At 61.0% G+C, this 57,671-nt stretch carries 44 protein-coding genes and 1 tRNA gene (2 of these 45 only partly in view); 26 read left to right on the top strand and 19 right to left on the bottom strand.

Annotation, left to right across the window (positions count from 1 at the left end; translation table 11 throughout):
• A protein-coding gene (locus DNK10_RS02965) for a LysR family transcriptional regulator (RefSeq protein ID WP_131190511.1) crosses the window boundary here: on the top strand, positions 1–62 show its 3' end. The gene continues 877 nt to the left of window position 1, outside the view; only the last 62 of its 939 coding nucleotides appear in the window; its start codon lies off the left edge, out of view; its stop codon occupies positions 60–62.
• A gap of 261 nt (positions 63–323) precedes the next feature.
• Here the strand turns inward: DNK10_RS02965 and argE are convergent, their stop codons facing one another.
• From argE to DNK10_RS02940, 5 genes are all read right to left on the bottom strand, one after another.
• Complete coding sequence (gene argE, locus DNK10_RS02960; protein ID WP_131190510.1) at positions 324–1,487, bottom strand: acetylornithine deacetylase; 1,164 nt, start codon at positions 1,485–1,487, stop codon at positions 324–326.
• Complete coding sequence (locus tag DNK10_RS02955) at positions 1,480–2,157, bottom strand: DUF1028 domain-containing protein (protein ID WP_131190509.1); 678 nt, start codon at positions 2,155–2,157, stop codon at positions 1,480–1,482. Before DNK10_RS02955 ends, argE begins: the two co-directional genes overlap by 8 nt.
• Before the next feature lie 9 nt (positions 2,158–2,166).
• Positions 2,167–2,592, bottom strand: coding sequence for a RidA family protein (locus tag DNK10_RS02950; RefSeq protein WP_131179481.1), 426 nt, complete (start codon positions 2,590–2,592; stop codon positions 2,167–2,169).
• Positions 2,592–3,893 (bottom strand): flavin-containing monooxygenase, encoded by a 1,302-nt coding sequence (locus tag DNK10_RS02945; protein WP_131190508.1) that lies wholly within the window; start codon positions 3,891–3,893, stop codon positions 2,592–2,594. The genes DNK10_RS02950 and DNK10_RS02945 overlap by 1 nt, the downstream gene beginning before the upstream one ends.
• A 172-nt stretch (positions 3,894–4,065) precedes the next feature.
• Positions 4,066–4,587, bottom strand: a complete 522-nt coding sequence (locus DNK10_RS02940; RefSeq protein ID WP_131190507.1) for a BRO-N domain-containing protein — start codon at positions 4,585–4,587, stop codon at positions 4,066–4,068.
• Positions 4,588–4,669: 82 nt separating this feature from the next.
• Between DNK10_RS02940 and DNK10_RS02935 the strand changes: the two genes are divergently transcribed.
• From DNK10_RS02935 to DNK10_RS02900, 8 genes are all read left to right on the top strand, one after another.
• Positions 4,670–4,954, top strand: a complete 285-nt coding sequence (locus DNK10_RS02935) for a helix-turn-helix domain-containing protein (protein ID WP_131190506.1) — start codon at positions 4,670–4,672, stop codon at positions 4,952–4,954.
• 371 nt (positions 4,955–5,325) lie between these two features.
• Positions 5,326–5,402: transfer RNA gene (locus tag DNK10_RS02930), tRNA-Ile, on the top strand.
• A gap of 250 nt (positions 5,403–5,652) precedes the next feature.
• The gene (locus tag DNK10_RS02925; protein WP_131190505.1) at positions 5,653–6,777 is read left to right on the top strand and encodes a Fic family protein; all 1,125 of its coding nucleotides are present in this window, start codon (positions 5,653–5,655) and stop codon (positions 6,775–6,777) included.
• A gap of 84 nt (positions 6,778–6,861) precedes the next feature.
• Complete coding sequence (locus DNK10_RS02920) at positions 6,862–7,632, top strand: nuclease-related domain-containing protein (RefSeq protein ID WP_131190504.1); 771 nt, start codon at positions 6,862–6,864, stop codon at positions 7,630–7,632.
• 38 nt (positions 7,633–7,670) lie between these two features.
• Positions 7,671–8,594 (top strand): restriction endonuclease, encoded by a 924-nt coding sequence (locus tag DNK10_RS02915; RefSeq protein ID WP_131190503.1) that lies wholly within the window; start codon positions 7,671–7,673, stop codon positions 8,592–8,594.
• Complete coding sequence (drt3a, locus tag DNK10_RS02910; protein ID WP_131190502.1) at positions 8,594–9,871, top strand: antiviral reverse transcriptase Drt3a; 1,278 nt, start codon at positions 8,594–8,596, stop codon at positions 9,869–9,871. Before DNK10_RS02915 ends, drt3a begins: the two co-directional genes overlap by 1 nt.
• Positions 9,868–11,886 (top strand): antiviral reverse transcriptase Drt3b, encoded by a 2,019-nt coding sequence (drt3b, locus tag DNK10_RS02905; RefSeq protein WP_131190501.1) that lies wholly within the window; start codon positions 9,868–9,870, stop codon positions 11,884–11,886. Before drt3a ends, drt3b begins: the two co-directional genes overlap by 4 nt.
• 785 nt (positions 11,887–12,671) lie before the next feature.
• Positions 12,672–13,307 carry a LuxR C-terminal-related transcriptional regulator gene (locus tag DNK10_RS02900; RefSeq protein WP_131190500.1) on the top strand — a complete coding sequence of 212 codons (636 nt, stop codon included), beginning with the start codon at positions 12,672–12,674 and terminating at the stop codon, positions 13,305–13,307.
• 14 nt (positions 13,308–13,321) lie between these two features.
• Here DNK10_RS02900 and DNK10_RS02895 read toward each other — a convergent pair whose 3' ends face one another.
• The gene (locus DNK10_RS02895) at positions 13,322–14,953 is read right to left on the bottom strand and encodes a hybrid sensor histidine kinase/response regulator (protein WP_131190499.1); all 1,632 of its coding nucleotides are present in this window, start codon (positions 14,951–14,953) and stop codon (positions 13,322–13,324) included.
• Positions 14,954–15,143: 190 nt separating this feature from the next.
• Here DNK10_RS02895 and DNK10_RS02890 point away from each other — a divergent pair, with 190 nt between their 5' ends.
• Positions 15,144–15,527, top strand: a complete 384-nt coding sequence (locus DNK10_RS02890) for a hypothetical protein (RefSeq protein ID WP_131190498.1) — start codon at positions 15,144–15,146, stop codon at positions 15,525–15,527.
• A 199-nt stretch (positions 15,528–15,726) separates the two neighbouring features.
• On the opposite strand, the gene glyA is transcribed toward DNK10_RS02890, so the two are convergent.
• Entirely contained in the window at positions 15,727–16,980 is a 1,254-nt protein-coding gene (glyA, locus tag DNK10_RS02885; protein WP_131190497.1) for a serine hydroxymethyltransferase, read from the bottom strand.
• Positions 16,981–17,119: 139 nt separating this feature from the next.
• Positions 17,120–21,298: a sensor domain-containing protein gene (locus DNK10_RS02880; protein WP_131190496.1), complete on the bottom strand. Its 4,179-nt coding sequence runs from the start codon at positions 21,296–21,298 to the stop codon at positions 17,120–17,122.
• A 728-nt stretch (positions 21,299–22,026) separates the two neighbouring features.
• Here DNK10_RS02880 and ettA point away from each other — a divergent pair.
• The 5 genes from ettA (at position 22,027) to DNK10_RS02850 (ending at position 30,397) form a co-directional block, all read left to right on the top strand.
• The gene (gene ettA / locus DNK10_RS02870) at positions 22,027–23,691 is read left to right on the top strand and encodes an energy-dependent translational throttle protein EttA (RefSeq protein WP_131190495.1); all 1,665 of its coding nucleotides are present in this window, start codon (positions 22,027–22,029) and stop codon (positions 23,689–23,691) included.
• Between the two features lie 289 nt (positions 23,692–23,980).
• Positions 23,981–25,015: a methyl-accepting chemotaxis protein gene (locus DNK10_RS26285; protein ID WP_279635811.1), complete on the top strand. Its 1,035-nt coding sequence runs from the start codon at positions 23,981–23,983 to the stop codon at positions 25,013–25,015.
• A 314-nt stretch (positions 25,016–25,329) separates the two neighbouring features.
• Complete coding sequence (gene gdhA / locus DNK10_RS02860; RefSeq protein WP_131190493.1) at positions 25,330–26,664, top strand: NADP-specific glutamate dehydrogenase; 1,335 nt, start codon at positions 25,330–25,332, stop codon at positions 26,662–26,664.
• 488 nt (positions 26,665–27,152) lie between these two features.
• Positions 27,153–27,617, top strand: coding sequence for a hypothetical protein (locus DNK10_RS02855; protein WP_131190492.1), 465 nt, complete (start codon positions 27,153–27,155; stop codon positions 27,615–27,617).
• 257 nt (positions 27,618–27,874) lie between these two features.
• Positions 27,875–30,397, top strand: coding sequence for a sulfite reductase flavoprotein subunit alpha (locus DNK10_RS02850; RefSeq protein ID WP_131190791.1), 2,523 nt, complete (start codon positions 27,875–27,877; stop codon positions 30,395–30,397).
• A 52-nt stretch (positions 30,398–30,449) separates the two neighbouring features.
• On the opposite strand, the gene DNK10_RS02845 is transcribed toward DNK10_RS02850, so the two are convergent.
• The 8 genes from DNK10_RS02845 to DNK10_RS02810 form a co-directional block, all read right to left on the bottom strand.
• On the bottom strand, positions 30,450–30,863 hold the full coding sequence (locus DNK10_RS02845) for a VOC family protein (protein WP_131190491.1): 414 nt from the start codon (positions 30,861–30,863) through the stop codon (positions 30,450–30,452).
• 158 nt (positions 30,864–31,021) lie between these two features.
• Positions 31,022–31,990, bottom strand: a complete 969-nt coding sequence (locus tag DNK10_RS02840; protein ID WP_131190490.1) for a peptide ABC transporter ATP-binding protein — start codon at positions 31,988–31,990, stop codon at positions 31,022–31,024.
• Positions 31,990–32,964, bottom strand: coding sequence for an ABC transporter ATP-binding protein (locus tag DNK10_RS02835; protein WP_131178671.1), 975 nt, complete (start codon positions 32,962–32,964; stop codon positions 31,990–31,992). The genes DNK10_RS02840 and DNK10_RS02835 overlap by 1 nt, the downstream gene beginning before the upstream one ends.
• A 162-nt stretch (positions 32,965–33,126) precedes the next feature.
• Entirely contained in the window at positions 33,127–34,032 is a 906-nt protein-coding gene (locus DNK10_RS02830; protein WP_131178672.1) for an ABC transporter permease subunit, read from the bottom strand.
• The gene (locus DNK10_RS02825; protein ID WP_131190489.1) at positions 34,029–34,232 is read right to left on the bottom strand and encodes a hypothetical protein; all 204 of its coding nucleotides are present in this window, start codon (positions 34,230–34,232) and stop codon (positions 34,029–34,031) included. The genes DNK10_RS02830 and DNK10_RS02825 overlap by 4 nt, the downstream gene beginning before the upstream one ends.
• A gap of 11 nt (positions 34,233–34,243) precedes the next feature.
• A complete protein-coding gene (locus DNK10_RS02820; protein ID WP_131178674.1) occupies positions 34,244–35,254 on the bottom strand; it encodes an ABC transporter permease subunit in 1,011 nt (336 codons plus the stop codon).
• A gap of 150 nt (positions 35,255–35,404) precedes the next feature.
• On the bottom strand, positions 35,405–37,000 hold the full coding sequence (locus DNK10_RS02815; protein ID WP_131190488.1) for an ABC transporter substrate-binding protein: 1,596 nt from the start codon (positions 36,998–37,000) through the stop codon (positions 35,405–35,407).
• A 170-nt stretch (positions 37,001–37,170) separates the two neighbouring features.
• Positions 37,171–37,737: a cupin domain-containing protein gene (locus DNK10_RS02810; protein WP_131178676.1), complete on the bottom strand. Its 567-nt coding sequence runs from the start codon at positions 37,735–37,737 to the stop codon at positions 37,171–37,173.
• 187 nt (positions 37,738–37,924) lie between these two features.
• On the opposite strand from DNK10_RS02810, the gene DNK10_RS02805 reads away from it, so the two are divergent.
• Positions 37,925–39,154, top strand: a complete 1,230-nt coding sequence (locus tag DNK10_RS02805) for a M24 family metallopeptidase (protein WP_131190487.1) — start codon at positions 37,925–37,927, stop codon at positions 39,152–39,154.
• Between the two features lie 62 nt (positions 39,155–39,216).
• Here the strand turns inward: DNK10_RS02805 and DNK10_RS02800 are convergent, their stop codons facing one another.
• Positions 39,217–40,815 (bottom strand): ABC transporter substrate-binding protein, encoded by a 1,599-nt coding sequence (locus DNK10_RS02800; RefSeq protein WP_131190486.1) that lies wholly within the window; start codon positions 40,813–40,815, stop codon positions 39,217–39,219.
• 227 nt (positions 40,816–41,042) lie between these two features.
• Positions 41,043–41,750 carry an SIMPL domain-containing protein gene (locus DNK10_RS02795; protein ID WP_131190485.1) on the bottom strand — a complete coding sequence of 236 codons (708 nt, stop codon included), beginning with the start codon at positions 41,748–41,750 and terminating at the stop codon, positions 41,043–41,045.
• A gap of 240 nt (positions 41,751–41,990) precedes the next feature.
• Between DNK10_RS02795 and DNK10_RS02790 the strand changes: the two genes are divergently transcribed.
• Together DNK10_RS02790 and DNK10_RS02785 are read left to right on the top strand one after the other, a co-directional pair.
• On the top strand, positions 41,991–43,250 hold the full coding sequence (locus DNK10_RS02790) for an ATP-binding protein (protein ID WP_131178680.1): 1,260 nt from the start codon (positions 41,991–41,993) through the stop codon (positions 43,248–43,250).
• Positions 43,251–43,260: 10 nt separating this feature from the next.
• Complete coding sequence (locus DNK10_RS02785) at positions 43,261–43,821, top strand: response regulator transcription factor (protein WP_131190484.1); 561 nt, start codon at positions 43,261–43,263, stop codon at positions 43,819–43,821.
• 34 nt (positions 43,822–43,855) lie between these two features.
• On the opposite strand, the gene DNK10_RS02780 is transcribed toward DNK10_RS02785, so the two are convergent.
• Complete coding sequence (locus tag DNK10_RS02780; RefSeq protein ID WP_131178682.1) at positions 43,856–44,791, bottom strand: LysR family transcriptional regulator; 936 nt, start codon at positions 44,789–44,791, stop codon at positions 43,856–43,858.
• A 179-nt stretch (positions 44,792–44,970) separates the two neighbouring features.
• On the opposite strand from DNK10_RS02780, the gene DNK10_RS02775 reads away from it, so the two are divergent.
• The 8 genes from DNK10_RS02775 to DNK10_RS02740 all read left to right on the top strand — a co-directional run.
• The gene (locus tag DNK10_RS02775) at positions 44,971–46,143 is read left to right on the top strand and encodes a cation:dicarboxylate symporter family transporter (RefSeq protein WP_244216192.1); all 1,173 of its coding nucleotides are present in this window, start codon (positions 44,971–44,973) and stop codon (positions 46,141–46,143) included.
• Between the two features lie 178 nt (positions 46,144–46,321).
• The gene (locus DNK10_RS02770) at positions 46,322–47,263 is read left to right on the top strand and encodes an AEC family transporter (RefSeq protein ID WP_131178683.1); all 942 of its coding nucleotides are present in this window, start codon (positions 46,322–46,324) and stop codon (positions 47,261–47,263) included.
• Between the two features lie 549 nt (positions 47,264–47,812).
• Positions 47,813–48,580, top strand: coding sequence for a YfaP family protein (locus DNK10_RS02765; RefSeq protein ID WP_131190790.1), 768 nt, complete (start codon positions 47,813–47,815; stop codon positions 48,578–48,580).
• A 164-nt stretch (positions 48,581–48,744) separates the two neighbouring features.
• A complete protein-coding gene (locus tag DNK10_RS02760) occupies positions 48,745–50,388 on the top strand; it encodes a DUF2138 domain-containing protein (protein WP_131190482.1) in 1,644 nt (547 codons plus the stop codon).
• Positions 50,373–51,035, top strand: a complete 663-nt coding sequence (locus DNK10_RS02755) for a DUF1175 domain-containing protein (protein ID WP_131190481.1) — start codon at positions 50,373–50,375, stop codon at positions 51,033–51,035. Before DNK10_RS02760 ends, DNK10_RS02755 begins: the two co-directional genes overlap by 16 nt.
• Positions 51,032–55,561 (top strand): alpha-2-macroglobulin family protein, encoded by a 4,530-nt coding sequence (locus DNK10_RS02750; RefSeq protein WP_131190480.1) that lies wholly within the window; start codon positions 51,032–51,034, stop codon positions 55,559–55,561. The genes DNK10_RS02755 and DNK10_RS02750 overlap by 4 nt, the downstream gene beginning before the upstream one ends.
• 181 nt (positions 55,562–55,742) lie before the next feature.
• A complete protein-coding gene (locus DNK10_RS02745; protein WP_244216203.1) occupies positions 55,743–57,386 on the top strand; it encodes a DUF2300 domain-containing protein in 1,644 nt (547 codons plus the stop codon).
• 4 nt (positions 57,387–57,390) lie between these two features.
• Positions 57,391–57,671, top strand: partial view of a YfaP family protein gene (locus DNK10_RS02740; protein ID WP_423228043.1) — the 5' end (the start) only. Its footprint extends 514 nt past the window's final position; 281 of the gene's 795 nt are visible here — the first part of the coding sequence; the start codon lies at positions 57,391–57,393; its stop codon lies beyond the right edge, outside the window.

Below are 57,671 nucleotides of genomic sequence, written 5' to 3'. Positions count from 1 at the left end.
TCTGCCGGGAGCGGTTGGGGGAATTGAGTGAGCAGGCGGTCGCAGGGGGCCGGCAATCGTAATTGGTGGGCCGGATCCCACCCTACGTCCGTGCGCCACGTAGGGTGGATGACGCTCTTTTCATCCACCACCACGTAGCCGGATTTCACAATGGCTCGCGTAGGTAACCTGCCAATCTCAGCAGCCCGTAGGATGGGTGCAACCCATCAGATTTAGATGGGTTTCACCTACGCTACCCGACCGATAACGCGACTTGTCGTAGGGTCACCCTACGATTCGTGGGCCGGACGGCGAGTCGCTTTAGCCCACCGAACAACCGAATCTCAAACCGGCTCGCAGAGGTAATCCGCCAGTCTCGAGAGCATCGCATCACACCCCTGCAACTGTTCCACGCTGACGAACTCGTCGGGCTTGTGACCCTGATCCATGCTGCCGGGGCCGCAGACCACGGTGGGGATGCCGGCTCCGTCGAACAGCCCGCCTTCGGTGCCAAAGGCCACGGTGCCGAAATCGCTCGACCCGCAGATCCTCGCCAGCAAACGTGCAGCCTCGCTGTCGAGCGGCGTGGCGAGACCGGGGTAGGCGCTCAGCGGTTGCAGGCGAATGTCGCTATCGGCACTCACCGCCTGCATCTTCGGCAGCAACTGCTGGGCGGCGTAGCGCTGCAATTCATCCGCCACACTCTGCGCATCGAAACCCGGCAACGCGCGCACCTCGAAATCGAACTCGCATTCCGCGGGCACGATGTTCAGTGCGCGGCCACCCTTGATCAGGCCGGTCTGCACGGTGGAGAAGGGCGGGTCGAAGCGCGCGTCGTGATGCTCGGGCTGCGCCAGCCGCGTGCCGATATCTCCCAGGTGGCCGATCAGGCGCGCCGCGTATTCGATGGCATTCACGCCATGGGGCGCATACGCCGAATGGCAGGCTGCGCCGTGCACTTCACAACGCATCGCCAGCTTGCCCTTGTGGCCGAGCACCGGCTTCAGTTCGGTGGGTTCGCCAATCAGGCAGAGAGTCGGTTTGTGCGGGCGCTTTTCCAGTTCGGCGAGCATGGAGCGCACGCCGAGGCAGCCGACTTCCTCATCGTAGGAAAACGCCAGGTGCACCGGCACCTGCAGAGGGCGTTGTACGAGGCTCGGCACCGCCGCCAGCACGCAGGCTATGAAGCCTTTCATGTCCGCCGTGCCTCGGCCGTACAGGCGCCCGTTCTGCTCCGTCAGCAGGAACGGGTCGACCGTCCAGGCCTGGCCGTCCACCGGCACCACGTCGGTGTGGCCGGACAGCACCACGCCGCCACGATCCCGCGGGCCGATGGTGGCGAACAGATTGGCCTTGGTGCCTTCGGCGTTGTGGAACAGCTCGCTGTCGACGCCGAACCTCGCCAGGTAATCGCGGATGAATTCGATCAGCTGCAGATTGGAATCACGGCTGACCGTGGCAAAGCCGATCAGCCGCTCGAGCAGGGCGCGGCTGCTGGGCTCATTCATCACCCGGCACTCCGTAGCTCGGCGCGGCCGTCGGGTCGAGGGCGCGGGTCAGGTAATCCTGCATCTGCGGCCGGTAGGCCTGCCACAGCCCATCCAGTTGGCCGATGGGGTCGTTGTCCGCCCAGTCGACCCGCAGGTCGATGATCGGCCAGATCAGGTCGCCCACCACCTTGAGCGCGGCCGAATGCACCGGGCCGGCTTCGCCGCCGGCGGCCATCGCCGCATGCATGGCGGCAAGGAGGCGGTCGGCCAGTTGCCCGCTGGCATTTTCGAATGCCTCGACCATGGTCTGGATCACCGCTTCGCCCGACAGCAGATTACCCGCTGCCACGCACTGCTCACCGGCTACCGCGTTGTACAGACCCAGCGCCTCTTTGCCGCTGAACAGCGCGGTGCGGCCGTGGCTGTCGATCACCGTAACCTGGCGATACTGGCTCCAGCCATTGGCGCTCAGGGCGCGCTGCAATGCTTCGCCCGGTTCCAGCGTCTGCTGCTCCAGCAGGTCGAGAATCTGCGGGCCGAGGGCGGGCAGGGTGACGTTCTGCGTAGCCACCGCGCCGACGCCGGCACGCAGCCAGGGGCAGCGTGCACCGACCGCGATGCTCGACGAGCTGATGGCGATGCCCAACTGGCCGGTTTCCGGGCAACGCCCGACGATGGAAAAGGTCATGCCTGCCTCCTATTTGGCTTGCCAATCGTCCGGGATCACGGCGATCACGTCGATCTCCATCAGCCACTGCGGCTGGCCGAGCGCGGACACCACCAGGCCGGTGGAGATGGGGAACACCCCCTTCAGCCATTTGCCGACTTCCTTGTACACCGGCTCGCGGTAGCGCGGGTCGGTCAGGTAGGTGGTGGTCTTGACGATGTGCGAGAGGTCGCTGCCGGCTTCTTCCAGCAACTGCTTGAGGTTCTTCATCGCCTGTTCGGTCTGCGCCTGCGGATCGCCGAGGCCGACCAGGTTACCCTCGAAGTCGGTGCCGACCTGGCCGCGCACGTACACCGTGTTGCCGGCGCGCACGGCCTGGCAGAGGTCATTGTCCAGGGACTGGTTGGGGTAGGTGTCCTTGGTGTTGAACATGCGAATACGGGTATGAGTGGGCATCACTTGACTCCCTGCAGACGGGTGATGGGGGCATCTGCCTGGCGCTGCTCGGCATCGCGATAGGCGGTGTATTTGCGTTGGGTGGCGATGTGATCGGCGACATGCTTGGCGTCGTGCCACACGCCCCAGATGAACGACGAACCACGGCGCGACAGCCACGGCAGGCCGAGGAAATAGATGCCCGGCTCGCGGGATACGCCGCGCTGGTGCTGCGGCTTGCCGTTGGCATCGAAGGTATCGGCCTCCAGCCAGCTGAAGTCGGTGGCGAAACCGGTGGCCCAGATGATCGAGGTCACGCCAGCCCCGATCAGATCCAGCTCACGCAGTGGCTCGGTCATGCAGGCCGGGTCGGCGGGTATGTGGCGCGCCTGCGGTTCTTCCGGCAGGTCGAGACCGTTGCGGGTGATATAGGCGTCCGCTGCATCGAGCAGTGCCAGGTAATTCTCGTCGCCACGGCGGATGTTGTCGGCCAGGTCGTCGGCGAAGCGCACCACACCGTTTTCGAAGGATTGGGTCAGGCCGACCAGCGTCATACCCTCATGGGCCAGATGGCGGAAGTCGATGGTCTTGCCGCCATTGGCGCCGCTGACGGCGATGGTCACGTGCTCGCGACCGGGCTTGGCGATCTCCGCGTCCCATTCGCCGAGCACACCCAGCCACCAGCAGAAATCGCGGTTGCGGTAGGCGCGTGGCGGGCGGTCATGAGCGCCGACCGACAGGTACACCTGGCGGCCGGCCTGCATCAGCTCATCGGCGATCTGCGTGCCCGAGGAGCCAGCACCCACCACCAGCACCGCGCCGGCCGGCAACTGCTGTGGGTTGCGGTATGCAGCGGAATGGATCTGCGTCAGGCGCTCGTCCTTCGGCGCGATGGCCGGAATCACCGGGCGCTGGAATGGCCCAGTGGCAGCGACCACGCGGTTGGCCTCGATCACGCCTTCCGAGGTTTCGATGGTGAAGCCGGGGCGATTGGCGTTGCGGCGTACCTTCTTGACCTCCACGCCGGTGCGAATCGGCGCGTTGAAGGTGCGTGCATAGGCTTCGAAGTAGGCGGCTACCTGCTCCTTGGCGGGAAAGGCGTCGTCGTCGATGTCGAATTCCAGGCCGGGAAAGCGGTCGTGCCAGGCCGGCCCGTTGGCCACCAGCGAATCCCAGCGCATGGTGCGCCAGCGCTCGGCGATGCGGTCGCGCTCCAGCACCAGGTGCGGCACGCCCAGCTTGCTCAGGTGCTCGCTCATCGCTACCCCGGCCTGGCCTGCGCCAACCACCAGGGTGTCTATTTCGATCTTTTCGACAGTCATTTCTATGTCCCTCTGAAGGAGGCCGGGCGCTTTGCGCAAGCCGCTCGTGCGTTGAGGGCATTGTGTTCAGAGGCGGGGAATAGCGAAATTAGCGTTTTTGTAGTCGTTGACCAGCAAAAAGCTGGGTACCGAAGCAGCAGCCAGGGGAATGGCTCTTGCCGCCCACCATCGTTTATCGCCCCGCCTGCAACCGGCCCCGCCACCAGCGCGCGAACCACGAGCCGATCGGGGAGGGTGCAGCATGTGGCTGCCCATGGAAGCGCGGCAGTTCATCCAGGGCAACCCATAGCTCACCCTGCCACTCCAGCAGATTGACCTGCCCGTTGCCCCAGGCCATCAGGCAGCGTGACGGCCCGTGCCCCTCGGCAACCTCGCTGTCGCGCAGCGCGGGCAGGGCCACATGGCTGAGCCAGCGACGCAGGTGGCGGTTCTCCGGGTGCGAGAAGCGGCACAGCGCCCGGTACATCCCCGACTCACTGAGTACCTCCACGGCCTCCAGCTGCCCGCTGGCGAGCTGAAAATGCACCAGGCGCAACTGGTCGGCATCCATCAGCCGGCAGACCCGCTCCGGGCGGCGATGGCCGATCAGGCGGGCGAACTCATGGGCACATACCCACGGCTGCCGATCGATCATCACCCCGCGCAGCGGTTGGCGATGGCGCATCAATACGAGAGGAGTAAAGGCTTTATCCATAAGACCTCCTGAGCACAACTGAATATCTGTAAATCAGATATCTGAAGGTTAGATATACCGTGTCTGTCCTGTCAACGGACGGATGACGCCTGTGGAAAAGTCGGTTTATCGGAACGAAAATCTAATTTTTTTGAAACTGCTGAAACAGTGCCGAACCGAGTCAGGGCTGACCCAGGAGGCATTCGCCAAAGCACTCGAGCGCCCACAGTCGTTCGTCAGCGACGTAGAACGCGGCCTGCGCCGGCTCGATCTGATACAACTGCGGGACATCTGCCAGGTGTTGGGTGTCAGCCTGAGCACTTTCGTGCAGCGGTTCGAGGACGCGTTGGCTGCTGGGGGGGAGGCGCATGATGAGGCAGCTGATTGAGCGAAGGGCCGCGCATCATCGCGAAGGTTGTAAAGGCGTCTTCCATAAAGCCTCCTGAGGCTGGTGTGGCAGGCCGCCAGGTAGTCGCACGATATAGCCTGTTTCAGGCAAATCTCACGGACTCAGAGGATGTAATTCATGGGCTTGCTCGTCAGTGAGCCGAATAATGAATCTAATCGGCTCAAGCGAACCTTCTAGCTGCGGCTAGAAACATCGCACTTCTTCAAGGATGTGGGTCGCGCTCCTGCAACCGAGTCGGTATTTCTTCTTGGGATGGGGGCACCGAGCAGTGTCCTTGCGGTGCTGCCGGACAGTCTGCGCATGAGATTGGCGCTCGGCCAGGTGCATCGGTATAATCCGCCGGCCTCTGAGGGCCTATAGCTCAGTTGGTTAGAGCAGAGGACTCATAATCCTTTGGTCCACGGTTCGAGTCCGTGTGGGCCCACCATCTTCAAAGCCGCGCATTGCGCGGCTTTTTCATGTCTGGTCGAAAAACAGCTGCGCGAAAAGCTTTCCAGAGGAAATAGGCTGACCCTCGCTATCGGTCGCATGCGCGGCTTGTAGTTTTGAGAGCTGTTCATCACCAGATGCAGCAGAGCTGGCTACGATGATTAGACACTAAGCCGAATAGTCGGCATTATCGACTCATTATATGAGCCGAATAGATTGGCTAATCGGCTCATGCTTGAGCAAGCACGATGACCAACCCCAATTGGATTTGGCAGCAGCCCAACTGGCCGCACTTCACCTGGCAAGCTGAACAGCTCGCTCCGCTGCTGCGTGCTTGCGTCCATGCCCAGGGGCGCCTGCTGGGCATGCTTGGAGCCGTAGGAAGTGACACAGAGGTGCAGAGCAGCCTGGATGCCATGCTGCAGAACATCGTCACGTCGTCCGCCATCGAAGGCGAACAACTGAACGTAGGATCAGTGCGCTCCTCACTGGCCAGGCGCCTGGGCTTGAATGAGGATGGCCGCACGACACCGCGCTCGGAAGGGCTGGCAGAGCTGTTGATCGATGCCACTCGCGAATGCCAGTCACCGCTGGATCTGTCACGCCTGCTCAACTGGCATCGCTGGTTGTTCCCGGTTGATGAGAGTCTATCGGCTCGCCCTTTGCGCATCGGTGAGCTGCGCGGTGTGGAACCGATGCAGGTCGTTTCTGGCCGGCTTGATCGACCAACCGTCCACTTCGAAGCACCGCCACGGGATGGACTGGATCAGCAACTGACGGACTTCCTCGCCTGGTTCGGAAGCAGCCGCAATGATGCGGGCCTCGATCCATTGCTACGCGCAGGCATCGCCCATTTCTGGTTCGTCACCCTACACCCGTTCGATGATGGCAACGGCCGTCTGACACGGGCCATTACCGATATGGCCTTGGCACAAAGCGAGCCGCAGGCTATCCGCTTCTATGCCATGTCGGCGAGCATCCTGGACGACCGCGCCGGCTATTACCGCACCCTCGAAGCCAGCCAAAAAGGCAGCCTGGATATCACCACCTGGCTGCAATGGTTCCTGAGCACGGTGCTAAAGAGCCTGGAGCAGGCCTTGGCGCGTATCGACAGAGTGCTGGCCAAAGCACGGTTCTGGCAGGCGCATCGCGGCCAGGCTTTGTCTACCGAACAGGTCAAGGTGCTTAATCGACTGCTCGACGGTGGTGAGCGCGGCTTTGAGGAGGGGATCAGCGCAGCTCAGTATCAAGTGGTCGCCAAGGTTTCAAAGGCCACCGCAACGCGCCATCTGAGTGATCTTTTCGATAAGGGATGCATTGTTCGCTTGCCTGGCGGTGGTCGTAGCACTCGCTATCAGGTCGTCAGAGCCTGACACAGCGAGCCCGTAATATTGTCGTGCCATTACGCTGAATTTCGGTACTATCCGGCCAACGCAGGATTTCCGAAAGGTCGAGAAATGGACTTCACCCCTGTCATCGCCCAGGTCTGGGGCATGCTGGTCTGGTTTATCCCAGCCGTCTTTCTGATTGCGCTGCTCAAGTCGCCGTGGGCCAAGGGCCATATCGGCGAGCTACTTGTGCGCTTCTTCGCTCACCGGCAGTTGGATGAGCACACCTACCGTCGTTTGCATAACGTCACCCTGAATACGCCCGACGGCACCACGCAGATCGACCACGTCTTTCTGTCGGTCTACGGCATCTTTGTGCTGGAAACGAAGAACATGAGCGGCTGGATCTTCGGCAGCGAAAAGCAGGCGCAATGGACGCAGAAACTCTACAAGCGCACGTTCAAATTCCAGAACCCGCTGCGCCAGAACTACAAACACCTCAAAGCCCTGGAAGCCACCCTTGGCGTTAACCCCGAGCACCTGCACTCGGTTATCACCTTTGTTGGCGGCAGCACCTTTAAAACCGAAGTGCCTGCTAACGTGACTCAGGGCATTGGTTTTATCCGCTATATCAAGTCATTCCAGCATCCGGTATTCAGCGAGGCTGAGGTCGACGCCATGCTGCACGCACTGCAATCCGGCCGCCGTGCGTCCACGCTTGCCACTCAGCGCGAGCACGTGCAAAACCTCAAGCGCCGTAGCGACCCTAATGCAGAGCGGCAATGCCCAAAATGCGGCAGCGCGCTGGTTATTCGCACGCGTAAAACAGGGACGAATGTCGGCCAACAATTCTGGGGCTGCTCTACCTTTCCCAAATGCAAAACCATACAGAGCCTTTAGCACGCGGTCCTAACATCAATCCTGCGCCTGGAGTCGCAATGTCCGTTCCAACCTACGACCAGTTCATTGAACCGATTCTGCGCTACCTGGCCGCCAAACCCGAAGGGGCCGTAGCGCGTGACGCCCATGAGGCTGCTGCGGATGCGCTGAACCTTTCAGAGAGTCAGCGGCAAGAGCTGATTGCCAGCGGACAGGCTACCTATAAAAATCGTGCAGGTTGGGCCCATGACCGCCTCAAGCGCGCCGGACTGTCTAGCAGCGCTAAGCGTGGACACTGGAAGCTGACTGAAGCAGGTATCACCTATGCCGCCCAGCACACTCCCCCCCTGGCTGCGGATAAGGTCGAGCAACTCGCCGTCGGCTTTATGGACGTGAAGCTCAAAAGCCCAACCGATGCCATCCCACTCGACGGGCAAGAACAGCCTGCGCTAGAGCCAAGCTCAGCGACTGTCAGCCCTGACGACCGCTTGGAACAGGCTCTGCGTGAGCTACGCGAGGCAACGGCAGCAGACCTGCTTGATAGCCTTCTACAAGTCAGCCCAAATCGATTTGAAGTAATTGTGTTGGATGTGCTGCACAGCCTTGGTTATGGCGCTAGCCGAAACGACCTGCAACGTGTTGGCGGTAGCGGCGATGGCGGTATCGACGGGATTATTTCACTCGACAAGCTCGGCTTGGAAAAGGTCTACGTTCAGGCCAAGCGCTGGCAAGGCACGGTAGGGCGGCCTGAACTGCAAGCTTTCTATGGCGCTCTCGCCGGGCAGAAAGCTAAGCGGGGCGTGTTTATTACCACATCAGGTTTTACTGCACAGGCGATAGATTTTTCCCGTTCAGTAGAAGGCTTGGTACTGGTAGATGGCAATCGGTTGGTCAACCTGATGATGGATCACGAGGTTGGCGTCGCATCGCGGTTGATCAAGTTACCAAAATTAGATAGCGATTATTTTGATGGAGAAGCATAGTGGCAAATCAAGCCTTTAGTACTTCATCTTTAGCACGCTGTTTATTTAAAGCTGACTTTTATGACGACCCACGCATTTCAGATGACGACTATAGGAAAAGCGTTATTTCTTATGCTTTGCAAATAGCTCAGAATCCAACCGAAACCCCCCCGGCAATTAAACAAATTAAAATCAGCAACAAGACGGGATACACTGCCGGCAATCTTGCCAGCAAAATGGTGCTTCGGCGCTGCAATAAAAACATCAATAAAGCATACAATATAACCCCTAAAAATAGACAATCAATTTCCAGAGAGCTACCAGCATATTTAAGGGACGGCACAAAATATAAAGTATATCGATTAGATATAAAATCCTTCTTTGAAAACATACCTGCAAACATATTGCTAAATATAATTGATAGCAGCGAAAAACTATCATGCCAAACAAAATTTATAATCCGATCCCACATTGAAGACTTCAAGAAACGCTACGGTAGCGGGATTCCAAGAGGCGTTGAGACCAGCCCGTCACTTTCAGAGCTATTGCTATCCGAGTATGATAAGAAAGTCACCTCACACGACGAAGTATTTTATTATTCACGCTTTGTTGATGACATATTGATCATTACATCCTCAAACGAGAACGAGGATGAGTTTTATAAATGGCTATGCGATCTTCTACCCCTCCCCCTTGAATACAATTCCACTAAAACTCAAATTTACCCGGTGCCACGCCGCAAAAAGGCAGGCACTGCCAACCCGAACGGTAAGTTAGTACTCAGCTTTGATTTTCTAGGGTACTCATACAAGGTATATGACACACCACTACCTTTGAAAGACGGTGTAGAAAATAGCAAGACCGCAACCTCTATATATAGAAAAGTCTGCATAGATATTGAAGAGAAAAAGATCCGAAAAATCAAAGAAAAAATATGCAAGGCCATATATAGCTTTTCAAAAAACAAAGATTTCGAACTGCTCTTTGATCGCGTGAGTTTCCTAACAAGTAATAGGGAACTTAAAAACAAAAGCGGGGGCAGAAAAGTGCCCACTGGAATTTATTATAACTACGCCTCAATTGATACGCAGGCAGGTGGTTTGAATAATCTCGATAAATTCTTGATGAGCACGCTCACAGGGAAATTCGGCAGGCTCCAGAAGACTTATTCATCGCATATCACGAGCGAGCACAAATCAAAATTATTAAAACTAAGCTTTAGTCAAGGATTCGAAAAGAGAGCACATAGAAAATTTAGCCCTAACCGGCTAAAAGAAATAACAAGGATTTGGTTGTGAAAAATAAAAAATACACAAAAATTGATAAGAAAGATCATTTTAGAGCCATTCTCACAGATACCGCCCCCTCGGACACTCCGATAATATTTTCCAATGACGGACTTTATATTAACCACCACAAGTCAAGACTGGCCGGGCCAACTAATTTTAATATAATAAAATCATTATACGAGAGAATTGTAAGCCCCATCGAGAGCACAAAGCTGAACATTGACGACGCAGCAAGTGCCCAAAACAAACAGTCCTACCCTCTCAAATACAAAATAATAAAAAATGAAACCAGCCTGAGAACATTATCTCTGATACACCCCAGATCACAGAAAAATTATTGCTCGTTTTATAGTGAATATGGAAGTGCGATTATATCTCTATGCTCTCAAAGTCCGCTGACCATAAGGGCACCTGCCAAAATAGGCGGCTCTTTCTATTCCAGCGACGCCGATCCCCATAACAAATATAAAGAAATCAACATTGACACGATCGAAACCGAGCTAAACAGGAAACACGCATCTTCTTATTTCGCGTACAAAGGCTTCAACAGGCTTTACAAGCTCTACAACTCACCCAGATATTTCAATATGGAGCAAAAATACGCTTCAATGTGGACGCTAGATATAGCAAACTGCTTTCAAAGCATTTATACGCATACTATATCCTGGGCAATTAAAAACAAAGAATTCATAAAGCAAAATATTGCCAATACGAATCAATTCTGCCAAAAATTCGACACCCTAATACAAAGAAGCAATAACAATGAAACCAACGGTATACCTATCGGATCAGAAATAAGCAGAATTTTTGCTGAAATAATTCTCCAAGATGCTGACGTGAAGATAATTGGTGAGCTTGGGAAGCACAGACTAAAACATGGAATAGACTACGACATACTAAGGTATGTAGATGATTACATTGTTTTCTCCCACAGCAATGAAAACTCCGAGCTTATCGCAGACACAATCTCTGACATACTCAGTAGTTATAATCTAAACATCAATGACTCAAAAAAAATAACATATAAACGACCATTTCTCACAGAAAAATCCAAAGCAATAATCGGGGCAAAGTCTCTAATAGACGACCTCGAGAAAACACTCTTCACCAAAACAACTTACAAAGGAAGGCGCCAACTAAAGCCGAAAGATATATATAATCCTGGGAAATTATGTCAGAGCTTTATCAATAAAGTTAAGTTTATAATAGCCGATAGCAATAAGGGTTACTCAGAAGTATCCTCATACATTATATCCATCTTATGCAAGCGCGCACTTGAACTGCTTTCCAGCCACACCCCAAACACAGAGCAAACACACGAGGAAGAGTTGATACTACGAGAGGCTATATTGATAATATTCCGCCTAGCCTTCTTTTTTTACAGCGTAAACCCCTCAGTACCTTCATCTAACAAAATTGCAAAAACCTTAATAACAACAGACCAATTCATAAAAACAAAAAAAGCGCACCACCTCGAATTCTTCCGAACTGAGATAATGAGCCATGTTAACAAGCTAAAATTTCACAGGCAGAAAAACGACGATAGGAATGGTTTTATATCGCTAGAGCGGCTAAATATAATACTTGCCACTAGTGAGTTTGGTAGTAACTATCTTCTGCAGCCAAATATTTTTTCATACTTAGAAAAAGAAGAAGCAAACATTACGTACTTCGATATAGTTTCACTAACTTATTATTTTAAGAGTCATCCAATATATGACACCGCAAAAAAAACTTTAATAAAAATAGCGATTGACAGACTGAATAAAAACTTCAACCTTCAGCAAGAGTCGGAGCAAGCCCACATTTTCTTGGACCTAATATGCTGCCCTTACATAACCGCCGACTTAAGAATAGAGCTAATAAAAAAGTACCTCGCCGCCTACGAGCCCGATGAGGCTTTCACCGACGACGCCGTTTCTGCTTTTGCAATTGAGCTTTTGAGTAATTTCTGGTTTGTAAAATGGAAGAATCTAGACCTAATTAAACTTTTAGAGCGAAAAGAGTTGAAAGCCGTCTATTAAAGTGTTAATAATTGCCTGTTGGTTAGAGGTCAAGATTGCTATGGCGCGGAACGATAGATTCTTATCCTACAACGCATTTCGCTCTTGTTTTCATTCAGACCCGCAAAGTCTAAATAAAGCCTTGAGTTGAGAGGTACCGTTCGTAAGAACGTGCTTCACACACCTGATGCTGAGACCTCTAATCTACATTTTATTCACGCGCTACTCCACCAAGCCTGCCTTCGACTTCGGTAGGCGCGCACTCAAGTCTAAAGCACTCCCTCTAATAGCGCTAAGCATTCGCTGCGGGTCAATGCCTGAGCCCACACGACCAAGTGCACCTGCGCAGGCATACCCCGATGGGAAAGCAAAACCGGATCGTTTTTCAGTACAAAGAACAGTACACTGGCGGTACAGTGCTCAGCTTTTAAAGATTTCTCTCAATTACGCTAAACCCCCTCTACGGCGCTGCTTTCAACTAATTGTACCTACGCTAACCTATGTACGGTTTCACTAGGCTTGCAGCGTTTCTAGGCAACTCATAATCCTTTGGTTCACGGTTCGAGTCCGCGTGGGCCCACCATCTTGAAAGCCGCGCACTGCGCGGCTTTTTCATGTCTATGAACTCTCAGGTCAAATCTCTCGCCAAAGGCCGGATCTTTTTTCACACGACCTGACGACCTATGCTGCTTGGCAGGCGTTCGGGCCGAACGGTGAACCGCCCCCATCCGTGCCATATTGAGAACCAGGCGCTGGCGTCACCATGGATATGACCTTAGTCTGAGACCATGATGGAAACGCCCACTATGATCGAACGATCCCGGCAAGACCGCATCATCGTGGCCGATGATCATCCGGTTTTTCGCGAAGGCCTGAGCCGCATCGCGCAGCGCGTCTTTCCCCATGCCTGCATTTTCGAGGCGGGTGACATGGACGAGGTACTCGACTTGGCCCATGCCGGTGTGGCGCCCAGCCTGTTCATGCTCGATCTGTTGTTTCCGGGGCAATCACCGCATGCCATTGGTGCGTTGCGCCAGAGGTTTCAGCGCAGTTCGATCGTGATCGTGTCGATGGTCGACAATCGCGAGCTGATCGACGAGGTGATGGCGGCTGGTGCGGATGGCTTCATCGGCAAGGCGACTCCTCCCGATGAAATCGCCGATGCGTTGCTGGCGGTGCGTGCGGGCGATTTCGTCCTCAGCATGGGCCCGGCTGGCGTGCCGGCCTTTACCGAGGGCAGGCATCTTCTGGAGCAGCTGACACCGCGTCAGCAGGACGTAATGCGGCTTCTGGTGCGCGGCCTGTCGAACAAGGAAATCGCCCGTCAGTTGGACATCTCTCCCTTTACCGTACGCATCCATGTCTCTTCGTTGCTGCGCACACTGGACGTCAGCACCCGCGCAGCCGCAGCCGCCAAGGCGGCCAAGGCCGGGCTGCGCTGAAACGTCAACAGGCCCTAGACAGCCCGTGATTTGAGTTTGAGCGCCACCAGCAGCGAGCGCAGTTCGGCGGGTTGCACGGGCTTGGGCAATACCGGAATGTTCTCGTCGCCCAACTGCTCCTGCACACGGCGCACGTCGTGTCCGGTCATGATGATGGCGGGAACGTTTCGGCCACTGAGTGCGCGCATATGGTTGATGCAGTCAGCGCCGGACGTCTCGCGGCCGAGGTCGAAGTCGGTGACCAGCAGATCGAAGTCAGGCGACGCATCGGGTAGCGAAGTGAAGGTTGCGACATCGCAGCCCCACTTTTTCAGCAGGGTCGCGGTGGCCAGCAGTACGTTCTGGTCATCCTCGATCAGGCACACCCGCAAGCCATCCAGCATGCGCGGTGATTGGTTGCTGCCCTGTGCCGGGGCGGCGTTCTCGGCCGGTGCCGCTGCCCGTTGCAGGCCGTCGATTGCCGCGAGTGTGCCGCGGCCCTCCACGGAGCGAATCCGAATGCGCATGTCCATCAACGTGGCCAGCCGCCTGACGATGGTCAGCCCCAGGCCCATGCCCTCTACATCACTGTCGCGTGCCTGACGCACGCGGTAGAACTCTTCGAATATGTTGTCGAGATGCCCTTCTGCGATACCGCGGCCTTTGTCGTACAGCTCGATGGACAGGCCCGTGCCTCTGCGCCGACAGCCGATCAGCACTGGCTGCCCGGGTGCGTACTTCAAGGCGTTGGAGAGCAGGTTCTGCAGCATGGTGGTCAGCAGCCCATGATCGGCGCGCACGTACACCGGCGGGCAGTGCAGACGAATATCGACTCCGGCCCAGCGAGCCGCCTCGGCATTCTGCTGGATCAGTTGCTGCAGCAGAGTGTACAGCGGCAGGGTTTCCATCTGCGGCACCACCTTGCCGCTGTCCAGGGAGTACATATCGAGAATCGAGCGGAACAGGCGGGCGACGCTATGCAGCGATTTGTCGATGTTTTCCACCAGGCGCCGCTGCTCGTCGCCCAGGCTGCTGTCGCGCAGGCAGGCGGTGAACAGGCTGATGGAATGAATGGGCTGGCGCAGATCGTGGCTGGCCTGGGCCAGGAACTGTGACTTGGCCAGGTTGGCTGCCTGCTCGGCCTCGGTGGCCAGGCGCGAGCGCTTGAGCAGGGCGTGCATGTAGGCCGGTACCATCAGGGTGGTGAGCAACAGGGTGATGATCAGATAAGGCTGCGACTGCCAGTAGGCCGAGGTGCTGGCGATCAGCACCAGCGAGATCGTCGCCAGAAGGGTCGCCAGCAGCAGGTAACCCGAACCGTAACGCAAGCCATAGCCGACGGTGACCCAGATCAGGATCGCGTAGACCGGCAGCATGGCCGCGCCACCCGCGGCAATGGTCAGCGTGATGCAGATATAGTCGCCGAGCATGGTGAGCACGCGCCGCGCCGGCCGGTTGCCGGGGCGGCGCGTGATGTCGACCCATAGCGCCAGGGCGGCGGCAAAGAACAGCGACCCCAGCGATAGGATCTGCCAGGCCAGTTCTGTCGCGATGATGGATTGCTGGTAGAGCAGCAGCATGTAGCAGATCGCGATTGGCGCGATGATCAGGCGCACGACCGCCTGAGCACGCTCGACGTCGTACGTGGGGGAGGCGGTCGCGAACATAGAGATTCCCTGGCGATGCATCTGATCCTGGCCCACCATAGGCCGCAGCCACTCGAAGGTGCAAGACGCTATCGGCGGTGCAAAGTGCCTTTAGCACACCCGTACTATTCCGCCGCAAATATACCCTTCCTAGAATCCTGAGCATCGCTTCGGCAACGGGTCGGAGCTCAGTGATCACGGAAAATGTCACATGAGCATCAAAGGAACGATTGGAACTCTACTCATTGCACCGATGCTGGCCACACTCGCAGGGTGCCTGCCGCAGAACACGCAAACCCAGGGGCTGCAAAATACCCAACTGTCGAACGCCAACGCGCCTTGCACGCCGACTACCACCGATAACCTGATCTCCACTGGCCGCAGCCTGCTGAGCATCGCGAACTCCGTGCTGGAAACTCAGCAAAGCTTCAATGGCAGCTCCACCAACTACAGCCAGCGCATGCAGGCTGCGGAGAAAGCCCAGAAGGTCAACCAGGGCAACGATGTACTGGACAATGTCGAGAGCATGACGGCTGGCCTCGGTGCCAACGCTCCTTGCACTGCCGCAGCAGCACCGGCTGCTACTGCGCGTTGATCATGATTGGGGGATGATCTGCCCGGTCATCCTTCACTTATTGGCTGTGAACCGGCAGGCTGTAGGATGGGTGGAAACCCATCACAATCGTTTCGATGGGTTGTCACCTGCGCGGCCCGACCCATCCTACGGTCTGTGATTTTTCACAGGCATGAAAAAGCCCGGCATCAGCCGGGCTCTTCGTTTGCAGCGTTAGCGCTTACTTGCCGTAAACCGGCAGTTTGGCGCAGATGGCTTTGACCTTTTCACGGACGGCGTCGATCACCGCTTCGTTGTTCAGGTCGGCCAGGATGTCGCAGATCCAGCCAGCCAGTTCCTTGCACTCGGCTTCCTTGAAGCCACGAGTGGTGACGGCCGGAGTGCCGAAGCGCAGGCCGGAGGTCACGAACGGGGAGCGTGGGTCGTTTGGCACCGAGTTCTTGTTGACGGTGATGAAGGCTTTGCCCAGTGCGGCGTCGGCGTCCTTACCGGAGATTTCCTGCTTGATCAGCGAGAGCAGGAACAGGTGGTTTTCGGTACCGCCGGAGACGACGTCGAAACCACGCTCGATGAATACGCCGGCCATGGCCTGGGCGTTCTTCACGACCTGCTGCTGGTAGGCCTTGAACTCAGGCTGCAGCGCTTCCTTGAAGCAGATCGCCTTGGCGGCGATGACGTGCTCCAGCGGGCCGCCCTGGGCGCCCGGGAATACCGCGGAGTTGAGCTTCTTCTCGATGTCGGCGTTGGCCTTGGCGAGGATCAGGCCGCCGCGCGGGCCGCGCAGGGTCTTGTGGGTGGTGGTGGTTACCACGTCGGCGAACGGCACCGGGTTCGGGTACACGCCAGCGGCGACCAGGCCGGCTACGTGGGCCATGTCGACGAACAGGTAGGCACCTACCTTGTCGGCGATGGCGCGGAAGCGCGGGAAGTCGAGAATCTGCGAGTAGGCGGAGAAACCGGCGACGATCATCTTCGGCTTGTGCTCGACAGCCAGACGCTCGACTTCGTCATAGTCGATCAGGCCGTTGCCGTCGATGCCGTACTGCACGGCGTTGTACAGCTTGCCGGACGAGGACACGCTGGCGCCGTGGGTCAGGTGACCGCCATGGGCCAGGCTCATGCCGAGGATGGTGTCACCGGCGCTCAGCAGGGCCAGGTAGACAGCAGCGTTGGCCTGGGAACCGGCGTGTGGCTGGACGTTGGCGTAATCGGCGCCAAACAGCTCCTTGGCGCGGTCGATGGCCAGCTGCTCGACCACGTCGACGTACTCGCAGCCGCCGTAGTAGCGCTTGCCCGGGTAGCCTTCGGCGTACTTGTTGGTCAGCACCGAGCCCTGGGCTTCCATGACCGCCGGGCTGGTGTAGTTTTCCGAGGCGATCAGCTCGATGTGCTCTTCCTGGCGCAGAGCTTCTTGCTGCATGGCTTCGAAGAGCTCGGCGTCGTACTTGGCAATGGTCAAATCACGGCTGAACATGGCAATCCCCTGAGAGTCAGCTGGGCGGATGAAATAGGGTGCGGATTCTAGCGCATCCGAGCTGGCGAGGCATATGAAGCGTGATCATGGGCAGGATAAGCGGCGCTCACGCTCTGCCCGCGCGACGATTTTTGCGGCGCTACTCGAGTATGAACAGGCTGCGGCCGCAGAATTTCGCCTCGAACTGGTGGGTAGGCATCGGTCGGCCGAGCAGATAGCCCTGCACCTCGTCGCACTCGTGGTTGCGCAGGAAGTCGAGCTGCTCCTGGGTTTCCACGCCCTCGGCGATCACCGTCATGTTCAGGCTGTGGGCCATGGCGATGATGGCGCGGGCGATCTGCCCGTCCTGCTCGCCCTGGGGCAGGCCGTCGACGAAGCTGCGGTCGATCTTCAGCACATCGATGGGGAACTGCTTGAGGTAGTTGAGCGACGAGTAGCCGGTGCCGAAGTCGTCGATGGCGATGCACAGGCCCAGGTTCTTCAGGTCGTTGAGGGTCTGCATGGCGGCTGCCACGTCCTGCATGAGGATGCTTTCGGTCAGCTCCAGCTCCAGGCAGGCCGCGGGAATGCGGCTATGGCCGAGGATGCGTTCGATGCGCTGGTGCAGGTCGCCGTCGCTGAACTGACGGGCCGACAGGTTCACCGAGATCTTCGGCACGCGGATCTTGTGGTGGTGCCAGATGCTCAACTGGCGGCAGGCTTCGGAGAGCACCCAGTCGCCGACTTCGACCACCAGCCCGAGTTCTTCGAGCACCGGGATGAACGCTTCCGGGGCGACCAGGCCGCGCTTGGGATGCTGCCAGCGCAGCAGTGCCTCGACGCCGGTGAGGCGTTTGCCGTTGCCAGAGAACTGCGGCTGGTAGTGGAGCAGGAACTCGCCCTGTTCCAGCGCGTGGCGCAGGTCGCCTTCCAGCTCCAGGCGCTCCAGGGCGCTGGCGTTCATGTCCGCCTGGTAGAACTGGAAGTTGTTCTTGCCGCGTTCCTTGGCGTGGTACATCGCGGTGTCGGCGTTCTTCATCAACTGACTCAGCTCGTTGCCGTCCTGGGGGCTGAGGGCGATGCCGATGCTGGCGGTGACGAAGAATTCGCGGCCTTCCAGCACGAAGGCGCGGGCCAGGCTGGCGAGAATCTGTTCGGCGACGTGGATGGCCCGATGCAGGGCGACGTCGCGGCTGCCGTTGGATTGCAGCAGCAGGGTGAATTCGTCGCCGCCCATGCGTGCCACGGTGTCGTCTTCGCCGACACAGGCGGCCAGGCGAATCGCCACGTCCTTGAGCATGCGGTCGCCGGCGGCGTGGCCCAGGGAGTCGTTGATCGGCTTGAAGCGGTCAAGGTCGAGGAACATCAGCACCACCCACTCGCGATGCCGCTCGGCATGCTGCAGGGCGGTGTGCAGGCGATCCTGGAACAGGGTGCGGTTGGGCAGCTGGGTCAGGGCATCGTAGTAGGCCAGGCGGTGGATGCGCTGTTCGCTGGCCTTGCGCTCGCTGATGTCGCTGAAGAAGCACACGTAGCTGACCAGGTCGCCTTCTTCGTCGTGTACCGCAGTGATGCCGACCCAGGCCGGGAAGTGCTCGCCGTTGAGCCGCTTCAGCCAGATCTCGCCTTCCCAGGTGCCGCGCTGGTGGAGCTGGGACAGTACGTAGTTCAGGTGATTGTTTTTCTGGCTGTCGGCGGTGAGCATGCCCGGCAACTGGTCGAGCACCTGCTCGGAGCTGTAGCCACTGACCCGGCTGAAGGCATTGTTGACCTGAACGATGTAGCCCGCCGGATCGGTGACCAGAATCGCCGCCGTGGAGTGCTCGAATACCGTGGCCGCCATGCGCAGGTCTTTCTCGGCGCGGCGCTGCTGGGCAATATCGCGGCCGACACCGAGCAGGCCCTCGAAGCGTCCGTTGTCGTCCCACATCGGCACCAGGCGCAGCTCCACCGGGATCTTGCGACCATCGGCGCGCAGGCAGTCGAAGACGAACAGCTGTGGCGTCAGCTTCTGCCGCAGTTCGTGCATGTGCTGGGGGATGCCGAGGGCAGAGCGAATACGTTCGAGCAGGGCGTAGATGCCGACCAGTTGCTGCGGGTTGGTGGCCAGGCCTTCGAAGCCGTGCTTCTGCACCCACTGCGGGGCATAACCGAGCACCGTCTGTACCGATGGGCTGATGTAGTTGAGGTTCAACTGGCTGTCGGTAGAGCAGATCACGTCGCTGATGCTTTCGGCCAGCATGCGGTAGCGCTGTTCGTCGTCACGTAGCGATTCGTTGCGGGCGATCTGCTCGGTGATGTCCTTGGCCACGCCGATCAGGCGGCTGACCCAGCCGTTGCTGTCTCGCGAGAGCGCCTGTTCGGTGATGCTGAGCCAGCGCCAGGAGCCATCCTGGTGACGCGCGCGGAACTGCGATTCGAGCAGCACGCCGTTGCTCAGCACGGTTTGCAGGTTGCGCACGCGCCCGTACAAGTCGCTATCGTCGGGGTGGATGATACGTTTCCAGAAACCGTCGCCCTGGGTTTTCACGAAGGCGGGGTCGTAACCCAGCTTGGGGCCGATGTCGTGATTGCTGAACAGCAGGGTGCGCGATGGGATGTCGTTGACGTAGAGGGTGTCCGGCACCGCACGCACCACTTCCGACCAGAAGCGCTCACGCTCGACCAGAGACAGCTCCATGCGCTTGCGGCTGGTGATGTCGCTGATACTCAAGGCTACGGCGTGCAGATCCTGCGAGCTTTCCGGCAGCCGCATCACCAGCCACAGATGGCGGACGATGCCGTTGGCACCCTCGATATGGCTTTCCAGCTCCAGGTGGCCACCGCCGTCGAGCAGGGCGGCGCCGAGTTGGGCACGGAAGCCGTTCGGGTTCACGGCGCCACGGTTGATCAACTGTTCCCAGGCCTGTTCGGGCGTGCTGACGCCGAGCAGGCGCAGAGCGATCTGATTGGTTTCGGTGACGCGAATGTGCCGGAGCAATTCGCCATGGCGCTGCGGGTTGTACTGCAGCCAGGGCTGCAACTGGGTGCCACTGTTCAGCCCTTCTTCACGCAGAAAGTGATAGAGCCCGGCAAGGTCGAGTACGCAAAGGGCGGTGCCGGTACCGTCGAAGATGTCCTGATAACGTCGTCGGGTTTCCTGCAGCACGCGGGTGGCCTGCTGCTCTTCGGTGACGTCACGCAGTACCCAGACGAAGCCCAGATGGCGATTTTCGTCGCCCAGGTCGCTGCGGGTGATGGTGAACAGGCGTATATCACCGTTCTGGCGGATCTCCACCAGATCCGGGCCGAGGTCGCTGTGGAATGCCGTGGCGTGCAGCAACAACGGGTCGAGGCGCGGCAGCAGCTCCAGCAGGTGCCATTCACGGGCGTACCGGTTGGTCAGGCCGAACAGTGTCTCGGCCTGCGGGTTCAGGTAAGTCAGGCGACCACTGCTGTCGGTCACCAGTACCCGCTCCTCGATAACGCTCAAGGCACTGGCGGCTTGATGCAGCGAGCGTCGCGACGCCGCATTGAGGGCGTGCAGGTGGCTTTGTTCACGCACCAGGCGATAGAGGGCGAACAGGGCGAGCAGGGTGCAAAGGGTGAACAGCAGGAACTTGCCGGCCATTTCCGGCAGCGCCTGAGCCTGTACCTTGCGCTCGTCGAGCATGGCGCGCAGTTGCCAGTCGGAGCCGGGCAGGCCTTGCAGGAAAAGGGTCTGCGCCTGGTTGGCCGCTGTGACCATCGGGTAGCTGCGCTCCTGTGGGCTTATGCCACGCGAGTCGGCGATCACCCGTTCGCTGATGGTGTCTTCCAGCAACCAGGGGAAATCGCTTTGGCGGCTATTCAGCAGCCAGCTCTTCAGGGCATTGGCGTTCAGGCGCAGCGCCCAGTAGCCATCATCCGTGGGGGTGTGCAGTAGCAGATAGATGCGGCCATCGTCCTGCGGGTCGAATGCGTAGTGATAGGTCTGGTTGGCGCTACGCCCGGCCAGTTCGGCAAGCAATTGATGGTCGGTGCTGTGTGGCGCGCTGTCATGCAGCGGGCGACCGATGGCATCCAGGTGGGCGATGCTTTGCAGGGAGGGGAAGACTACGCGCAGATTATCCAGGTAGCGGTCATGCGGCGTGCTGGCGGGTTCTTCAGGGTTGCGCGTAGCATTGAGCACAGCGCGCCCGGCGTTGGCCATGGAGCTCATGCTCAGGCCCAGTTGATTGGCCAACTGCTCGCTCACGGCAAGGTTGAGCGCGCGCTGGTTATCCTTCAATTGGCGGAATTCGAGCTGCAACTGCCACAGCAGCAACACCAGAAGCCCCAGCACCAGTATCACCAGAGCGCCTTTGAATGAACGGCGCATGGGCACAATCAGTGGATCGCGGTGGGGGCGCGTGATCTTGGGCGCTGACACGTGATGAAGTCCTGCAACGGCGGGGGTAAAGAAGGCAGGTGATGCTGTTGAAAAGGTTAAAACAGGGGGCGTCTGCTTCTCAGGGCGGCTAGCATGCCACACTTATGGCCAAGTGCCATCCCTGGTGGTGCGTGTCCTGCGTTTGTCGGCTCTTTCTAGTCGCCGCAAGATCACCGAAAATGTATTTCCGTCGGCTGCTGCAGCTCTCCGAGGTTGTCTCTTTATATGTGCTGCAGTACTCGCTGGCTTCTGCCTCGGGATTGAACCGCTGTCGAGCGCATAGGTTAGGGTCTGCTGACATTTCAGCACGACCGCGCCGGAGCCCGTTTTGCCGCGAGGCAAGGCGCGAGCCGCGAAGTTTGGCGGGCCAAATGAGCCGGCGAGAAACGCAGCATCGCGGCAAAACGGGCCCGGCCCTGCGGGTTGCGCGGGAAATCTCGCCATGCGTCGTTGGAGGACTTGAAAAGGGAATGCCATTCCCTGCGTCCTCCGCCTAGCCTGGCGAGATTTCTCGCGGCAACGCGGCTTGTGCTGAAACGTCAGCAGACCCTAGTCTTGCCGTTCAGCGTGCGAGCTGCAGGATCGTTCGCCCGGCGCGGCATTTCTCCGTTTGCGTGACGCATCGTCTTCGCATAGGGTGCGCGCCATCGTTGCCATTTATTAGTGAGGTCTGAATTTTGGCTCAATACGTCTACACCATGCATCGGCTGAGCAAGGTCGTGCCGCCGAAGCGCGAGATCCTCAAGAACATCTCCCTGTCGTTCTTCCCGGGTGCCAAGATCGGCGTGCTCGGCCTGAACGGCGCGGGTAAGTCGACCCTGCTGCGCATCATGGCCGGGGTAGACACCGAGTTCGACGGCGAAGCCCGTCCGATGCCGGATATCAATGTCGGCTACCTGCCGCAGGAGCCGCAGCTCGACCCGAACAAGACCGTGCGTGAAGTGGTCGAGGAAGCCGTGAGTGGCATCAAGGACGCCCAGGCGCGTCTGGATGAGGTATACGCTGCCTACGCCGAGCCGGATGCCGACTTCGACAAGCTGGCCGCCGAGCAGGCCAAGCTGGAAGCCATCCTGCAGGCCAGCGACGGTCATAACCTGGAGCGCCAGCTGGAAGTCGCCGCCGACGCCCTGCGTCTGCCGGCCTGGGATGCCAAGGTCGAGCACCTGTCCGGTGGCGAGAAGCGCCGTGTGGCCCTGTGCCGCCTGCTGCTGTCGGCCCCGGACATGCTGCTGCTGGACGAACCGACCAACCACTTGGACGCCGACTCGGTGGCCTGGCTGGAGCGTTTCCTCCACGATTTCCCCGGCACCGTGGTAGCCATTACCCACGACCGTTACTTCCTCGACAACGTCGCTGGCTGGATTCTCGAACTCGACCGCGGCGCGGGCATCCCGTACGAAGGCAACTATTCCGGCTGGCTGGAGGCGAAATCGTCCCGCCTGGCTCAGGAATCCAAGCAGCAGTCGGCCCATGAAAAGGCCATGAAGGAAGAGCTGGAGTGGGTGCGCAAAGGTGCCAAGGCCCGCCAGTCCAAGTCCAAGGCTCGTCTGCAGCGCTTCGAGGAAATGCAGTCCCAGGAATTCCAGAAACGTGCCGAGACCAACGAGATCTACATCCCGGCCGGTTCGCGTCTGGGTGACAAGGTCATCGAGTTCAAGAACGTCACCAAGGGCTACGGCGACCGCGTACTGGTCGAAGACCTGTCGTTCAGCGTGCCCAAAGGCGCCATCGTCGGCGTGATCGGCGGTAACGGTGCCGGTAAGTCGACCCTGTTCCGCATGCTGATGGGCAAGGAAACCCCGGACTCCGGCAGCATCGAGATCGGCGACACCGTGCAACTGGCCTGCGTGGATCAGAGCCGTGATGACCTGGACGGCAGCAAGACCGTGTGGGAAGCCGTTTCCGATGGGCTGGATCAGATCAAGATCGGCAACTACGAAGTGCAGTCGCGTGGCTACGTTGGCCGCTTCAACTTCAAGGGCGCCGACCAGCAGAAGTTCGTCAAGGATCTCTCCGGTGGTGAGCGTGGTCGCCTGCACCTGGCGCTGACCCTGAAAGAAGGCGCCAACGTCCTGCTGCTCGACGAACCGTCCAACGACCTCGACGTGGAAACCCTGCGCTCGCTGGAAGACGCGCTGCTGGACTTCCCTGGCGCCGCCATCGTGATCTCTCACGATCGCTGGTTCCTGGATCGCGTGGCGACCCACATCCTCTCCTACGAGGACGACGGCGTGCTGTTCTTCGAAGGCAACTACACCGAGTACGAAGCCGACCGCAAGAAACGCCTCGGCGACGCCGCCGCCCAGCCACACCGGGTACGGCACAAGAAGCTGGCGCAGTAAGCGCTGCCATGAAAGAACGGAGCCACTGGCTCCGTTTTTTTATGCCTGAAGAATTGGCGAGCGCTCTTCAGGCGGCAGCATCATTGTCCGGCGTGGCTCGGCAGCGACCCTAGCTGTTCAACCGCTGCACTTTCGGATAAAAATCTGCACCAGGCGAACCGGTGCCAGCCAAGCTGGCATATTCCCGGCAAGAGCGAAAACAGCTCCCGCCCGTATCGTGTTGTTCTGTTTTGTCTGCCCCATCCATCTGCGTAGGCATGACTACAAAATGATAGAACCGGAACGGATAGTGGCGTTGTCACACGACGTCGAAGTACTGGCGGGGCGCGGTATCAACGACATCCAGAAGATCACCCAGCAGACCCGCCTGCTGGCGATCAACGCCTTGATCGAGGCGGCGCATGCGGGCGAGGCGGGGCGCGGCTTCGCGGTCGTGGCCGAGGAGGTGAAGGCCATCTCCGAGCGTATCACCGGCATCGCCGCGAGCCTCACCCGCGATCTGCAGAGTGCCGTCAGCGAGCTGTCCGAACTCGGCCGTGGCATGTGCTTCGATGTTCGTGGCCAGCGCCTGGCCGACCTTTCGCTGAACATGATCGAGATCATCGACCGCAACCTCTACGAACGCTCCTGCGACGTACGCTGGTGGGCGACGGACGCTTCCCTGGTCGAAGCGCTGTGCCTGCGCACAGCCGAAGCATGCGCCCATGCGAGCCAGCGCCTGGGCGTTATCCTGAGCGCCTATACGGTCTATCTCGACATCTGGCTCACCGACACCGAAGGGACGATCATCGCCTCGGGTCGCCCGGACACCTACCGCCGGGTACCGGGCGCTGATGTCTCGCAGGCCGACTGGTTTCAGGCGGCCATGCGCCATCGCGACGGAGATCAGTACCATGCCGGTGCCGTACAGCAGGAGCTGCTGCTGGAGAACGCCCGTAGCTGCATATTCAGCGCTGCCGTGTTCGGTGGCGCGCAGGGGCGCGAGCGCATCGGCACGATAGGTATCCTGTTCGACTGGCAGAACCAGGCGCGTTCCGTCATCGACGGTATCCGCTTGAGCGACGAAGAGCGCGCCCGCAGCCATCTGATGCTGGTGGATGCCCAGCACCGCCTCATCGCCAGCTCGGATCCGAAAGCGCAGCTGGGCACGTCGATCGCCTTGCAACTCCGCCAGGATCAGAAGACTGGCTACTGCTCGCTGAACGATCACACCATTCAGGCCTATTCCTTGACGCCCGGGTTCGAAACCTACGCCGGCCTGGGCTGGTATGGCGTGATCGAGCAGCGCTTGCCAAGCCAGGAGCCTGGGGCGCCGGACATATGATTCTGGCGGCCCCGGCTTCTGGAGTGGACGATTGGCGCGGAGTCACCAGGCGCTTGCCACTGCCTGATTCGTCTCGCGATTTGGCGTGGTCGGGTTGGGCAGGTGTGGGGTAATGAGTGCGCCTTTTTGGTGCTCTTATGTTCTTTAGTCGTGCGTTATAGCCCAGGTATTTATGGGGGTTTTGGCGATTAATTTATAGTTAGGCACCAAAAAGTTTCATCAAGGCGTCATTTTGCTCTTTTTAAGTGCGAGTTGTTCTTGCTAGAGTCGCGGCCAATTCAACCTGCGGCGCAGCAAGACGCCAGGACTCCGCCATGACCCTTTCCGTAGACCGTTTTCTCGACCGCCTGAAACAGCGCGACCCCGATCAGCCCGAATTCCATCAGGCGGTGGAAGAGGTGTTGCGTAGCCTTTGGCCGTTCCTCGAGGCCAATCCTCACTATCTGGAAGCCGGGATCGTCGAGCGTATCGTCGAGCCCGAGCGGGCTGTGTTGTTCCGGGTGCCGTGGGTCGACGATGCGGGCAGGGTACAGGTCAATCGCGGCTTCCGCGTGCAGATGAACAGCGCCATCGGTCCCTACAAGGGTGGCCTGCGTTTTCATCCGTCGGTGAACCTGAGCGTGCTCAAGTTCCTGGCCTTCGAGCAGACGCTGAAGAACTCCCTGACCTCGCTGCCCATGGGCGGCGGCAAGGGCGGCTCGGACTTCGACCCGAAGGGCAAGAGCGACGCCGAGGTGATGCGTTTCTGTCAGTCGTTCATGAGCGAGCTGTACCGCCATATCGGTGCGGATCTCGACGTGCCTGCCGGTGATATCGGCGTTGGCGCGCGGGAGATCGGTTTCCTGTTCGGCCAGTACAAGCGCCTGTCCAACGAGTTCTCCTCGGTGCTCACCGGCAAGGGGCTGAGCTACGGCGGCAGCCTGATCCGCCCGGAGGCGACCGGCTACGGCTGCGTATATTTCGCCGAGGAAATGCTCAAGACCCGCGGTCGCAGCTTCGACGGCCAGCGTGTGGCTATCTCCGGCTCTGGCAACGTGGCGCAGTATGCGGCGCGCAAGGTGATGGAATTGGGCGGGCAGGTGATTTCGCTGTCCGACTCCGAAGGCACGCTTTACGCCGAAGCGGGTTTCAGCGAGCAGCAGTGGCAGGATCTGATGGTGCTGAAGAACCAGAAGCGCGGGCGTCTCCGTGAACTGGAAGGCGGCGGATTGCGCTTCCAGGCCGGCCAGCGGCCGTGGAGCCTGGCGTGCGATATCGCCCTGCCATGCGCGACGCAGAACGAGCTGAACCTGGAAGACGCGCGCACGCTACTTGGCAATGGCTGCGTGTGCGTGGCCGAAGGCGCCAATATGCCGACCACACTGGACGCGGTGGATCTGTTCATCGAGCACGGCGCCCTGTTCGCGCCGGGTAAGGCTTCCAACGCTGGTGGCGTCGCGGTCAGCGGTCTGGAAATGTCGCAGAACGCCATGCGCCTGCACTGGAGCGAAGGCGAGGTGGACGAGAAGCTGCACGGCATCATGCAGTCCATTCACAATGCCTGCGTGCGTCATGGCCAGAGCGATGGGCAGGTCAATTACGTCAAGGGTGCCAATATCGCCGGCTTCGTCAAAGTGGCCGATGCGATGCTGGCCCAGGGCGTGGTTTAGGCGCATCACGCGCAGCAGGGCATCCTGCTGCGCTACCTGATTTTCTGGCCAGGCCGGGCGGCCATCGCCCTGATTGAACTAGTGTAGCGTCACACATCAAATGTCGTATCCGATCGATTGGGCTGAGTGGTCACTCAAAGGCGATAGCGGACGTAGGGTGGATGACGCTCTTTTCATCCACCATTGCGATCACAGAGCGGTGGACGGGTCGGGCCGCGTAGGTGAAGCGTCGTCCACCCTACGAAAGGTCGCTTGCGCCACATAGCTGCCATCCCACATTACGGGTCACATCGACCACCCTAGCAGCCAAACACATCCCTTTGCGTCGAACGGAACGGCCGCTCGCTGTGCGTTCTGGTTGGCAAAAAACACTCAACCATCTGCCGCTGTCACGACTCTTACACACAAGAGGATGAAAATGCCTCCCCGTTGCGGCAACAGGATGTCGTCGCGGGTCAGAACAAAGCTGGTTTAACGAGAGTCGTGTAATGAAATCGATCCCTGGAATGCTCGAAGGCGCAATGGCCGTCCGCTTCTATCAGAGTGTGAATGGCCCGTTTCCCATCGAAGTCGGCGCCGCAGTGCCTGGCTCCAGCATGTCCGCCATCATCAAGCCGACTGCCGGTGTGGCGGTGCTCGACCCCATGAGTGAAGAAGATCTCGGGCTTTCGCTGCTCGAAGCTGAAGCCACCGGTCTGGTGCCGGAAAAGGTCTGTGATCAGCTCAACGCCTTTCTCGGTGGCCGTCGTGTCAATTGCACCAGCAGTGCCGAGGTCGAGGCGATCGGTCATCTGTTCCAGGCCTGCGCTATCGAGCCGGAGTTCGACCTGGCGACGCTGGATGCTGCCGCCCTGTACCTGCCCAAGGCGTTGCCGGTCGATCAGTACCCGGAAACCATCGCCCGGGATCTCTTCATCCTGGCCAAGCCTTGCGAGCCACGCCGCCTCCGCTGAGTAATGCAGCCGCTTCGCCATCAACGTCGCATCAAGCCTTTACATAGGTAAAGATGCGAATATATGTTGCATGATAATTGTTATCGAATAGACTCGCCTTTTTTATGGCCCAGCGTGATCCGAGGCCTATCAGCTGACGGCTCAGCCCCGCCCATGCCCCGCGCTGGCGGGGTTTTGTGTGTCCAGAGGGTGAGTTTCGCCACCTGAACACCAACTGATTCCCTCGATCGCGGCGCGTGTTTTCAGAGTCGATTCCGGTGTTCAAGAAAATCCTCTTCCAGTTGCATTGGTTGCTCGGCATCAGTGCCGGCCTGGTGCTTGCCCTGATGGGCGTGACCGGCGCGCTGTACAGCTTTCAGGAGGAAATCCTGCTGGCGATAAACCCGCAGATGGCGGTGACGGCGCAGCCGGGGTCGGTGCTCGAACCGGGGGAGATGATCGAGCGTTTGCAGGCCCAGGGCATCAGTGTCTCCGGCCTCTACGTGGATACCGAAGGCGGTCAGCCAGCGCGGATTTTCCTGACGCCACCGCCGGGAGAGCGACGCGGCGGCGTGCGCTTCGTCGATCCTTATACCGCCGAATCGCTGGGCGAGCCGCGCGGCGTGGCGTTCTTCGGCCTGATGCTGCAACTGCATCGTTTCCTCGCCATGGGCCAGACCGGCCGGCAGATCACCGGCGCCTGTACGATTGCCCTGGTGTTCTTCTGCCTGTCCGGGCTTTACCTGCGTTGGCCGCGGCGGGCGTTGAGCTGGCGTGCCTGGCTGACGTTCGACTGGGCCAAGAAGGGCCGCGCTTTCAATTGGGATCTGCATGCCGTGGTCGGCACTTGGTGCCTGCCGGTGTACCTGTGTGCGGCGCTGACGGGCTTGTATTGGTCTTACGACTGGTACCGCAGCGGCCTGGAAACCCTGCTCAGCGATACGCCGCGGGTAGCAGGCGAGGAGCGCGGGCGACGTGGGCCGCCTGCGACTGGCCAGCCGATGCCCGAGGTGGATTATGCCAATCTCTGGCAGGGCATCCGCCAAACCGCTGGCGACAAGCTGGGTGTCTACAGCCTGCAACTGCCCAATGCAGCCGGCCAGCCGGCACGGGTGTCCTTCAGGCTGCGCGATGCCGAGCACACTCGCGCCTTCAATCAGATGCAGCTCGACCCGCTGACGGGTGAAACCAGACAGGTGGAGCGTTACGCCGACAAGTCGTTCAAGGCGCAGCTGCTGGCCAGCGTTTACGCCCTGCATACCGGCGAGTATTTCGGCATGACCGGGCGGGTGTTGGTAATGGCCGCCAGCCTGCTGATGCCAGTGTTCTTCATCACCGGCTGGCTGCTGTATCTGGATCGCCGCCGCAAGAAGCGTGCGGCACTGGCGGCGCGGCAGGCGCTCGGTGGTAGCGAGGGCGGTGAGTCCTGGTTGGTCGGGTTCGCCAGCCAGAGCGGCTTCGCCGAGCAACTGGCCTGGCAGACTGCGGGCCAATTGCAGGCCGCGGGTATGACGGTAGAGGTGCAGCCGCTGGCGCGGATCGATACCGCCAAGCTGAGCGCCACGCCCCGCGCGCTGCTGGTTCTCAGTACCTTCGGTGATGGCGAGGCGCCGGACAGCGCCCGCGGTGTCGAGCGCCAGTGGCTCGCTGCAACACTGAAACTGCCAGGCCTGCGCTATGCGGTTCTGGCCCTTGGCGATCGTCAGTACAGCCAATTCTGCGGTTTCGCCCGGCGCCTCGATGACTGGCTGACCAGTCGCGGTGCCTCGCGTCTTGGCGAGCGTATCGAGGTCGACGGTGATGATGAAGAAGCGCTGCTCAATTGGCAGCGGCAACTGGCGGAACTGACCGGCGTGCAGCCGCTTCCCGTGCAGCAGGTGCCGTTCGGTGGTTGGGTGTTGCGTGAGCGTCAGTGCCTGAATCCTCACGGGCAGGGGCAGAGCACCTGGCTGATCGGCTTGCTGCCGCCCGCCGATGCTTCATGGGAAGCGGGCGATATCCTGGAAATTCTGCCGCGCAACAGCGAGGCGCAGGTTCATCGCTGGTTGCACGACCATGGGATGCAGGCGCTGGCGTCTGCCGCCGTCGACCCTTTGGGTCATGCGCTATGCGAGGCCCTGACCGCACGCCAGTTGCCGTACAGCGCCAGCCACCTGGTCGGCCTGCATGCCCAGGCGCTGCTGGATGCACTGGTGCCGCTGCCGAGCCGCGAGTATTCCATCGCTTCGCTGCCCGCCGATGGCAGGCTGGAACTGATCGTGCGCCAGCAACACCTGGCCAACGGTGAGCTGGGCGCGGGCTCCGGTTGGTTGACCGAGCACCTGCCCGTTGGCGGGCAACTGCTGGCGCGGGTACGGCGCAACAGCGGTTTTCATGCACCGACGGATGATCGACCAATGATCCTGATCGGCAATGGCACGGGGTTGGCCGGCCTGCGCAGCCTGCTCAAGGCGCGCATCGCGGCTGGTCATTCACGCAACTGGCTGCTGTTCGGCGAGCGCAGCGCCGAGCACGATTTCTACTGCCGCGAGGAGCTGCAAGGCTGGTCGAATGGCGACCAGTTGCAGCGCCTGGATCTGGCCTTCTCGCGGGATCAGGCGCAGCGCATCTACGTGCAGGATCGCCTGCGTGAAGCCGCCGACGAACTACGTGCCTGGATGCGGAACGGCGCAGCCATCTATGTATGCGGCAGTTTGCAAGGCATGGCGGGCGGCGTGGATCGCGCTCTGCGTGAGGTGCTGGGCGACGCAGCTGTCGACGAGTTGCTCGAGCAGGGGCGTTATCGACGGGATGTTTACTGACCGGCTGGGTGAGTGACAAGGCGTCATTCACCCAGTTGTGGGAGTCAGTCGTTCAATTTTCCGGCAGACTATGGTTGATCATCCAGGAAACACCGAAGCGGTCGGTGAGCATGCCGAAACGTTTGGCCCAGAAGGTTTCCGCCAGTGGCATCTGGATGCTACCGCCTTGCGCCAGCGCGCCAAACAGGCGTTGCGCTTCGTCGATGCTGTCGACGTTGAGGCTGATGGAAAAGCCTTGGAAGCCATTGCCAGGATGCGTCGGTAGCGAGTCGGAGCCCATCAGTTGTTGCTCACCCACCTGCAGGCAGACGTGCATGATCCGCTGGTGGAACTCGGCCGGCACCTCGTCGCGCGCGGGACTCTCGCCGAAGCGAAACAGGCTGAGCTGGGCGCCGAGCACCTCGGCATAACGGTTGAAGGCAGCTTCGCAGTCGCCGTCGAAGATCAGGTAGCTATTGATGCGCATCGTCGCTGTTCCGTGTGCAGGGTGGCTATGAAGTCATAGACCAGATCCGTCACGCGAGCCGCTGCAGGCGACGAAGCGCAGTAGGCCGTAATGCTTGTTTCATTGCTCGGCCAATGGCGTCTGTACAGCGCCTGGTATTTGTAACGTGCTCCCCGTTTCTAGTTGATCTGTTCCGCATGATGGCAGGCAACCTGACGGCCATCGAGCGGACGTAGCAGGGGAAGTTCTTCCTGGCAGCGTTCGGTGGCGTAAGGACAGCGTTTGTGGAAGGCGCAGCCTGAGGGCGGATTCAGCGGGTTGGGCAGTTCGCCGACGATCTTGATCTTGGGTTTGGCCGGATCGGGGTGGATGGTCGGCGTGGCCGACAGCAGCGCCTTGGTGTACGGGTGCAGCGGGCGTTCGTAGATACGCTCGCTGGGGCCGATTTCCGCCGGGCGGCCGAGGTACATCACCAGCACGTCGTCCGCTACATGGCGCACCACCGAGAGGTTGTGGGAGATGAACACGTAACCGGTCTTGAACTCTTCCTGCAGATCCATGAACAGGTTGAGCACCTGGGCCTGGATCGACACGTCCAGTGCCGAGGTTGGCTCATCGGCCACCAGCACCTTGGGCGTGAGCATCATGGCGCGCGCCAGTGCGATGCGCTGACGCTGGCCACCGGAGAACATGTGCGGGTAGCGTTGGTAATGCTCGGGGCGCAGGCCGACCTGGCTCATCATCGCCTGCACCTTCTCGCGGCGTTCGGCGCGGGAAAGACTGGTGTTGATCTGCAGCGGTTCGGCCAGTTGGTCGCCGATCTTCTGCCGTGGGTTGAGCGAGGCGTAGGGGTTCTGGAACACCATCTGCACGTCTCGGCGCAGTTGCTTGCGGGTCTGCCGGCTGGCGCCGGCGACTTCCTGGCCGGCGATCTGCAGCGAGCCCGAGGAGGGCTCTTCGATCAGTGTCAGGGCGCGGGCCAGGGTGGATTTGCCACAGCCGGATTCACCGACCACGGCCAGGGTCTTGCCGGCTTCCAGTTCGAAGGACACGCCATTGAGCGCCTGCACCGTGGCGCTGGGTTTGAAAAGCCCCTGGGACACGGAGTAGTGGCGCGTCAGTTGGCGTGCGGTCAGGACGGTCGTCATCACGCCACCTCGGCATTCAGATTGAGCGGAAAATAGCAGCGCACGGCACCGCGCTCGTGGGGTTCCAGAGCCGGGCGGCGTTCACGGCAGCTCGGCTGCACGTACGGGCAACGCGGCGACAGCAGGCAACCGATGGGACGGTCGTAGCGCCCTGGCACTATGCCGGGCAGGGTCGACAGGCGAGTGGCGCCCAGGCTGTGTTCGGGGATCGCCTTGATCAGCGCTTCGGTATACGGGTGGGTTGGCGCATCGAACAGTGCCGGTACCTGGCCCAGTTCCACGGCCTGGCCGGCGTACATCACGCAGACGCGGTTGGCGGTTTCGGCGACCACGGCCAGGTCGTGGGTGATCAGCACCAGGCCCATGTTCTGCTCGCGTTGCAGGTCGAGCAGCAGTTCCATGATCTGTGCCTGGATGGTCACGTCCAGGGCGGTGGTCGGCTCGTCGGCGATCAGCAGTTTGGGCTCGGCAGCAATCGCCATGGCGATTGCTACGCGCTGGCTCATGCCACCGGACAGCTGGTGCGGGTAGGCCTCGAGGCGGCTGGCCGCGCCGGGGATCTCCACCCGCTCGAGCAGTTGCAGGGCGCGCTGCCGTGCCGCCTTGCCCTTGAGGCCGAGGTGCTGGCGCAGCACTTCCTCGATCTGGAAACCGACGGTAAAGCTGGGATTCAGGGCCGTCATCGGATCCTGGAAGATCATCGACAGATCCTTGCCGACGATATGCCGACGTTGCCGACCCTTGAGTTTGAGCATGTCGGTGCCATCGAAGATCAGGCGGTCGGCGCGGACGATGCCAGGGGCGTCGATCAGGCCCATCAGCGCCATCATGGTTACCGATTTGCCGGAGCCGGATTCGCCGACGATGGCCAGCACTTCACCCTTGTCGACGCTCAGGTCGAGGCCATCGACCACCGGCACGGCGTTGGCGTCGCCGAAGCGTACGCTGAGGTTACTGATTTCCAGCAGGCTCATCGGGTGGCCTCCGTCTGATAGCGAGGTGCGGCCATGGTGGATGAAAAGAGCGTCATCCACCCTGCAGGGTTCCTAGTGGAGCGTAGGATGGGTGACAACCCATCGATTGGATGATGGGTTATCACCCATCCTACGGATTGGGGGGTGTTCATGGCGGCCTCCTCAGATCGCGTTCTTGAGCTTCGGATCCAGCGCATCGCGCAGGCCGTCGCCCATCAGGTTGATCGCCAGTACGCTGAGCAGGATCGCCAGCCCCGGCAGGGTCACCACCCACCAGGCGCGCTCGATGTAGTCGCGCGCCGAGGCCAGCATGGTGCCCCATTCGGGGGTCGGCGGTTGCACACCAAGGCCGAGGAAGCCCAGGGCGGCAGCGTCGAGGATCGCCGAGGAAAAGCTCAGGGTCGCCTGCACGATCAGCGGCGCCATGCAGTTGGGCAGCACGGTGATGAACATCAGCCGCGGCAGGCTGGCACCGGCCAGGCGTGCGGCGGTGACGTAGTCGCGATTCAGCTCGCCCATCACGGCAGCGCGGGTCAGGCGTACGTAGGAAGGCAGCGAGACGATGGCGATGGCGATCACGGTATTGATCAGGCCTGGGCCGAGGATGGCAACGATGGCCACGGCCAGCAGCAGCGAAGGCAGCGCCAGCATGATGTCCATCAGGCGCATGATCGAAGGGCCCATCAGGCGCGGGAAGAAGCCGGCCACCAGGCCCAGCAGCAAACCGGGAATCAGCGAGATGACCACCGAGGCCAGGCCGATCAGCAGCGACAGGCGTGCACCGTGGATCAGTCGCGAAAGCAGGTCACGACCGACCTCGTCGGTACCCAGCAGGAACTGCCATTGTCCGCCTTCGAGCCATACCGGCGGCGTCAGCAGGGCATCGCGAAACTGCTCGCTGGGCGAGTAGGGCGCGATCCAGGGCGCGAACAGGGCGCAGAACACGATCAGGATCATGAAGCCGAGGCCGGCGACAGCGCCCTTGTTGTGGCTGAAGGCGCTCCAGAATTCCTTCAGCGGCGAAGGGTAGACCAGACTCTGGTCGAGAGGCGTGGTGGTCGAGGTCATGGACGCGCTCCGATTTCTTGCCCTTCGCGATGGTAGTCACGGGGTAGGGTGGATGACGCTTCACCCATCCACCATTGCGGATTGCGGCTGGTGGATGAAAAGAGCCTCATCCACCCTACGAACTGCGGTTTGTTCATGGTGGATGAAAGAAGCGTCATCCACCCTACGGGCTTGATCCAGCAGTGCTGATTCAGGGACATGGGGTACTCCTTCAGCGCTGATGGCGAATGCGTGGGTTGACCAGTCCATACAGGATGTCCACCACGAAGTTGACCAGGATGACCAGGCAGGCGATCAGCAGGATGCCGTTCTGCACTACCGGATAATCACGGGCGCCGATCGATTCGATCAGCCATTTGCCGATACCGGGCCAGGAGAAGATGGTTTCGGTCAGTACGGCGCCGGCCAGCAGCGTGCCGACCTGCAGGCCGAACACCGTCAGCACCGGAATCAGCGCGTTGCGCAGACCGTGCACGAACACCACGCGGGCGGGCGACAGGCCCTTGGCGCGGGCGGTGCGTACGTAGTCTTCACGCAGCACTTCGAGCATCGCCGAACGGGTCATGCGCGCGATCACCGCCAATGGGATGGTGCCCAGCACGATGGCGGGCAGAATCAGGTGGCGCAGGGCATTGCCGAACGCGCCTTCTTCATCGGAGAGCAGGCTGTCGATCAGCATGAAGCCGGTCACCGGTGGAATGTCGTAGAGCAGGTCGATGCGCCCGGACACCGGTGTCCAGCCGAGCCATACCGAAAAGAACATGATCAGCAGCAGACCCCACCAGAAGATCGGCATCGAATAGCCGGTCAGGGAGATGCCCATCACGCCGTGATCGAACAGCGAACCGCGCTTGAGCGCGGCGACTACCCCGGCGATCAGGCCCAGCGTGCCGGCGAACAGCAAGGCGGCCAGCGTCAGTTCCAGGGTGGCGGGAAACAGGGTGGTGAATTCGTCCCATACCGGTGTGCGGGTACGCAGCGATTCGCCCAGATCACCCCGCGCCAGTTGGCTGATGTAGTCGACGTACTGAGCGTACAGCGGCTTGTTCAGGCCCAGGCGCTCCATGGCCTCGGCGTGCATCTGCGGGTCGACGCGGCGCTCGCCCATCATCACTTCCACGGGGTCGCCGGGAATCATGCGAATCAGTGCGAAGGTCAGCAGAGTGACGCCGAAGAAGGTGGGGATCAGCAAGCCCAGGCGGCGCGCAATGAAACTCAGCATTGGGGTAGGTAACTCCTAATCAGGACGGCATCGAGCAGCAGGGAATTCTGGCGATTCCTTCGCTTACTTGCAGGTTAGCTGTTCGACCACGACGTGCCCCGGGCGTTTTGCCCGGGGCACGTCGTTATGGGGCGGTTGCGCGACAGGCTATCAGTCGTTGCTCACACCGCTGAAGCTGTTGCGACCGAATGGGCTGATCTGGAAGCCTTTGACGCTGGTGCGCATCGGTTGGTAGACGGTGGAGTGGGCGATCGGAGTGATCGGCACTTCGCGCTTGAGTACCACCTGAGCCTGCCTGTACAGCTCGCTGCGCTGCTCCTGATCGGTGACGCGCTTGGCGGCTACCACCAGCTTGTCGTATTCGGCATCGCACCACTTGGAGAAGTTGTTGCCATCCACCGAGGCGCAGCCGTACAACGTGCCGAGCCAGTTGTCGGGGTCACCATTGTCGCCGGTCCAGCCAATCAGCATGGCGTCGTGCTCGCCTGCGTGGGCACGCTTGATGTACTCGCCCCACTCGTAGCTGACGATGCGTGCCTTGATACCGACCTTGGCCCAGTCGTTCTGCAGCATCTCGGCCATCAGGCGCGCATTGGGGTTGTACGGACGCTGCACGGGCATGGCCCACAGGGTGATCTCGGTGCCTTCCTTCACGCCGGCGGCCTTGAGCAGCTCCTTGGCTTTTTCCGGATCGTAGGCGGCGTCCTTGATCGACTCGTCATACGACCACTGGGTCGGCGGCATGCCGTTCACGGCCAGTTGGCCGGCGCCCTGGTATACCGCATCGATGATCGCCGATTTGTTCACCGCCATGTCCAGCGCCTGACGTACCTCGAGCTTGTCGAACGGCGCGCGGGTGACGTTGTAGGCGATATAACCGACGTTATAGCCAGGTTCGGTCGGCACGTTGAGGTTGTTGTCCGCCTGCAGGCCCTTGAGATCGGCCGGACGCGGGTTGAGGGTGACGTGGCATTCACCGGCACGCAGCTTCTGCGCGCGCACCGAGGCATCGGTGTTGATGGAGAAGATCAGGTTGTCGATCTTCACCAGCTCGGGTGCCCAGTATTCCTTGTTGCCCTTGAAGCGAATCACCGCGTCCTTCTGGTAGCGGCTGAACACGAACGGGCCGGTACCGATCGGCTGCTGGTTGATCTGCGCAGCCTTGCCGGCCTTGAGCAACTGGTCGGCATATTCGGCCGAATGCACGGCAGCGAAGCTCATCGCCAGGTTCTGCACGAAGGCGGCGTCCACGGCGTTGAGGGTGAACACCACGGTCTTGTCGTCGGTTTTCTCGACCTTGGCGATGTTCTTGTCCAGGCCCATATCCGTGAAGTACGGGAACTCGCTGGGGTAAGCCTTGCGGAACGGATGGTTGCGATCGAGCATGCGCTGGAAGGTGAACAGCACGTCGTCGGCGTTGAAGTCGCGGGTCGGCTTGAAGTAATCGGTAGTGTGGAACTTGACCCCTTCGCGCAGGTGGAAAGTGTAGGTCAGGCCGTCTTCGCTGATATCCCACGAGCTGGCCAGAGACGGTTGCGCCTTGGTACCGCCGCGTTCGAATTCAGCCAGACGGTTGAAGATGGTTTCCGATGCCGCGTCGAAGTCGGTGCCGGTGGTGTACTGGCCAGGGTCGAAACCGCCCGGGCTGCCTTCGGAGCAATACACCAGGTTACTGGCGTGTGCGAACGAAGCACTGGTGAGCAGTCCTGCGGTGAGCAGAGCCTTACACAGGGGAGACATGCGCATGCGAACCTCTTTTTTCTTTTTGTCCGCGCCTGGTTCAGCGCGAGCTCGGAATGCGGTGAAGGCGGATAGCCCACCGGGTCGAGCTCGAAATTAAGTCATGCTGAAATTTCGGTCAACAAAAATTAAGCAGCACTAACATTGCGCATAAATGCCCTCATCTGGGGCGAAATTCACTCGTTGGCGGGATGGTCGCCGAATAGTGCCATGGTGGTCATGGTCAGCACTTCGGCCGGGACATCCGTGGCATTGGCCAGGCGATGCAGCTTGCCCGCATCGAAGTGCACCGAATCGCCCGGCCCGAGGGGATAGTCACGTCCTTCGATGGTGTAGACGATCTGCCCGCTGAGCACGTAGGAGAATTCCACGCCCTCGTGGGCGATCAGTTCCGACTGGTAACCCACGGGGATGTTCATCTTCACCGCGTTGATCGAGTTGCCGGGAAACGAGCTGGACAGGCGCTCGTAGGCCAGCAGCTGGCCGCCCACGGTGTAGCGCACCCGTTCGTTGACGTGGGAGTCCGGCTGAGCCTGGGCAGGTTGGTCGAACAAAACGTTGAGCGGCACATCGAGGGATTTGGCGATGCTCGCCAGGGACGACAGCGACACGCCTGTCAGATTGCGCTCGGCCTGGGACAGGAAACTGGCGGTCAGGCCGGCGTCGGCCGCCACCTGATTGAGGGTCTTGCCGGCGGCCCGCCGGTAGCGGCGCAAGCGTTCGCCAATGCGGTCTGCGGTCATGAAAGGGGCTCGCTGTTCGAATCTCCGCAGTATACCCATGAGACGTCGGGACTCCAGCCTGAAGGTAGAGCATTTTTTAAGTCTGACTGAAAAATGCTTTGACCAGAATTTAAGTTGGACTTAAATTTTGCTCCAGCGAACTGCCCGGCAACGATGCCCGTTGCGGGCGCCAGACGAGGATGCGCAGATGACACTGGGAGTGGGCGGCAGCACGCCGGAGCAGGCTTTGGCGCGCCTGCAGGACATGACGGCCGGCAGCGTGCCGATCAGCGAAGAGGAATACCTGGCTCGTATCGAGCGGGCTCAGGCGCTGATGCGCGAGCAGGGTATCGCCGCGCTGTTTCTGGCAGCTGGCAGCAACCTGCAGTATTTCACCGGCGTGCAGTGGCATCCCAGCGAGCGGATGGTGGGGGCGATTCTGCCGAGTGATGGCGCACTGGAATACCTGGCTCCGACGTTCGAAGAGGGCACCGTGCGTGACTTCCAGATCGTGCCGGGCGCGATCAATACCTGGGAGGAGCACGAAAGCCCTTACGCGTTGTTGCTGGCCTGTTTGCAGCGCCTTGGCGTTTTGCCCAATGATGGTGCGCCGCCCCAGGTAGGTCTTTGTTCTTCCATGCCTTTTTTCATGTATGAAGGCATCCGCCAACTGACCGACGGTTACCGTTTCGTCGATGCCGGCCAGGTCACCGCCGTTTGCCGTCAGCGTAAATCAGCAGCGGAAATCGCCCTGATGCAACGCGCCAAGGACATGACCCTGGAAGTGCACAAAGCGGTTGCGAGCATCCTCCACGAAGGCATCAGCACCATCGAGGTGGCCGAGTTCATTCGCCAGGCTCATCGCCGTGTCGGCGCGCCAGGCTCGATCTTCTGCATCGTGCTGTTCGGCGCTGCCAGCGCCTTTCCTCACGGGGTCAAACATGCGCAGCGACTCAAGGACGGCGACATGGTGCTGATCGACACCGGCTGCCAGGTACACAGCTACCTGTCGGACATCACCCGCAGCTACGTTTTCGGTACGCCCAGCGACCGCCAGCGCGAGTTCTGGAACAAGGAAAAGGCTGCCCAGCAGGCGGCGTTCGAGGCCGCCACTCTGGGTGCGCCCTGTTCGTCGGTGGACGCTGCGGCGCGCCGTAGCCTGGAGGCTGCCGGACTTGGCCCTGGCTACAAGCTTCCAGGGCTGTCGCACCGCACCGGTCACGGCATCGGCCTGGACATCCACGAAGGGCCTTATCTGGTCGGTGGTGATGACACGCCTCTGACCGAGGGCATGTGCTTCAGCAACGAGCCGATGATCTGCGTGCCGGGCGAGTTCGGCATCCGCCTGGAAGATCACTTCTACATGACCGCCAACGGCCCGCGCTGGTTTACCCAGCCAAGCCATTCGGTGGACGACCCCTTCGGGCTGAGCGCGTAACCAGCCTGTCGAGACGAAAGAGCCCGGCCAATTGGCCGGGCTCTTTCGTTCTGCCTGCTGCTTTACTCGATGCTCACTCCGTAAAAGGAATTGATCCCGAAGGGGCTGATCTTGAAGTCCTTAACCCTGGTGCTCATCGGCTGGTACACGGTGGAGTGGGCGATCGGCGTGTTCTGCACGTCGGCCTTGAGCAGGTGCTGGGCCTTCTTGTACAGCGCGGTACGCTCCGCCTGATCGTTGATCGCCTTGGCCTGCTTGAGCAACCCGTCGAACTCCTTGTTGCACAGGCGGCTGTAGTTGTTGCCACCGATGGCATCGCAGCCGTACAGCACGCTCAGCCAGTTATCGGGGTCACCGTTGTCGCCCGTCCAGCCGATCAGCAGCGCGTCGTGTTCGCCGGCCTTGGCGCGTTTGTTGTACTCGCCCCACTCGTAGCTGACGATGCGTGCCTTGATGCCGATCTTGGCCCAGTCGGACTGGAGCATTTCGGCCATCAGCTTGGCGTTGGGGTTGTACGGGCGCTGCACGGGCATGGCCCACAGGGTGATCTCGGTACCTTCTTTCACGCCGGCGGCCTGTAGCAGTTCCTTGGCCTTTTCCGGGTTGTAAGGGGTGTCCTTGATGGTGTCGTCATAGGACCACTGGGTCGGCGGCATGCCATTCACCGCAACCTGCCCGGCGCCCTGGTACACGGCATTGATGATCGCCTGTTTGTTCACCGCCATGTCCATGGCCTGGCGTACTTCGAGCTGGTCGAACGGCTTGTGCTCGGTGTTGTAGGCCAGGTAGCCGACGTTGAAACCGGCCTGTTCGGGCATCTGCAGCTTGGGGTCTTTCTTCAGGTTTTCCAGGTCGGCAGGGCGCGGGAAAACGCTGACGTGGCATTCGCCGGCGCGCAGCTTCTGCATGCGCACCGAGGGATCGGTGTTGATGGCGAAGATCAGATTGTCGATCTTCACGTCTTCGGGCAGCCAGTATTCCTTGTTGCCCTTGTAGCGGATCTGCGCGTCTTTCTGGTAGCGGCTGAACACGAACGGGCCAGTGCCGATAGGCTTCTGGTTGATGTCCGAGGCTTTGCCGGCCTTGAGTAGCTGATTCGCGTATTCGGCCGAGTGGATCGACGCGAAGCTCATGGCCATGTTCTGGATGAAGGCTGCATCAACGGTACTCAGGGTGAAACGCACCGTGTGTTCGTCGACCTTCTCGATCTTGGTGATGTTCTTGTCCATGCCCATATCGGTGAAATACGGGAACTCGGTGGGGTAAGCCTTGCGGAACGGATGCTCCCTGCTGAGCATGCGGTTGAAGGTGAACAGCACGTCATCGGCGTTGAATTCGCGGCTCGGCGTGAAGTACTCGGTGGTGTGGAATTTCACCCCTTCGCGCAGGTGGAAGGTATAGGCGAGGCCGTCATCGCTGATGTCCCACTTTTCTGCCAGGCCCGGTGTCACGGCGGTGCCGCCGCGTTCGAACTGCGACAGGCGGTTGAATACGGTTTCCGCACCGGCGTCGAAGTCGGTACCGGTGGTGTAAAGCCCCGGGTCGAAGCCCGCTGGGCTGCCTTCGGAGCAGTACACCAGGTTACCGGCGGCCTGCGCGAAGGGGGCGCTGGCGATCAGGCCGGCGACAACAAAAGCCTGGATGAAGGCGTTCTTGTGCATGGTTACCTCATGTCTATTGTGTTTTTTCGTGAGGGGTCTGCTGTTGGGAAACCGGGCGTGTCAGATGGTGACGAGCCTGTGTTAACCCTAGACCTTGTTTTACGCTATGCACGGGATGTGCCGAAAATGGCAGAAGGGCGCGGGGGATATTGCGCATGGGGTTGCGACGGTCGTCGCAACCCCATGATAGAGCGTACCAGGGAGGCTGGTGCCAGGAATGTTTTCGCTTACATCTGCACTTCGATCACACCGTCGGCACTGAGGGTCACCTGGCTGGTGCCCGCTTCGACTTCCGGAGTAATGCTGTCGCTGGAGAACGCGGAGGCCTTCATGGCTTCCATGCGCATCGGCGGGCGTACGAAGCCGCCACTGTTGAGGCCCAGGCTGACCAGCTTGTAGCTCTTGCCGCCCAGGGCTTCGGTGGTCAGCTGCGCGCGTTCCTTGAAGGCCGCGACGGCGTCCTTGATCAGCGCGTCTTCCTCTTTCTTGCGCGTGGCGTCAGCGATGCTGAAGCTCATGCCGCCCATCTTCAGGGTCTTGAGCATGTCGCCTGTCAGTTTCGAGAGGGCGGCGAAATCCGCGCTTTCCAGGCGGATCTCGGCGCGCTCGCGCCAGGCGCTGATTTCCTCACCTTTCTCGCTGTAGACCGGATAGCTGTTGCGGCTGCCCTGGGACACACTCACGCCTTTCACGCCACGGGCCTGGGTCAGCCCGGCGTTGAGGGTGCGGGTAATTTCCGCGGCGAGAGCGGCGGGATCCTTGTGCTGGGCCTCGGTGTACAGGGTGACCTGCATCAGGTCGTGAGCCACTTCATGGCTGACCTGGGTGCTCAGGGATATCTGGTTATAGCGTGGCTCATTGGCCTGGACGGCGATGCTGAACAGGCCGGCAGTGGTGAAAGCCAGAACGGTGGCGAGGCGGGACAGTGGCTGCATGGCGGTTCCTTATCGATGATGTGTACGGCTGATCAGCCGTGTTCATAAGGGTAGACGAGGCGGCTTACCGATTCGGGTTAATCCGCATTGAAAAAAATATGCAGGCATCTGACCGCCGCTCGTCGGCTGCGATCCCTCTATCGCCGCTTGCGAACGGCTGCTGCGGCGCGTTGCCGCAGCAGTGCGCGGACACGCTTGGTTATACTCGCCAGGCTTGCGATGAGCCCCCGAGGAATGTTGATGCTGGCCCCTGTTCAGTTGTTATCCGCCAGTCGCCAGAATCTCTGGCGTTTGACCCTGATTCGCTTCCTCGTGCTGGCGGCGCAGGCCGGTTCGGTTGGCCTCGCTTACAAGTCCGAGCTGTTGCCGCTGCCCTGGCTGCAACTGAGCATCACCCTTGGCGCCTCTCTGGTGCTGTGTCTGCTCACGGCGTTGCGTCTGCGTGGCCCCTGGCCGGTGACCGAAGCCGAGTACGCAATCCATCTCGGTTGCGACCTGATCATTCACAGCCTGCTGCTGTATTACTCGGGCGGCTCGACCAACCCCTTCGTCTCCTATTACCTGGTGCCGCTGACCATCGCCGCGGCGACGCTGCCGTGGCTGTTCACCATGATCCTCGCGGGGATGGCGCTGGCGTCCTACACGCTGCTGCTGGTGTGGTCGCACCCGCTGCAGCTGCCGGTCGGGCCGCGGGAAAGCCTCCTGGTTTACGGTATGTGGCTGAGCTTCGCCCTGGCGGCGGGGCTGATCACCTTCTTCGTCGCCAAGATGGCCGAGGAACTGCGTCAGCAGGAAAAACTGCGCGCCGAACGCCGCGAGGAGGGCATGCGCGATCAGCAACTGCTGGCCGTCGCTACCCAGGCTGCCGGCGCTGCCCATGAACTCGGGACGCCCCTGGCGACCATGAGCGTGCTGATCAAGGAGCTGCGCCGCGAGCATCAGAATCCGCTGCTGCAGGAAGATCTCGCCTTGCTGCAGGAGCAGGTCAAACTCTGCAAGGAAACCCTCCAGCAACTGGTGCGCGCTGCCGAAGCGGATCGTCGTCAGGCCGTGGTGGAAATGTCCTCGGTGGTCTGGCTGGAAACCACCCTGAATCGCTGGCACCTGATGCGCCCCGAGGCCAGCTATCGTTATGAATGTCTGGGTGTCGGCAAACCGCCGCAATTGATGCCGCCGGCGGATCTGACCCAGGCGCTGCTCAACCTGCTCAACAACGCCGCCGATGCCTGTCCGGAGAACCTGGAGATTTGCCTGGATTGGGATCATCAGTGGGTGCGGCTGAGCATACGTGACTACGGTGCGGGTGTACCCTTGGCCATTGCCGAGCAACTGGGCCGGCCGTTCTTCACCACCAAAGGCAAGGGCAAGGGGTTCGGCCTCGGGCTGTTCCTCAGCCAGGCCAGCGTGACCCGCGCCGGTGGTACGGTGAAGCTGTATAACCATGAAGAAGGCGGCACGCTCACCGAGCTCAAGTTGCCGCGAGCCTATGCCAGGGCATAAGGAGTGATGTATGAGTGACGAAGCGCTGCTGGAAAGTGAAGAACAACCCCATCTGCTGCTGGTCGATGACGACCCCACCTTTACCCGCGTGATGGCGCGGGCCATGAGCAGCCGCGGCCTGCGTGTGTCGACCGCCGCTTCTGCCGAGGAAGGCCTGGCCATCGCCACGCAGGATCTGCCGGATTACGCCGTGCTCGACCTGAAGATGGAAGGCGACTCCGGTCTGGTGCTGCTGCCCAAGCTGCTGGAGCTGGATGCCGAAATGCGCGTGGTGATCCTCACCGGCTATTCGAGCATCGCCACCGCGGTGGAAGCCATCAAGCGCGGCGCCTGCAACTACCTGTGCAAACCGGCGGACGCCGACGACGTGCTCGCCGCGCTGCTCACCCAGCATGCCGACCTCGACACCCTGGTGCCGGAAAACCCCATGTCGGTGGATCGTCTGCAGTGGGAGCACATCCAGCGGGTGCTGGCCGAGCACGAAGGCAACATCTCGGCGACCGCCCGTGCCCTCGGCATGCATCGCCGTACCCTGCAGCGCAAATTGCAGAAGCGCCCGGTTCGTCGCTGAGAGCCCTGTGTTGTCCTGGAAGTTTGCCGTGCGCTCAGCTCGCTCGCGCGACCAGTTCCTTGCGGTACTGGCTGCTGAGCTGGCGGGCCAGCTGGATGAAGTTGTCTGTGGCCGGTGACTGATTGAAGCCCCGGCTCGCCAGGGTGATTGGCGCGACGAGGCGGGGTTTGGCATCACGTATGCGGCGGTAGACGACGCTGTCCGTGTGCAAGCCCTTCATGGATGCCGGCACCACCGAGATACCGGCACCGGCGGCAACCAGGCTGACATTGGTCAGCATGCGTTCGATTTCGAAAGCGATCCTCGGCTCGAAGCCGGCATTGCGGCAGGCCTGCATCAGGTTGGCGTACATACCCGGCGCACCAGGCCGACGAACCAGGATGAAGGGTTCGTCGGACAGATCTTTCAACGAGACTGGCGTTTCACTGCCCCCCTTCAGTTGAGGGTGGCCGGTCGGCAAGACCAATAACATTTCCTCATTGAGCAGCCGGTGGAACTGCACGCCCTGTGGACGAGCCACGGGCGCGCGGAGGATGCCGACATCGACCCGTTCGCTGGTGACCTGTTCGGTCAGCTCGCCGGCATTGCCTTCATGTAGCGTGATGTCCACGTTTGGATAATTTTTCCGGTATTCACGAATTATCCGTGGAATCAGAGGGTGCGATGCAGCCGAGCTTGTGAAACCGATGCTCAAGGTGCCCACGATGCCCTGAGCCGTACGGGCCGCCTTGGCGGCCGCCAGTTCCACGCGTTGCAGAATCTCCTTCGCTTCGCTCAGGAAGACCTGACCCCCCGTCGTGAGATCGACCCCTTTGGGATGACGCACGAACAGCTCGAAGCCCAGTTCCTGTTCAAGCGCCCGAATCTGCTGGCTCAGCGGAGGCTGTTGCATATTCAGCCTGGCGGCGGCACGTGTGAAGTGCTTTTCCTCCGATACCATGACGAAGTAGCGAAGGTGACGGAGTTCCATTCAGTGTTCACCTCGGGCAGTTGATAGGGCCAGCATGCGATGGCGACACACCATATCGAATCAATTCGCGCTGGGATAGGATAGGGCGACATGCACGGTGCTCGAACCGTGCGCGAATAATAAGAAACCAGGCTCCGATGACTTTCCGCCTTGCCCGTTCCCGCGTAGCCCAGCTCGTGATGGCCGTTTTATTTGGCGGCTTCCTGGGCGTGTGGCGGCCATCGCTGGCTACCCAGATGAAGCCGCTCAGCGATCTGTTCATTGCCAGCGTGGGGCTGGTCACGCCTGTGGTCATATTCGTGCTGATCTGTTCGAGTGTGGCGCGCATGCGTGCTGATGGCACCACCCTGCGCCTTGGTTTCAAAGCGCTCGCCTATTGGCAACTGATGTCATTGCTGTCGTTGGCCTGTGGATTGTCCGTGGCGTCTCTGTTGCAGCCGGGTGTGAGCACCATGGTCACCGCCGAGTTCTCCCCGGCGGGGATGGCGCCGATCGATATTCATTTCTTTGCGCAGATTCCGGCATTGCTGCTGGCCGCATTTGCCCAGAGCATCATTCTCAAGGTTCTGCTCGCCGCGTTCCTGGCGGGCTTGTTGTTGGGGCGGATCGGTGAGCGGGGGATGGCGTTGCGGCAGACACTCGATGCCGCGGTCGGCATGGTTTTCCGGATCATGCACGTTATCGTCTTCTTCGCACCTCTGGCGGCGTTCGGCGCCATTGCCTTCGCCATCGGCAAGCATGGTGCAGGTGCGGCCATTCCGCTGCTCAAGTTTGTCGCAGTGGCCTATGTCGCCTGTCTGCTGTTCATCGTGCTGGTCATGACACTGATGGTCAGGCTTGCAGGCGTAAGTCTTCTGCGCCTGATCGTGCATATCAGGGAGGAGTTGCTACTGGTGGCGTCAACGGGGTCATCCGTAGCGGCACTGCCCCGCTTGATCGACAAGCTGGAAGCGGCCGGTTGCGACAGTCAACTGGTGCGCCTGATTCTCACCGCGGGCTACAACTTCAACCTCAATGGTTCCAACCTGTATCTGGGCGTCGCCGTTCTGTTCCTCGCACAATTGGTGCACATCGACCTGAGTGCCCCGCAATTGCTCACGCTGCTACTGGTCAGTCTGTTCACCTCCATGGGCTCGACCAGCGTGGCCGGCTCGGCATTCATCACGCTGACCGCCACGCTGAGCGTGGTGCAGATAGTACCGCTGGAGGCAATCGGTATTCTCGTCGGGGTAGAGCGGCTGATGAAGTGTCGCTCGCTGACCAATGTGTTGGGCAACTGCGTCGCTTGCCTGGTGCTCGCCCGCTGGCAGGGCGCTCAGGATCGCGCGAGATTGATGCAGGTGCTGGGCTGAGCCAGCGGTGCATTTGCCCGGAAGCAGGTGATGAATCGCGATGCAGTCGGTGGCGGCCTGCATGGCCCGTGCTTTGCTATCATTCCTGGCAACTTCATACTGTTTCTGCACTTTTCTGGCCGGGCACTCGACTACGTTCGATTCCCATTCGGTTATGTCTCTCGCTCCCGGGACTTCCATGCTCGCTGTGCTTCAGCAAACCCTCGGCATCACTGCTCCGGTCTTTTCCATGCTGTTTCTCGGCGTGCTGCTCAAACGGCTGCGCTGGATCGACAATGCGTTCATCGATACCGCCTCGTCTCTGGTATTTCGCGGCACCATGCCGACCTTGCTGTTTCTCAGCATCATCGGCGCGGATCTCAATGCGGCGCTGCAGCCCACGTTGATCGGCTACTTCGTGTTCGCCACCCTGGTCAGCTTCGTCGCCGCCTGGGGCTGGGCCATCTGGCGCTGCCCGATGGCCGATCGCGGTATCTACACTCAGGGCGCCTTCCGCGGTAACAACGGTATCGTCGGCCTGGCGCTGGCCACCAGCATGTATGGTGAATACGGGCTGTCGGTGGGCGCGGTGCTCGGTGGCGTGGTGATCCTCTGCTACAACGTGCTGTCGGCCATCGTTCTGGCGATCTACAGCCCGAACATGAAGTCCGATCCCTGGACGCTGTGCAAAAGTATCTTCACCAACCCGCTGATCATCGGCGTGCTCTCTGCCATCCCGTTCGCCTATTGGCAGATTCCGCTACCACACTGGATGATGGTTTCCGGCGAATACTTCGCGCAGATGACCCTGCCGCTGGCGCTGATCTGCATCGGCGGTACCCTGTCGCTGACCTCGTTGCGTGAAAGCAGCGGAACGGCGATTGGTTCGAGCATGATGAAAATGGTCTGGCTGCCGCTGTTCTCGACCTTGGGTGCCTGGGCGTTCGGCTTCCGCGGCGCGGATCTGGCGATCCTCTTCCTGTACTTCGCCAGCCCCACGGCCGCCGCCAGTTTCGTCATGGCCCGGGCGGTGAATGGCAACTATCAACTGGCGGCCGCGATCATCGTCATCACCACCCTGGCAGCGGTGGTTACCACCAACGTCGGGCTGTTGCTGCTGCAATGGGCGCAGTGGATCTAGTAATCGCAGGGGCTCAGATAGTCGAAGAGGGCAGCTTTGTGGCGGAAGCAGACTGTCGGTGACCCGCGTTGAACCATGGATCACGGCCTTCGGCCCCGGATTACGCCTGCGGCTAATCCAGGCTACATTCGTGCCATGGTTCCCTGTAGGTTGGATTAGCGAAGCGTAATCCGACATTTGGCCGGCACATCCGATACAAATTTCGACCGTCCGCTTACGCCTTCCATTGGTCGCTCGCCATTGTGACCCAGTACTGATTCGTAACTGCCACGATTGTCAGTTCCGGGGTAACTCGCTAGCATCCTCGGCTAGCGTGTAACTTCATATGACGCTGCCGAGGTAGCCTCTTCGGCATGTGATCGTCCATGAAGGCGCCTCGTCGCCTACGATGAGCCTACGATGTGAAGTGCGGATGCCAGGCTGTCAGGCCTGAGCCAGCACAAGGAGTGCAGAGCAGTGGTTCGTCCCTTTCCGCGCCGCGGAACGTTTCGGCTCGCCCAGGCCCGCGCCTGTCTGGCGCGTCGCGTGCTGCTTCTGTGCGTTTTCCTGATGCCTGCCATGACCTGGGCCGAACCTTCGGTTTCCCTGCAGGGCCCTAGCGGCGGCTGGCGTTATCACGGCCTCAATAATGATGGCGCCGATCAGCCCCGCGTCGCTTACCCGACTCCGCCTATCGACCGCGGCGCCCAACGTGGGCGCAGCATGATCGAGGGCACCCTGCAGAACATTGGCCAACTGCGCCCGCCTCATCGGTTGGTGGTCAATGGCAATCCACTGCCGCTGTACACCGACGAGCAGGGCCGCTTCGCCCGGCCCTATGCCTTTGGCGCTGGCTCCAACAGCGTCGAGCTGGTCGCTGGCGAGGGGCAGTCGCTCAAACGCATTCAATTCTATGAAGCCAACGACCTGCGCACCCCGGCGCGCATGCGCATCGTACTGGGCTGGGACGACCCCAAGGCCGAACTCGACCTGCACGTGGTCACTCCGGATGGCCAGCACGCCTTCTGGAGCCGGCCGGTGCTCACCAACGGCGGCGGCCTGGATGTCGACAGCGTGGATGGCCCCGGCCCGGAAATGTTCACCATGACCGCGCCGCTGCAGGGAACCTATCTGATCTACGTGAATTACTGGGGCAACCTGGGCAGCGGTGGTTACAACTTCGAGGCTGGCAGCAACCAGAACGAGATCATCACCGCGCAGATCAACCTGATCTTCAACGAGAACACCGTCAACGAGAAGCGCGAGACGTTCCTGGTGCCGCTACGCGCCATCGGTGAGCTGCTTTTCGTCAAATCTTTCAATTTTGCAGGCCGTTGAAAAAACGTGATCGAGGCAGCCAGCGCAAGGCAGAAACAGCCGAAAAAGCGGAGTGTACGAGTAGTACATGAGCATTTTGAGGCTGTTTTTAACGCCGCGATGGCAACGCAGATAGTTTTTCAACAGCCTGATATCCCGATGCTCGGATGAATAGGGACTTTTTTATGAACCGGATTATTGCCGCCCACTTGCAGCGCTTCTCTACCCTGGCGTTGACCGTGCTGCTTGCCGCCTGCGGCCAGGACTCGCGCGAGCTGGGTGAACGCAGCGCCCTGGGCCTGGATCTGCAGCGCCCCGACGCCTTGATCGAGAGCGCGTCGCTCAGCCGTCTGCCCAGGGATCTGCTGGCGGTGCCGCTGCTGCGCGACACCCTCACCGAAGACTTCGTCTTCTACTACGAACACAACGCCGACCGCCTCGGGCTGGTCGGCAGCCTGCGACGGATCATCTACGAACGTGATCTGAAACTGCGTGACAACCTGCTCGACGAGTTGCTCGACCAGCCCGCCGACGTGGCCCTGTGGAAGGGCGCCGATGGCAAGCTCAAGCATTTCCTGATGGTCATGCAGCGTGGTGGCCTGGCCAAGGTGCTGGAACCGCTGGCCCATATCGCCCTGGACGACAGCCAACTGCGCCAGGCTGGCGAACTGCGCGTCGATGGCAGCAGCGTGCCGCTGTATCGCCTCAACTATCTGGGTGACCGTGCGCTGCTGCTGGCCAGCCATGGCGACAAACTGCTGGTGTTGTCTTCGCCCGGCATGTTGCTCGGCGAGGACGACAAGCTCGGCCGCGAAGCCGTGGAGTCGGTGGAGTCGTTGCTCGACGGCGACAACCCGTTTCCCAAACGCTTCGGCCTCAAGGCCCGCGAGCAGGAGCAGCAGCGCATTTCCCTCAGTGGCGAATATGTCGCGCTCGGTTACCAGCGCTTCTTCCCGGCCTTCGCCGGTTTGCGTTTCGAGAAGGGGGAGGGTGGCTGGAGCAGTTTCCTGGCTCTGAACGAAGTCGACGACCAGCCGCGCCTGGACTTCACGCCGATCTGGAAAGCCATGCCGATGGGGGCCAGCGCCTGTGTGGCGGTACCCGTGGCGCCGGGCAGTGCCGAGCGCCTGCTGGCGCGTGTCGGCGCCAGCGAGGCGGTCAGCGAAGATCTCGAAAAACGCCTGGGCAGCACCGCGGGTCTGTGCTGGTACGCCGACTCGCGACTGCATTCGCCGTTGCTGGTCACCCACCTTGACGAAGCCGTCACGCCTGAGCTCGATCAGGCAATCGGCGGGCTGTTCGACGGCATGATCGGCGCGTTCGAAGCCAATGCCGAAAACGGCCGCTTCCCGGTCGAAAGCCAGAGCAGCGCCGATGGCCATACCTGGCGCCGCGAGGTGGGTTCCAACTTTGGCCAGTACCCGGCCGCGCAGAGCGTTGAGCCCGATGCTCTCACTTCCCGCAGTTTTTTCCGTGTGAGCCTGGCGCGCCAGGGGCAGACGCTGCTGTTCTCCCTGGATGATCGGTTGGTGGACAAGGCCCTCGATACCCTCGGCAAGCGCTTCCCGCCGCTCGCCGAAGTGCTGCCCGCCGACGGCCTGGTTCCGGGTTATCTGGCATCCGAAGGCCTGTCGCGCCTGCTCGAACAGGAAACCCTGGACAGCCTGCCGGCCAACTACGAGCCGGTATTCCGCAACGCCGCCGACATTCATTTGCTGCCCAAGCTGCGTGCCATGGGCGGTTACGGCCAGTTCGCGCTGACGCTGCCGGCCAATACCGAAGCCACAGACGATTGGCAGTGGATTCCACTCGAATGGCGCGCGCTTTGATCATTTTCGCTCCCGGCCTGCGTCTCCTGCTCGCCGCTTCACTGATGGCGTTCAGCCTTGGCGTGCGCGCCGAACCGGCGCCCGCGCTGAACCCCGAGCAGTCGCAGATATTCCGTGCCTGGTTCGTGCGTATCGCCCAGGAGCAGCTTCGCCAGGGCCCGAGCCCGCGCTGGCACCAGCAGGACTGTGTCGGCTTGGTGCGCTTCGCCGCCAACGAGGCGCTCAAGGTGCATGACGCCAAGTGGCTGCATGCCAATGGTCTGTCCAACCGCTACCTGCCGCCAGAGCTGGAGCTGGACGACGCCCAGCGTCGCCTGGCGCAGAACTGGCAGCAGGGCGGCGGCCAGGTCGGCCCTTACGTCAATGCGATCAAGCTGATCCAGTTCAACAGCCAGTTGCTCGGTCGCGATCTGAACCAGGCACGCCCCGGCGACCTGATGTTCTTCGATCAGGGCGACGATCAGCACCTGATGATCTGGATGGGCCGCGACATCGTTTACCACACCGGTACCACCACTCCCACGGATAACGGCATGCGTGCCGTCAGCCTGCAACAACTCATGACATGGAAGGACACCCGATGGATACCCGACGACGCCAACCCCAACTTTATCGGCATCTATCGGCTGAATTTCCTCGCGCGATGAACCGCCTCTTCGCTGTCGCGTTGCTGGCCCTGTTGCCCCTGGCGGGTCACGCGGAGGACGAGGTGCCGGCGAGCAACTACACGCCGCTGTCCGGCGAGTCGTTCTTCCTGCTCGCCGACAGCAGCTTCGCGGCCGACGAAGTGGCCACGGTGCGCCTCGAAGCGCCGGGCCGTGATTACCGCCGCTACCGCATGGAAGGCTACGGTGGCGTCGACATGCGCCTGTACCGCATCGACCAGCCGCTGGAGTTCCTCAAGCGCCAGAAGAATCTGCACCGGGTGGTCACCGAGGGCCAGTTCAAGGGCGAAGGGCTGTCCAACACCCTGTCGTACCTGTGGGACAACTGGTACCGCAAATCGCGCCGCGTGATGCAGCGCGCCTTCTCCTACGAGTCACGCAAGCAGGTCACCGAGGAAGCGCCTGAGCTGAAGATGGGCAGCGCCATCGCCGAGCCGACCGAATTCACGCCGCAGGTGCAGTTCGCGCCGATGAAGGGCCTGCCGCTGGTGGCCGAGTTCCGCTATCCGCTGTGGGAAGCCAAACCTATCGAGCCGCCGCAAGGTGTCGATCTGTCCGGCTCGTCGAGCAACTTCATCAGCGTCGCCTCGGGTAACGTCTACATCCCGCTGGGCAAGCTGGAGCCAGGCCTGTACCTGGCCGAGGCGATCATTGGCAAGTACCGCGCCACCACCGTGGTATTCGTTTCCAACACCGTGGCGGTGAGCAAGATCGCCGGTGGCGAACTCCTCGTATGGACGGCCGACAAGCATCAGGGCACGCCGGTGGCCGACGCGCGCTTGCTGTGGAGCGATGGCCTGGGCGTGATGAGCAGCGGCAAGACCGATGCGCAAGGCCTGCTGCGCCTCGGCCACACCAGTCCCGAGCGCTCCTACGTGATCGGCGAGGATGCCCAGGGCGGCGTGTTCGTCTCCGAGAACTTCTACTACGACAGCGAAATCTACGACACCAAGCTGTACGCCTTCACCGACCGACCGCTGTATCGCCCCGGCGACTGGGTCGAGGTGAAGATCGTTGGCCGTGAGTTCAAGAACGCCCGCGACTCGGTGGCTGCTGGCACTGCACCGATCAGCCTCAGTGTGCTGGATGCCAACGGCACCGTGCTGCAGACCCAGAAACTCGATTTCGACAGCGCCAGTGGCGGTCAGGGGCGTTTCCAGCTGCCGGAAAACGCCGTGGCCGGTGGCTACGAGCTGCGCTTCGCCTACCGCGACCAGCTGTACAGCAGCGCCTTCCGCGTCGCCGAGTACATCAAGCCGCATTTCGAGGTGTCGCTGGATCTGGACAAGCCGGACTTCCGCACCGGTGAGCCGGTCAAGGGCGCCCTGGTGCTGCTCTACCCGGACGGCAAGCCCGTGGTGCACGCCCAGGTGCAACTGAGCCTGCGCGCCCAGCAGTTGTCGATGATCGACAACGAACTGCAGTACCTCGGCCAGTTCCCGGTGGAGCTGAGCAGCACCGAAGTGATCACCGATGACAAGGGCCGCGCGGAACTCGACCTGCCGGCTGCCGACAAACCCAGCCGCTATCTGCTCAGCGTGTTCGCCAGCGACGGTGCCGCCTACCGGGTCAAGACCAGCAAGGAAATCCTTATCGAGCGCGGCGCTGCCCGCTATCGCCTGAGCGCGCCGCAGCGCTTCAGTTCGGCCGGTCAGGCGGTGAGTTTCAGCTACCGCGGCGAGAGTGACAGCGAGCGGCGCCCGGCCCGCTACGACTGGGTGCGACTGGAAGACCAGAGCACCGGCAACGGCGAGCTGGCGGCGGATGCCACGGGCTTCGAGCTGAGTTTCGAGCGCCCCGGCACCTACAGCATCACCCTCAAGGACAGCAGCGGCCTGATCCTCGGCGCCACCGGTCATTCGGTCAGCGGCGAGGGTGTCAAATCGGTCGCCGGCACCATCGAGATCGTGCTCGACAAGGCCGAGTACCTGGCCGGCGACGAAGCCCTGGCACTGATCACCTTCCCGGAGCCGGTCAGCGATGCGCTGCTGACCCTGGAACGCGACAAGGTCGAGGCCACCGCGCTGCTTTCCAAGGGCGGCGACTGGCTCAAGCTCGAGCGTCTGTCCGATACCCAGTACCGCGCAAGGATTGCGGTAGGCAATGATTTCTCGCCGAACATCACCTTCTCTGCGCTCTATACCCGTGGTGGCGATTACAGCTTCCAGAACGCCGGGATCAAGGTCGCCACACCGCAGATCGATATCGCCATCAAGACCGACAAGGAGGTGGTGCAGCCCGGTGACATGGTCACCGTCGAGCTGAGCACCCTGCTCAAAGGCAAGCCGGTACCCACGCGCCTGACGGTCAGCGTGGTGGACGAGATGATCTACGCTCTGCAGCCGGAAATCGCACCGGGTATCGATCAGTTCTTCTACCACCCACGGCGCAACAACGTGCGCACCAGTGCCAGCCTGTCGTTCATCAGTTACGACCTGGCCCTGCCGGGTACGCCGAGCGCGCCGGGCCGTGCCAACCGCAGCGAGCGTGGCGTCAAGGTGCTGGAGCGGCCGCGCCGCGAAGAGGTCGACACCGCTTCCTGGCAGCCGGATCTGGTCACCGATGCCGACGGCAAGGCGCGTTTCAGCTTCCGCATGCCCGACTCGCTGACCCGCTGGCGCATCACCGCCCGTGCGGTGAGCGCCGATGGTCAGGTGGGTCAGAAGCGTCAGTTCGTGCGCTCGGAGAAGCCGCTGTACCTGAAGTGGAGCGGCCCGAGTCGCTTCCGGGTCGGCGACAAGCCTGCACTGGGGCTGTTCGCCTTCAACCAGGGCGAAGAGGGTGCCAAGGCCGAACTGCTGATCCGCCATGGCGAGCAGGAGCAGCGCCGCGAGGTGGTACTGGCCAAGGGCATCAACTACCTGTCCGTTGAAGACGCCGCGATCGCTGCCGGCGATTTCAGCGCCGAGCTGCACCAGGGCGACAAGCTGGCCGATGCCCTGGCCGTGAACCTGCGGCTGGTCGCACCGGGCTGGCAGCAGGTACATAGCACGCGCCTCTCGGCTTTCCCGGGCAGCACACCGCTGCAGTTGCCTGCCGATGCCAGCCAGGTGCGCGTGCGTCTGGATGACAGTGGCGCTGGCCTGTTCGGCGCAGCGCTGGATGATCTGCTCGCCTATCCCTATGGCGGTGTCGAGCAGACCGCCAGCCGCCTGCTGCCACTGAGCCTGGCCTACCCGACCCTGGCGGCGGGTGAGCCGCGGATCAGGGATCGCCTGCGTCTGGTCATGCAGAACAGTCGTCTGCGCCTGGTGCAGATGGCGGGGCCGGAAGCGACCTTCACCTGGTGGGGCGGCGATGCCGATGGCGACGCCTTCCTCACCGCCTACGCCTATTACGCCGACTGGCACGCCAGCCGTGCGTTGGCGATCCAGTTGCCGCCGGAGCACTGGCAGCGTCTGCTGGAACTCTATGCCAAGCGCGCCCAGGACACGCCATTGTTGCAACGCGCGCTGATCATCGCGTTCTCCCGTGACATGGGCCTGCCGGTGAAAACCCTGCTCGAAGGCCTGGTGTATGACCTGGCCTCTGCAGGGGAAGGTCAGGAAGAGACACTCGGAGAAGGTGCCAGCCTGGTGATGGCGGCGCCGGATTCCGCGCTCGGCCTGGCAATCGCCCGTGAGCTGGGCGTCCAGCTGGCGCAGCAGGCTGGCGTACCAGTGGCGGACGAGCTGCTGGCCCAGCTTGAGGTTGCCCGTGAACGCCTCGAGGTCAGCGACTCGCCATTCGTCGACGCCGTGGCCCTGTACCTGAATGGCCCGGATCGACAGGAGGCCCAGCGTCTGCTCGCCGCCATGGCGCCAGCCCAGCCCGGTCTGGAGCGTGCCCTGGCACTGACCTGGCTGCAGCCGTCGCTGGATCTGCGTGGTACGCAACCTGCGCTGGCGCCGCAAGGCGACTGGCAGGCCATCGAAGGCCCGAGCGGTGAGACCTACTGGCAGTGGAGCGGCGCACAGCCGCCCCAGGCCCTGGTGCTGGCTGGCGACCTGGATCAGCCGAGCGAAGTGCGCATCGACTACCAGAGCGCCCAGGCTGCGCCCAGTGCGGTACCGGTGACCATCAAGCGGCGCTTGCTGGAACTGGTCGAGAGCGATGAAGCCTTCGTATTCAGTGCCCATGAAGTGGGCAGGGACGATATTTCCAGCGCCAGTCTGTATCTGGACGAAATCACCCTGACCAGCGATTCGGAGCAGGCCCTGCGCTACGGCATGCTGGAAGTACCGCTACCGCCGGGTGCCGATGTGGAACGTACCACCTGGGGCATTCAGGTCAGCGGTCTGGCTGGGGAAGAGGCCTCGGCACTGGAGAAGGCGCGCAACGAGCCGGGCGAGCTGAGCTACGCGGTACCGGTGGACAGCCTGCAGGGCGAGCTGGTGTTGCGACACCTGGTGCGCTTCTCGCAGAAGGGCGAGTTCGTAATGCCGCCCGCTCGCTATCTGCGCCTGTACGCGCCTGGCGAGCAGGCGCTGGAAGCCGAGCCGGCCCTGCGGAAGGTGACCGTTGACTAACAGGCTGTTGAAAAACTATCTGCGTTGCCATCGCGGCGTTAAAAATAGGCTCAAAATGCTCATGTACTACTCGTACAGTCGAGCGCGACCCCGGTCGCTTTTTCGCCTGTTTTTGCGGGGCCGCCATCGGTATTGCGCTGGCTGCCTCGCTCACGTTTTTCAACGGCCTGCTAAGCGCTTCATCTTCGCTTCGCTGGCGCTGCTGTCCGCTTTCTCGGGGCTGGCAACCGCAACCGAGGCGCCGCTGTCGCTGGCCTGGCAAACGGCTGGCGGCAACGAGCTGTTGCGTCTGGATCGGCAGCGGGTGATTGGCCGCGAGCCATTGCCCGACACATTGCAGGCCCCACTGGGCAGTTTGTGGAAGCTGTTCGTCTATGCCTATCTGGTAGACAACAAACAGCCGGACGCCGGCTATCAGTGTCGCGGCCAGAACAAGGATGAGGTGTACTGCTGCGATCCAGGCGAGCGTATCGAGCGTGATCGCGCCCTGGTGCAGTCCTGCGGTCTGTACTTCGAGCAGAGCAATCTGCAGTTGGATAACAGCGATTGGTCGCATTACTGGCAGGCTCGTCAGGCACCGCTATGGATCGCCGACCGTCAGCAACTGGCGCCGCAGACCCCTGTGCCGGTTCATCAACTGCTCGACCAGCTCGCTCACCTGCCTGCGCAGCAGGAAGCGCGCAAGGTCTTGCTGGACGTGACCCTGAACAGCGCCGAGGGCATGGCGGCGAGTGCCCTGGGCGGACGCCTGCGGGTGAAGACCTGGAGCTGGCTGGCTGATGGCGATCCCCAGGCGCGCCAGGGTGGTTTCGCTGGTTGGCTGGTCGATGGCACGCCGCTGTGGGCTGGTGGTTCGGGCACCAGCATGATGGTGCTCAAACAGCATGCCGAGATGCTCGGTGAGGTGTTGCCGACGCCTTGGCCGAGCGATGCCGGTCGTTGCGTGGAAGTGCGTTTGTTCGCTCGCTACCCGGTACGCCAGTTGCGCCGTGCAGGCAGTGAGAAACCGGTGGAGCCGGGGGCTCTGAACGGCCAGTACGAGGTCGAGTTCAGCAATGGCAATCGTCTGCCTATCGAAAGTAGCGGCGAGCTCTTTCTGGAGCGAGTGGGCGAGGGGCTGCAGCTCACGGCACATCTGCCGCGTGAGGACTATGTCGCCCGCGTGCTGGATCGCGAAGCCTCGGCGCAACCGGCTGAAGCAGCCAAGGCGCTGGCGGTGAGCATCCGCACCTACCTGCTGCAGAACGCCGGGCGTCGTGGCGAATGCCTGACCATCGACGACAGCAGCGTCAACCAGCGGGTGGCACCGCGTCCGGCCAGCCAGGGGGCACGGGATATCGCCGCGTGGACGGCCGATCTGGTACTGGCCGGTACAGCTGTCACTTATCACAGCAACCAGCCCGGCCCCGATCGTCTGGCCTGGTCGCAAGCGATCGAGCAGGCGGGTACCGGTCTGCGTTACGACGCCATCCTGGCGCGCGCCTTCCCGCGCGCCACGCTGAGCCGCTGGGACAAACCCGTGGTTGCCTGTCAGCCGCTGCCTGCGGCCGAGCAGTGGCTGCGCAAGCAACGCCGCGACTGGCGCCAGCGCCTGGATGCCGAGCCCGGCTACGAGGAAATCCAGCAGTTCGCCGTGTGCCAGTTGGCGTCCGGCCGGCCCTATGTGGATCGCGAGCGCCAGCGCATTTACGTGCGCGGCTTCTTTTCCCTGCAGGATCGCCTCGACCTGACCCACGAATACCTGCACCTGGCGTTTGCCGCCCACCCCAATGGACAGGACGAGACCTATGTCGAAGGTCTCGCCCGCACCCTGTTACTGGAATGACAGCATGACTCCGATGATCCCCCTGCTTGCCTCTCTGGCCCTGCTGCCGTTGTCGGCGCTGGCCGATGTGCAACTCGACACACCACGCAGCGGCTGGCGTGAGGGTGGCGCCGACGGCGCGCGCTTCATGCAGCAGGTCAATTACCCGGCCTCATCGGTCAACAGCGCCGCCAATCAGGCCGAGACCGCACGGATCAAGGGCGCGATCAGCACGCTGGAGAAGGGCGGCAAGGCGCCGGGTCGGCTGGTGGTCAACGGTGTCAGCATGCCGCTGAAGATCGCCGA

It is taken from the genome of Phytopseudomonas daroniae (assembly GCF_004327275.1).
In the GTDB taxonomy this organism is placed as follows: Bacteria; Pseudomonadota; Gammaproteobacteria; order Pseudomonadales; family Pseudomonadaceae; genus Aquipseudomonas; species Aquipseudomonas daroniae.
The sequence above is the reverse complement of the archived record's forward strand: the minus strand, read 5'-3'. Positions and strand labels throughout refer to the sequence as shown.

What these genes read in the sequence shown, in the direction of transcription:
- DNK10_RS02750 (WP_131190480.1), top strand. Translation starts at nt 51,032, where the DNA reads ATGAACCGCCTCTTCGCTGTCGCGTTGCTGGCCCTGTTGCCCCTGGCG.
- DNK10_RS02890 (WP_131190498.1), top strand. Translation starts at nt 15,144, where the DNA reads ATGAGCATCAAAGGAACGATTGGAACTCTACTCATTGCACCGATGCTG.
- DNK10_RS02940 (WP_131190507.1), bottom strand. Translation starts at nt 4,587, where the DNA reads ATGGATAAAGCCTTTACTCCTCTCGTATTGATGCGCCATCGCCAACCG.
- DNK10_RS02915 (WP_131190503.1), top strand. Translation starts at nt 7,671, where the DNA reads ATGTCCGTTCCAACCTACGACCAGTTCATTGAACCGATTCTGCGCTAC.
- DNK10_RS02845 (WP_131190491.1), bottom strand. Translation starts at nt 30,863, where the DNA reads ATGCGCATCAATAGCTACCTGATCTTCGACGGCGACTGCGAAGCTGCC.
- DNK10_RS02830 (WP_131178672.1), bottom strand. Translation starts at nt 34,032, where the DNA reads ATGACCTCGACCACCACGCCTCTCGACCAGAGTCTGGTCTACCCTTCG.
- DNK10_RS02760 (WP_131190482.1), top strand. Translation starts at nt 48,745, where the DNA reads ATGAACCGGATTATTGCCGCCCACTTGCAGCGCTTCTCTACCCTGGCG.
- glyA (WP_131190497.1), bottom strand. Translation starts at nt 16,980, where the DNA reads ATGTTCAGCCGTGATTTGACCATTGCCAAGTACGACGCCGAGCTCTTC.
- DNK10_RS02755 (WP_131190481.1), top strand. Translation starts at nt 50,373, where the DNA reads ATGGCGCGCGCTTTGATCATTTTCGCTCCCGGCCTGCGTCTCCTGCTC.
- DNK10_RS02855 (WP_131190492.1), top strand. Translation starts at nt 27,153, where the DNA reads ATGAAATCGATCCCTGGAATGCTCGAAGGCGCAATGGCCGTCCGCTTC.
- DNK10_RS02920 (WP_131190504.1), top strand. Translation starts at nt 6,862, where the DNA reads ATGGACTTCACCCCTGTCATCGCCCAGGTCTGGGGCATGCTGGTCTGG.
- DNK10_RS02800 (WP_131190486.1), bottom strand. Translation starts at nt 40,815, where the DNA reads ATGCACAAGAACGCCTTCATCCAGGCTTTTGTTGTCGCCGGCCTGATC.
- argE (WP_131190510.1), bottom strand. Translation starts at nt 1,487, where the DNA reads ATGAATGAGCCCAGCAGCCGCGCCCTGCTCGAGCGGCTGATCGGCTTT.
- DNK10_RS02835 (WP_131178671.1), bottom strand. Translation starts at nt 32,964, where the DNA reads ATGAGCCTGCTGGAAATCAGTAACCTCAGCGTACGCTTCGGCGACGCC.
- DNK10_RS02825 (WP_131190489.1), bottom strand. Translation starts at nt 34,232, where the DNA reads ATGTCCCTGAATCAGCACTGCTGGATCAAGCCCGTAGGGTGGATGACG.
- DNK10_RS02955 (WP_131190509.1), bottom strand. Translation starts at nt 2,157, where the DNA reads ATGACCTTTTCCATCGTCGGGCGTTGCCCGGAAACCGGCCAGTTGGGC.
- DNK10_RS02775 (WP_244216192.1), top strand. Translation starts at nt 44,971, where the DNA reads ATGGCCGTTTTATTTGGCGGCTTCCTGGGCGTGTGGCGGCCATCGCTG.
- DNK10_RS02895 (WP_131190499.1), bottom strand. Translation starts at nt 14,953, where the DNA reads ATGTTCGCGACCGCCTCCCCCACGTACGACGTCGAGCGTGCTCAGGCG.
- DNK10_RS02935 (WP_131190506.1), top strand. Translation starts at nt 4,670, where the DNA reads ATGACGCCTGTGGAAAAGTCGGTTTATCGGAACGAAAATCTAATTTTT.
- DNK10_RS02950 (WP_131179481.1), bottom strand. Translation starts at nt 2,592, where the DNA reads ATGCCCACTCATACCCGTATTCGCATGTTCAACACCAAGGACACCTAC.
- gdhA (WP_131190493.1), top strand. Translation starts at nt 25,330, where the DNA reads ATGACCCTTTCCGTAGACCGTTTTCTCGACCGCCTGAAACAGCGCGAC.
- DNK10_RS02795 (WP_131190485.1), bottom strand. Translation starts at nt 41,750, where the DNA reads ATGCAGCCACTGTCCCGCCTCGCCACCGTTCTGGCTTTCACCACTGCC.
- DNK10_RS02815 (WP_131190488.1), bottom strand. Translation starts at nt 37,000, where the DNA reads ATGCGCATGTCTCCCCTGTGTAAGGCTCTGCTCACCGCAGGACTGCTC.
- DNK10_RS02780 (WP_131178682.1), bottom strand. Translation starts at nt 44,791, where the DNA reads ATGGAACTCCGTCACCTTCGCTACTTCGTCATGGTATCGGAGGAAAAG.
- DNK10_RS02840 (WP_131190490.1), bottom strand. Translation starts at nt 31,990, where the DNA reads ATGACGACCGTCCTGACCGCACGCCAACTGACGCGCCACTACTCCGTG.
- DNK10_RS02880 (WP_131190496.1), bottom strand. Translation starts at nt 21,298, where the DNA reads ATGCGCCGTTCATTCAAAGGCGCTCTGGTGATACTGGTGCTGGGGCTT.
- DNK10_RS02810 (WP_131178676.1), bottom strand. Translation starts at nt 37,737, where the DNA reads ATGACCGCAGACCGCATTGGCGAACGCTTGCGCCGCTACCGGCGGGCC.
- DNK10_RS02770 (WP_131178683.1), top strand. Translation starts at nt 46,322, where the DNA reads ATGCTCGCTGTGCTTCAGCAAACCCTCGGCATCACTGCTCCGGTCTTT.
- DNK10_RS02945 (WP_131190508.1), bottom strand. Translation starts at nt 3,893, where the DNA reads ATGACTGTCGAAAAGATCGAAATAGACACCCTGGTGGTTGGCGCAGGC.
- DNK10_RS02925 (WP_131190505.1), top strand. Translation starts at nt 5,653, where the DNA reads ATGACCAACCCCAATTGGATTTGGCAGCAGCCCAACTGGCCGCACTTC.
- DNK10_RS02820 (WP_131178674.1), bottom strand. Translation starts at nt 35,254, where the DNA reads ATGCTGAGTTTCATTGCGCGCCGCCTGGGCTTGCTGATCCCCACCTTC.
- DNK10_RS02765 (WP_131190790.1), top strand. Translation starts at nt 47,813, where the DNA reads ATGCCTGCCATGACCTGGGCCGAACCTTCGGTTTCCCTGCAGGGCCCT.
- DNK10_RS02900 (WP_131190500.1), top strand. Translation starts at nt 12,672, where the DNA reads ATGATCGAACGATCCCGGCAAGACCGCATCATCGTGGCCGATGATCAT.
- DNK10_RS02805 (WP_131190487.1), top strand. Translation starts at nt 37,925, where the DNA reads ATGACACTGGGAGTGGGCGGCAGCACGCCGGAGCAGGCTTTGGCGCGC.
- DNK10_RS02785 (WP_131190484.1), top strand. Translation starts at nt 43,261, where the DNA reads ATGAGTGACGAAGCGCTGCTGGAAAGTGAAGAACAACCCCATCTGCTG.
- DNK10_RS02790 (WP_131178680.1), top strand. Translation starts at nt 41,991, where the DNA reads ATGCTGGCCCCTGTTCAGTTGTTATCCGCCAGTCGCCAGAATCTCTGG.